The organism is Pseudomonas sp. JS3066 (assembly GCF_036328175.1).
Classification (GTDB): Bacteria; Pseudomonadota; Gammaproteobacteria; order Pseudomonadales; family Pseudomonadaceae; genus Metapseudomonas.
This window is the reverse complement of sequence record NZ_CP143312.1, coordinates 1354487-1411246: the sequence shown is the minus strand read 5'-3', so window position 1 is coordinate 1411246 and position 56760 is coordinate 1354487. Positions and strand designations below refer to the sequence as shown.

Here is a 56760-nt window from a genome sequence, read left to right as displayed (position 1 = left end):
CCTCCACCAACTCCACCATCGCTCCCGCCGTATCCCCGGTCGTGCCACCCAGGCGTTGCATGAACCGCCCGCGCAGCCAGCCAAACAGCGCCAGCGCCGCCACCAGGGCGATCCAGGCGGGCCAGCCCAGCAGCAGAATCAGTGCCCCCTGAACCGCCAACCACATCGGCAATTCGCGGCGCGGGAGATGTTCGGCAATCGCCTGTCCCAGGCCGCCGGGACGGACGTAAGGGGTGGTAAGGAACAGCAGGGGCAACATCCCTCGCGCCAGCCAGGGCGCCAGCAACAGGGGCAGCCATTGCCCTGCCTGCAACAGGGCCGTCAATGCAGCGAACTTGAGCAGCAGCACCACCACCAGCACCACCACCGCGATCGGCCCGCTGCGTGGGTCCTTCATGATCGTCAGGGTGCGTTCGCGGTCGCCGTAGCCACCTACCCAGGCATCGGCCGTGTCCGCCAATCCGTCCAGATGCAGGCCGCCCGACAATCCGATCCAGAGTGCCAGCAACAGGGCCGCCGACAACAGCGGCGGATGCCCGTCCAGCAGCCAGGCACCGCCCAACAGCAGTGCGCCGAGCAGCAATCCGACCGGGGGATACCAGAGCAGCGACCGGCCGATCTGCGCCGGCTCCGGCATACCCGGCAGACGCACGGGCAGACGGGTGAGGAATTGCAGGGCGATCAGCAGGGGCGTCATGGGCGCTCCCGCAGACCGTGTACGTCGAAGGTCAGGCGGAACAGCTCGCCATGGGCCACTTCCACCTGCATCAACCCGGTGCGCGGCAACTGCCGGGCGCGGGCCACCAGGATGCGGATCACACCGCCATGGGTGACCAGCAGCACCCGCTTTCCGGCGAAGCGCTCCAGCAGACGCTCACCGGCAGCCAGCACCCGAACCTCGAAGTCCAGCAGGGTTTCACCGTCCGGCGGGGTGAAGCTATAGGGGTCATTCCAGAACTGGCCAAGCCCCTCGGCGTGATCCTCCATCAATTCGGCGGCGCTGCGGCCTTCCCATTGACCGAAGTGCAGTTCGCGCAGGTCGGAATCGAAATGCAGCGGCAGGCCAAGCTGCAGCTCCAGCTCGCAGGCGAACGCGGCGCAACGTTGCAGGGGCGAACTCACCAGCACGTCCCATGGCCCGGCGCCGACGATGCCCGCGCGCATCTGCGTCCAGCCTTTGTCGGTCAGGGCGTCGTCGAGGCTGCCACGAAAGCCGCCGCCCCGTTCGGTTTCACCATGCCTCAGGAGGTCGAGCTTCATTCCGGCCGGTCCGAAACCGAAGCTTCGGCGAAGGTCGCCATGCCGCCATGGAGTTCGCAGGCCAGGCGCAATAGCGGCAGTGCGATGGCGGCCCCGCTGCCTTCGCCCAGGCGCAGGCCCAGGTCCAGTAGCGGCTGAGCCTCCAGTGCCTCGAGCACGGCGACGTGACCCGGCTCGGCGGAACGATGGGAGAACAGAAGCCACTCGCGACAGGCGGGGTTCAGGCGCACGGCGCATAGCGCCGCCACGCTGCAGATGAAGCCGTCCACCAACGCCGGCAGGCCCAGCTGGGCGCAGGCGAGGTAGGCGCCGGTCAGCGCCGCTACTTCGAAGCCGCCGAGGCGGCGCAGGGTTTCCTGCGGGCTGTCGCAGCCTTCGCGATGCAACGCCAGGGCATGTTCGATGACCTGGATCTTGTGGGCCACTCCCTTGCCGTCGAGACCGGTGCCTGGGCCAGCCATCGCGGTGGCGGGCAGGTCCAGCAGGGCACAGGCCAGGGCGCTGGCGGTGGTGGTGTTGCCGATGCCCATTTCGCCGCCGACGTAAAGATCGGCGCTCGCGCCCAAGGCGCGCTCGACGCTGGAGCGGCCGGCTTGCAGGGCGATCAGGCACTGGGCGGCGGTCATTGCCGGTTCGCGGGCGAAATTCGCGGTGCCGGCGCCCACGTGCAGGTGCAGCACACCCGGCAGGGGTTCCAATGGCAACGCTGTGCCCAGGTCCACCAGTTCCAGGGTTGCGCCGAGGCTTTTGGCCAGCACGCTGATGGCGGCACCGCCGCGGACGAAGTTGCGCAGCATCTCGCCGGTCACCGCCTGTGGATAGGCGGACACGCCCTCTTCCACCACGCCGTGGTCACCGGCGAAGACCGCGAACCAGGGGCGATCGATGCACGGCCGCTCGCGCCCTTGTTGGGCGGCGAGCGTGATGGTGAGGTCCTCGAGTTGACCGAGGGCGCCACGGGGCTTGGTCAGCTGATCCTGCCGGGCCTGGGCCTTGGCACGAGCGATGGGATCGAGGGGCTGGCAGGGGGCCTGCCACCAGTGCAGCGGAGTCATAGGGAATCTCCCTTGAGGATCATGGGCAAGCCGGCGACGGTGAAGATCACCCGTTCGCTGCGTTCGGCCAGGGCCTGGTGCAGCCAGCCGGCCTCGTCGACATAGCGACGGGTCAGCTCGCCCAGGGGCACGACGCCCAGGCCGGTTTCATTGCTTACCAGCAGCACGCGACCGGGAAGCCCGGCGATGCAACCGAGCAGCGCTTCGCGCTCTTCGTCCAGCCGCGCCGGATCGTCCAGCATGAGCAGGTTGGTCAGCCAGAGCGTCAGGCAGTCAACCAGCAGGCAGGTATCGTCGGCGGCGCTCTCGCGCAGCACTCGAGCGAGTTGCGACGGTTCTTCCACCAGCCCCCAGTGCTCCGGACGGCGGGCACGATGATGGGCGACACGCGCGCTCATCTCGCCGTCCAGCGGCTGGCTGGTGGCGATATAAATGACCTTGAGGCCGCTTTCAGCAGCGAGCTTTTCCGCCAACCGGCTTTTGCCGGAGCGGGCACCGCCGAGGATGAGTTCAAGCATCGTTAAACCTCGTCGTTCGTGGGGCTGGCCCTGGATAGGGAGCACGGCCGTAGGAGCCTGCTTGCTGGCGAAGGTTGCGCCGAAGGTCCGCCAGCAAGCTGGCTCCTACAGGGACAATCCGCACAGTAATTGCAGCCTCCGCGTATCCAGGTGCTGCTCTACCAGGTCTGCCAGGCGTTCGATATCGCGCTCGCGTAGTGCGTTGTAGTCCACCGCCTGGACAGCGGCGAGACCGGCCCAGCGCAGGATGGCGGCACTGGCGGCGGAGGATTCGAACAACCCGTGCAGGTAGGTGCCCATGATCTGGCCGTCGACACTGCGGGCGCCATCGGTGCGGCCGTCGTCCAACACCACCATGGGGTTTTCCAGGCCAACGCCGGTGGTGACGCCAGCGTGGATCTCGTAGCCGCTCACCGCCGCGTCTTCCAGGCGGAGGGTGCCAGAGACATTGCGTAGCTGCTTCTCCGGCTCCAGCACCGTGTCGATGTCCAGCAACCCAAGGCCGACGCTCTCCCCTGCCGGACCTTCCAGGGCGTGAGGGTCGACGATGGTGCGTCCGAGCATTTGGAAACCGCCGCAGATTCCGAGCACCTTGCCGCCATAGCGCAAGTGACGTTGCAGCGCCTGATCCCAGCCGTGCTCGCGCAGCCGTGCAAGGTCGGCACGCACGCTCTTCGAGCCGGGAAGGATGATCAGGTCTGCTGGCGGAATGGGCTGGCCGGGGGCGACGAAGGTGAGCTGTAACTGTGGGTGCAATCGCAGCGGATCGAAGTCCGTGTGGTTGCTGATGCGCGGCAACACCGGCACCGCAACCCGCAGCACATCGCCAGTCTTGGCGGACTGCCGCTGGTCGATGGCGTCCTCGGCTTCCAGGTGGAAGTCGGTGAGGTAGGGCAGAACGCCGAGCACCGGCTTGCCGGTGCGTTGCTCCAGCCAGTCCAGGCCCGGCTCGAGGAGGGCGATATCACCCCGGAAGCGGTTGATGACGAAGCCCTTCACCCGCGCCTGTTCGCTTTCCGACAGCAGCTCCAGGGTGCCCACCAGATGGGCGAACACGCCACCACGATCGATGTCGGCTACCAGAATCACCGGGCAGTCGACCGCTTCGGCAAAGCCCATGTTGGCAATGTCGTTGGCGCGCAGATTGATCTCCGCCGGGGAGCCGGCACCCTCGACCATCACCACGGAATACTGGCTGCTCAGGCGCTGGTGGGACTCAAGCACCGCTGCCATCGCGACCTTCTTGTAGTCGTGATAAGCGACCGCATTCATGCTGGTGACGGCGCGGCCATGGATGATCACCTGGGCGCCAATATCGGTATTGGGCTTGAGCAGCACCGGGTTCATGTCGGTATGCGGCGCCAATCCGCAGGCCAGGGCCTGCACCGCCTGGGCACGACCGATTTCGCCACCGTCGGCGGTCACCGCGCTGTTCAGCGCCATGTTTTGCGGCTTGAAGGGCACCACCGCGATGCCCCGGCGCTTGAGCCAGCGGCACAAGGCCGTCACCAGGGTGCTCTTGCCCGCATCGGACGTGGTGCCCTGCACCATCAGGGTCGTCATGGGCGCTCCTTGGAAAAATCTGTCAGAGCCCGGCCGAGGCGTGCCCAGCCGGCTTCGTCCGGCGGCAGACCAAAGCGCAAGCTGGGTGGCGAGGTGAAAAGCCGGGTAAGAATGCCGCGAGCGGCGAGAAATTCGTGCAGGGCCAAAGCGTCGTCGCGGAGCAGGCGCTGGAACAACGCGGTGCCGCCAGCGGGAGGCAGGCCGCAATCACGCAACAACGTTTCCAGACGCAAACCATCGCGCAGCAAGGTTTGCCGCTGAACCGTTTGTCCCGCTTCATCTTGCAACAGCGCCTTGGCCAGGGCCCGGGCCGGACCGCTGACCGCCCAGGGGCCGAGCCATTCGTTGAGTCGATCCAGCAACGCTGTTTCGGCCAGGACGAAGCCCAGGCGGATTCCCGCCAGGCCGAAGAACTTGCCAAAGGAACGCAGCACCACCAGCCCCGGCAACGGGCAATGACTCGCCAGGCTCTGCTGCGGCGTGCAGTCCATGAAGGCTTCGTCCACCAGCAGCCAGCCGCCCCGCTCGGCAAGACGAGCGCGCCAGCCCAGCAGGGTTTGCGGCGTCAGTCGCTCGCCAGTGGGGTTGTTCGGGTTGACCACCAGCACCACGTCGAAACGTTCCAGCTCACGCTCGGCGGTTTGCGCATCCAGCGCCTCCAGTTCGTGACCCTCACGGCGCCAGGCATGGGCATGCTCGGCATAGCAAGGCGAGATCACCCCTACCCGGCTGCGCTCACGGAGGCGCGGCAATGCCTGGATCGCGGCCTGGGAACCGGCCACCGGCAGTAGCGACTCGCAGCCGTAGTAACGCCGGGCCGCGTCTTCCAGGCCGTCCTCCAGCTCGGGCAGACGCGCCCAGGCCGCGACCGGAATGGCCGGCAATTCCCAACCATAGGGGGCGATGCCGGTGGAAAGATCGAGCCAGCCCGCTTCGGCAATTCCGTAACGCCGCGCCGCCGCGCGAAGTCGTCCGCCATGTTCAAGCAAGGAGCCAGCCTCCGATGATCAGCACCACAAGCCAGAGCAACACGCCCTGGCGCACCAGGTCCATGGCGCGGCGGATATCCTCGGCGCGGGCCTGCGGACCTTCACCCAGCACCGGGCGCTCATGCAGCTCGCCGTGATAGACCGCCGGGCCACCCAGGGCTACGCCCAGAGCGCCCGCGCCGGCAGCCATCACCGGGCCGGCGTTGGGACTGTCCCACTGCGGGGCCTGCCGGCGCCAGCAGCGCAGAGCCAGTGCCGTCTTGCCGAGCAGGGCGTAGGTCAGCGCCACCAGCCGCGCCGGGATGTAATTGAGGACGTCGTCGATGCGCGCTGCCGCCCAGCCAAAGCGCTCGAAGCGTGCATTGCGGTAGCCCCACATGGCATCCAGTGTGTTGGACAGACGATAGAGCACCACGCCCGGCGCACCGGCGACCGCGAACCAGAACAGCGCGGCAAACACGGCATCGCTACCGTTCTCCAGCACCGACTCGGTAGCGGCGCGGGCCACGGCCCCTTCGTCCAGCTCGCGGGTTTCGCGACTGACCATGTAGCCGACGCACTTGCGTGCTTCCGGCAAGTCCCCCGCTTGCAGTGCGTTGGCTACCGGCTCTGCGTGCTCGTTGAGGCTGCGCAGGCCAATGGCGGCGTAGAGCGCAATGACGCCCACCAGCCAACCGATATAGGGCAGTTCCGAAAGCAGCCAGGCAGCGAAGGTCAGCGGCAACACGGCAAGTACCCAGGCACTCACGCCATGACTGCGCCAGCCACGCCCGCCCGTGTTGAAGCGTTGCTCCAGGCGGTTGGCGAGCCTGCCGAAGGCCACCAGCGGGTGCCAGCCCCTGGGCTCACCGAACAGGGCATCCAGCGCCACGGCGCCGAGCGTGAGGAAACCCAGGCTCATGGGCGCTCCCCCCACTGGTTCTCGAATACCAGATCCGCCAGCGGACGTGGCTTGGCCCAGCCCTCGAGCGCAAGCATGGGGGCCGGATAAAACGCATTCACCGGGCCAAGGCAAAGCACCGCAACAGGCTTGCTGCCCGCCGGCATGCCCAGCAGTTCGGCGAGGGCATCCGGCTCGAACAGCGACACCCAGCCCATTCCCAGGCCTTCGGCGCGGGCCGCCAGCCAGAGGTTCTGGATGGCGCAGGAAAGCGAGGCCAGGTCCATCTCCGGCAGGGTTCGACGGCCGAACACGTGAGCCTCGCGGCCGTCCATCAGCGCCGCCACCAGCAGTTCGGCGCAATTGCGTATGCCTTCCACCTTGAGCCGCATGAACTCGTCGGAGCGCTCGCCCAGGGCCTCGGCCGTGCGCACCCGCTCCGCCTCCACCAGGGCATGGATGCGCTCCCGCAGTTCACTGGAGGTGACGCGGATGAAGCGCCAGGGCTGCATCAGCCCGACACTGGGAGCCTGGTGGGCGGCCTCTAGCAAATGCGCCAGCAGTTCGGGCGCCACTTCGCCGCCGCTGAAGTGGCGCATGTCACGGCGCTCGGCGATGGCGCGATAGACCGCCGCGCGCTCTTCCGGGCTGAAGGCGTGTTCGCTCATGGTCTGAACAGCTCCGCCGCCGCCCTTGGGTTGGACGGCAGGTAGAAGTGAATGTACGAGGCGGTGAGTCTTGCGCTGCGGAACACGGCTTCTGCCACCGGTTTGTCGTTCGGACAGAGGCCGCGAACCAGGGGCTCCAGGGTGGAATCCAGCAAGGAGTGATGGAAGGTGTGTCCACGCAGGTTGCCTTCCGGCAGGGGCGCTTCCTGCAGAGCCAGGGCCGCCAGGCGTTTCTGCAGGGTGGCGCGGCCGGGCAGCAGGCCAACCAGCTCGGCGCATTCACCTCCTGCGTCGGTCAGGGCGTCCAGCAGGTAAAGCATGCCGCCGCATTCGGCGAGGATCGGTTTGCCAGCGCCGTGGTGCGCGCGGATGGCCTCAGCCATGGCGCGGTTACCCTCCAGCTGGCGCAAATGCAGCTCGGGGTAGCCGCCCGGCAGGTACAGGCTGTCCACCTCGGGCAGGCACTCATCGGCCAGTGGCGAGAAGTACACCAGTTCGGCGCCAAGCTGCTGCAGCAGGTCGAGGTTGGCCTGGTAGAGGAAAGCAAAGGAGGTATCCCGCGCGATGCCGATACGCACGCCGGCCAGTTCCTTGCCGAGCGACTGCAGTTCGGGTGCGGCGAAACTCACCGATGGCGGTAGCGCCACTTCTGCGCTGGCGGCCAGGGCGTCGGCGGCGGCGTCCAGGCGTGCATCCAGGTCGGCCAGTTCCTCGGCCTGCACCAGCCCCAGGTGGCGACTGGGCAGCTCCACATCCGCGCTGCGCGGCAGCGAGCCATACCAGCGAATCCAGTCCGGCAGGCTGTCGCGGATCAGGTCGCTGTGGCGCTGGCTGCCGACGCGATTACCGAGCACACCGGCAAAGGGCAGGTCCGGCTGGTAGGTGGCCAGGCCCACAGCCAGAGCACCGAAGGTCTGCGCCATGGCGGCACCATTGATCACGCCGAGTACCGGCACACCAAAATGGCGAGCCAGGTCGGCGGCGGACGGCGAGCCGTCGAACAGGCCCATCACGCCCTCGATGAGGATCAGATCAGCCTCTCCGGCAGCTTCCCAAAGCAGGCGGCGACTTTCCGCCTCGCCCACCATCCACAGGTCCAACTGGTAGACCGGTGCGCCGGACGCGCGGGCGAGGATCATCGGGTCGAGAAAGTCCGGCCCGCACTTGAACACCCGCACCCGCTTGCCCTCGCGGGCGTGCAGGCGAGCGAGCGCTGCGGTGACGGTGGTCTTGCCCTGGCCGGAGGCCGGGGCGGCGATCAGAAGTGCGGGGCAGCTCCGAGTGAGGTCAGACATGGCAAAACCTCTCCCCTTCCCTCTCCCTGAATAGAGAGGGGGTAAAAACAGTGGCAGTGCCTGACATCAGAACTCCACACCCTTCTGGGCTTTCACACCGGACTTGAAGGCGTGCTTGACCAGAGTCATTTCGGTAACGGTGTCGGCGGCGTCGATCAGGCCCTGGGGCGCGCCCCGGCCGGTGGCGACGACATGCTGGTGTTCGGGGCGGGACTCGATGTCGCGCAACACGTCGTCCAGCTCCAGGTAGCCATGCTTGAGGGCGATGTTCAGCTCATCCAGTACCACCAGGCCGATCTGCGGGTCGTCCATCAGTCCGCGCGCGACCGTCCAGGCGGCGCGCGCCTTCTCGATATCACGCTGGCGATCCTGGGTATCCCAGGTGTAGCCCTCGCCCATCACGTGGTAGCTGACTTCTTCTGGGAAACGACGGAAGAAATTCTCTTCACCGGTGGACATACCGCCCTTGATGAATTGCACCACGCCCACCTTGAGGCCGTGGCCGAGGGCACGGGCGACCATGCCGAATGCCGAACTGCTCTTGCCCTTGCCGTTGCCGGTGTGCACCAGCAGCAGGCCGTACTCGTCCTGGGCCTGGGCGATCTTTTCGTCGACCACGGCCTTCTTGCGTTGCATGCGCGCCTTGTGGCGGGCGTCGCGGTCTGCGGATTCGGTCATCGTGAGTACCTCGTCACAGGGCTTGATAGCGGACGGTGAAGTAAACAGCTTGCCCCGGCTGGTTGTAGTCCAGCGCGGTTTCGTAGTCGGCATCCAGCAGGTTGGTCACCTTGGCCTGCAGGCGCCACTCCTCGGTCAGCCAGTACTCACCGCGCAGGTCGACGGTGGCGTAGCCGGCCAGGTGATCGTTGTTTTCAACGTCGTCGAAACGCCGCTCTTCGGCATGCAGGGTCGCGCCGAGGCCGAAGCGCCCAATGCGGCGATCGAGGTCAAGATTGAAGACCTCTGGTGCACGACGCGGCACATCATTACCAGACTTGGCACCGGACTCGCGATTCTGCGGGTCGAGAAAGGTGGCGTTGACGTTCCAGTCCCACCCCAGCCACAGGCCACCCAATACCAGTTCCAGGCCATCGATGCGCGCTTTGCCAATGTTGCTCGGGCCTCTGATCGTGCTGTCGTACGCGATCAGATCATCGACATTGTTGCGAAAGAGGTTGGCCGACCAATGACCCCAGCCATGCCGCCCAGCAAGACCGGCTTCGAAGCTTTCCGAGGTTTCAGCATCTAAGTTCGGATTACCGTAGCCGGGGTAGTACAACTCATTGAAGCTGGGCGCCTTGAATGCGGTGCCGTAGCTCAGGCTGAAATGCACCTCTTCGGTTAGCGCATAACCCCAGGCGGCATTACCGGTGTCGTGGGTGCCGAACTGCTCGTTGTCATCGCGGCGTAGGCTGAGCTGCCAGTCCTGGCGCCCGTGTTCGCCCAGATACTGGGCAAACCAGCCTCTGTTCAGTCGCGAGTCTCTGCCAAAAGTCTTAGTGCTGCTGACTTGCTCATGCTGCCAATCCACGCCCGCCGTCAGGACATGGCCATCGGCGAGCGTGAAATCGTTCAGCCACGCCGCACTGTCGCGGCGTGTATCGATACGAGTATCAAAGGCCCCATCGCGATAATCCTTGGACTTGTCATCGTTCCGGCCGACTTGAAGCGTGACGGTCCAGGGCTCAAGCGGCGAGTACCGAGCCCGACCGCCGAGCACAGTCTGCTCCACATCAGAATTGGAGCGAAAACCGACTCTGCGGACGGTATCAGAATCGTCGTCGATTTCGTCGTAGATTCCGTCGTAATCGTTGTGCGCCTGGGCCCTCAGCGCTGTGCCATCCAGCTCTAGACCATTATCGAATCGATAGCTCGCGCGTAGGTTGCCGGAGATGTTCCGGTACCCATCGCTGTCGGGCTCGTAGATGGTGGGATCGAATCTTTCCGGTTTCTTGGCGTTGATGCCGTCGGTGTCCTGGCTGCTAACGCCGAGGCTGTACCAGGCTTTGCCATCGCCACCGGACACGCCGGCGCTGCCTTGGTAACTGTCATGGGTGCCATAGCCGGCGGAGAACCAAGGTTTGGACCCTTCCTTGCCGCCTTTGCGGGTGAAGATCTGGATCACGCCACCAATGGCTTCGGAGCCATAAAGGCTGGAGCGCGGCCCACGGACGACTTCGATTCGTTCGATCAGCTCGACAGGCAGGTCCTGGAAGGCCGTCAGGCCGGCGCTGACCGAGCCCACCTTGACGCCATCGATCATCACCAGCACGTGGTCGGATTCGGTGCCGCGCATGAACAATGTGGTGTTCTTGCCAGGGCCACCGTTGTTGCTGAGGGTCACGCCCGGGACTTTTTGCAGCAGCTCAGGCACCGAACGCGCTTGGCTGCGCTCGATCTCTTCGCGGTCGATCACCGTACTGGCGGCCAGGCTGGCGCGCACCGGTCGTTCGCTACGGGTCGCGGTAACCACTTGCTCGTCCAGCGTCAGGGGCGCTGCAACCAGCAAGGGAGAAATGGAGGAACTGCCGAGCAGCGCAAGCGCCGCCGGCCTGATGAAAGGCTTGCGAATCAAGGTATGGATCTCCGTCGTGCCACCCGCGCGACATCTCTAAAGGGAACTGCATGCGGACGACTCCGCGATGCCCTGCTTGCGACAGGCCGGTCTCCGGGCTTGCGAGTGGAGCCGAAACTCCCGTGCCGCGCCTTCCCATGCCTGGGGCACAGTGGCCGATTGCGGCGTTCTACTCGCCTACCGTTGCGGGGGCAGCGCCGGATTCTTCGAAGGAATGGACCGGCTTCCCTGTTTCACCCCTTCAGCAATAGCCGAGGGGCACCTGAGGCAGCGGCGAAGGTTAGAGGGTGCGCGGGGTAGCGTCAAATGCTAGCGGACACGTGCCATTCAGTGCCTCGGATTGAAGCCGGCGGGTTTGGCGGCCAGCCAGTCGACGAAGGTGCGCAGGCGCTCGTCACCCATCAGGGCCTCCCGGCTGTTGTAGTTCAGGGCCAGCTCCTTCTCGCTGAACAGCTTGTGGATCTGGTTGTGGCAGGGCCTGCACACCCAGAGGGTGGCGGTGATGCGCTCGTTCTTCGCGTAGCGCTTTTGCACGTAGGGCTTGTCGTGCAGAGCCTTGGGGATCAGGTGATGACGGGTGAGCGCGGCAGCCCGGCCACACAACTCGCAGGCGTCGGGCTGGGGCGGCAGGCGGATCGGTTCGGGCATGCCCGTCAGCGCTTGCGGCAGAGCGTCAGGCCATCGCCCACGGGCAGCAGCGACAGGTCGATACGCTCATCCGTCTTCAAGGTCAGGTTCAGGGCCTGTATGGCACGAGTGTCGACGTCGTCCGGCTCGGACTCCAGCACGCGGCCACTCCAGAGTACGTTGTCAAAGAGGATCAGCCCGCCCTGGCGCACCAGGCGCAGGGCCTCGTCCAGATAGGCCGGATAGTTGGCCTTGTCGGCGTCGATGAAGATCAGGTCGAGGCTGCCATCTTCCAGGCTCGCCAGGGTATCCAGTGCCGGCGCCAAGCGAAGTTCGATGCGTTCGGCCAGCCCCGCCTCCTGCCAATAGCGACGAGCGATAGCGTTGTAGTCACCTGGCAGGTCGCAACAGATCATCCGGCCGTCAACGGGCAATTCCGCGGCCATGCACAGGGCGCTGTAACCCGTGAAAGTGCCCACTTCGAGAATGCAACGAGCGCCGGTGAGTTTGACCAGCAAGGCCATGAACTGGCCCTGCTCCGGCGCGATCTGCCAGCGCGCCATGGGCATGGCGGCGGTTTCGGCGCGCAGCCGCTGCAGCAGCGGCGTGTCCCGTAGCGAAACATCGAGGAGGTAGCCGTAAAGGGCGTCGTCGAGGTTCAGCGTGCGGTTGGTCATGACAACCTCAGTGGGATTGGGCCAGGCGTGGATCGAAGATTACGCGCTTGGCGCTGAGATAGCTGCGTTGCCAATAGCTGTTCGACAGGCTGTCCAGACGCACCGTTCCGCCCGTGCGCGGCGCGTGTACGAAGCGCCCCTCACCCACGTAGATGCCGGCATGGCTGACCTGCCCGCCGCCATTGGTGGCGAAGAACACCAGATCGCCGCTTTGCAATGCATTGAGGCTGATGCTGGGCGTACGCATGGAGATCAGTTCGCGCGTGGAGCGCGGCAGGGCGATGCCCGCGGCGTCGCGGTAGACGTAGCCGATCAGGCCACTGCAGTCGAAACCGCTGTCCGGGGTGTTGCCGCCCCAGCGATAGGGCGTGCCCACCAGGCCCAGGGCTCGGAACAGCACGTCTTCAGCCGCAGGGGAGAACTGCTGGGAGGGCGCGGCAATGACAGGAGGAGAGTAAGGCGGCGGCGCCTTGCTCGCACAAGCGGTGAGCAACGAGGCCAGGGCAAGAATGGCGAGGCGGTTCGGTGCGAGCATGGCAAGTCAGTCCTGACTTGAGGAATGCACGCTAATTTGCTGATCTCACAGTGATATTGCAAGAGAAAGCTACACACCCGAACAGAAAAAGTTCCCTGACCACACTCGGAAAGCGATTTTTTTTGCATTCAGGTAAACCCCGGACAGAAAAAAGCCGAGGCGGCCACTAAGGGCCGCCTCGGCTGTTTCGACTCGAATCCGACTGGATCAGCGATGCAGCGGGTGGCGAGTCGGGGTATTCATGGCCAGGACGCGCTTGGCTTCCATGTAGCTGGCCTTCCAGTAGCGGTCGTCGAGGCTGTCGACGCGGACACCACCGCTGCGGCTGCTGCTGGAGTGGATGAAACGGTCATCGCCGATATAAATGCCGGCGTGACTGACGCGGCCACGGCCACGATTGTTAAAGAACACGATGTCGCCGGGCTTCAGCTCGCTACGAGCGATCACCGGAGCATCCAGGTTGATCATTTCGCGAGTGGAACGCGGCAGCTGGATACCAGCCTCTTCCTTGAACAGGTAACCGACGAAACCGCTGCAATCGAAGCCGGTCTTCATAGAACGGCCGCCAAAGCGGTACGGAGTACCCACCAGCTCGAAACCGCGCTCAAGCAGGCCATCGGCCAGGGACGGCATCTGGTAGGGCTCGTCGTCGGTGAGGTTGGCAAGATCCAGGGCGGTGGGCCCACGATCCGCCAGCAGCGAATCGGGTGCGCCGTCGGCTACGGGGGCCTGGGCCTGGGATTGCGGTTGCTGCTGCACATTGCCTGCGCAAGCGGCGAGAAACAGAGCGAAGGTAAGAGGCACGAGGGGTGCGAAGCGCTTCAGCATGGGCACGACCGTGTCGAATGATTTCTGATGAAGGCGCGACTATGCCCTCTATCAAATCCATTTGCAAATTTAATCGCCCGAAATGTGACTCAGCAGTCCTTGCAAAACATCTAAGGCCTTTCCTCTGAGGTGGACATCGACGACGGGGCTCAGGTCGGTGAGCGCCGGATTGATTTCCACGGTGAAACCGCCTGCTTGGCGGGTGCGGATGACGGGCTCGATGATGTAAGGAAAGCTCGCCGTGGTTCCCACCGAGATCACCGCATCGAATCCCTTGCGTAGCTCGGCGTAGAGACTGTCGATGGCCTGCTCTGGGAGCATTTCTTCGAACAGCACCACGGGTGGGCGGAGAATACCACCACATTCATGGCATTTGGGAGGCATTTCTCCTGCCAGATGTCGGGCAAGGTCAGAACTTTCCGCCCCGCAGGACTGGCAGTAGAGCGGCGACAGCTCGCCGTGGATCTCGATCAGCCGCTCCGGCGGCGAGCCCGCCTGGCGGTGGTAGCCATCGATGTTCTGGGTCAATACCCAGCATTCGGGCTTGAGCCGCTGCAACTGTGCAATCGCTTCATGACCGGCGTTCGGCCGGGCGCCCAGACAGGCGCGGCCGAGCTGGGCGAGGTACTTCCAGCAGAGCGCCGGGTTGCGCCGCAGCATCGGCCCGGAGAGTGCTTCCTCTATAGGCAACCCCTCCTCCGTGACGCCGTTGTAGAGCCCGCCCAATCCACGATAAGTGGGCAACCCCGAATCAGCTGACAGCCCGGCTCCGGTGATCACCAGGATTCGCTCGGCCGCCTTGATGGCTGATGCCACGTGCTGGATATCCGACATGCTCCCCTCCTCTGTCGGCCGGCGCCGAGCGCCCGTTACGGTTCAGTGATTGACGGTGTGGGCCAGCATCCACGAAAGCTGGCAGAGCGGGCGACCGCTTTCGGCATGCCACTGGTTGAAAGCTGCCTGGACCTGGGCCAGGTCTTTCTGGCTGGTGGGCGCCTTATCGATGATGTCCTGGGCCTTGAGGGCCGCGACCATATCATCGGTCGGAATGAAGGTGTCCTTGCCGACCATACGCAGGAAGCGCGGCGCCGACAGCCCGCCCAACTGGTTGCCATGCTTGGCCAGGTACTTCCACAGGCCAACGATATCGGTCACCGGCCAGTCGGCGATCAGGGCGCCAAAGCTGCCTTTCTCCCGAGCCACATCCAGCACGAACTGGGCATTGCGCGGCACGCTCTTGAGCTTGCCGAGGTGGCGGATCAGTCGCGCGTCCTGCATCAGACGCTCCAGATGCTCGGCGCCCATCAGCACTACTTTTTGCGGATCGAAGCCAAAGAAGGCCAGTTCGAAGGCCGGCCACTTGGCGTCCACCAGGCTGTGCTTTAAGCCCGCACGGAAGACGCGAAGAGCAATCAGCGACAGATAGCGGTCATCGCTGAGCGCACGCAATTCGGCGTCACCGAGCGGCTGCGGCAAGCGTGCCTCCAGGGCCTCGGCCGAGCCGAAGCAGTTCAGGCAGTATTCGTGGAGCCAGCGGTAGTCGCGCATGCGTTGTCCTTTCGATGCGGAAACGATTCCCTGTAGGAGCCTGCTTGCTGGCGAACCTTCGCGAGCAACCTTTCTCCTGCAAGGGCACGATCAGATGTTGATCACGTCCAGCGTACGCGGTGCCGCGGTCTCGTCGATGCGCAGGCTGGCGAAGTCGAACAGGTTGCGGTCAGCCAGCTGCGAAGGCACTACGTTCTGCAGGGCACGGAACATGATCTCGGTACGCCCCGGCGACTTACGCTCCCACTCCTGGAGCATTTCCTTGACCACCTGACGCTGCAGATTCTCCTGGGAGCCGCAGAGGTTGCACGGGATGATCGGGAACTCCTTGAGAATGGAGTAGGCCTCGATATCGGCTTCATTGCAGTAGGCCAGCGGACGGATCACCACGTTGCGGCCGTCGTCGGCACGCAGCTTCGGCGGCATGGCCTTGAGGGTGCCGCCATAGAACATATTGAGGAAGAAGGTCTCGAGGATATCGTCGCGGTGGTGACCCAGGGCCATCTTGGTCGCACCGATCTCGTCGGCGAAGGTATAGAGGGTGCCACGACGCAGGCGCGAGCAGAGCGAGCAGGTGGTCTTGCCTTCCGGAATCTTCTCCTTCACCACCGAATAGGTGTCCTTTTCGATGATGTGGTACTGCACACCGATGGATTCCAGGTAGGCCGGCAGGACATGCTCGGGGAAGCCGGGCTGCTTCTGGTCCATGTTCACGGCCACGATCTCGAACTTGATCGGCGCGACCTTCTGCAGGTACAGCAGCACGTCCAGCATGGTGTAGCTGTCCTTGCCTTATACCTCAAGGAATCCACCGAAGATAGCAAACCCATAGTCGTAACCCATTGATTGAAAAGAATTTACATAGCGAACATGGTTTACAGAAAAAGTCGAAAATGTAAATTTATCGCCTTCATGAGCCCCAAAAACCCTCAGCCCCCCCTAAAAAACCACTTTCAACCTTTACAAAATTCGAACGACATCAATCCGGCCTTCCACACTGGATGATGAAACCTCGGCTGCTTCGAATTCGTATGGTGGCCGGGCATCCGATCTGTCAATGGATAGATCTACAAAATCGAATAGACTGCGATCGGCCAACTGGGAGGGGCTTACGTTTTGTAAACTGTGGAAGATATTTTCCACGCAGCCAGGATTTACCGAGTCCCACTCCGCAATCATCGATTTGATTTTTTTCCTTTGTAGATTCTCTTGTGAGCCACAGAGATTACATGGAATGATCGGATATGCGCTATCGGCAGCAACCTTTGCTATGTCTTTCTCGCGACAGTAGGCGAGCGGCCGGATCACTATATTCCTCTTGTCGTCACTAAGAAGCTTAGGAGGCATCCCCTTCATCTGTGCCTGGAAGAACATGTTTAGAAACAAAGTTTCAACCATATCATCCATATGATGGCCGAGCGCCAATTTAGTGGCTCCAATTTCCTCGGCAAAACTATACAGCGTGCCCCTTCTGAGCCTCGAGCAAAGAGAACAAGTCGTCTTACCTTCCGGAATCTTGCTCTTGACAACAGAGTAAGTATCCTTATCAATTATGTAGTAATCAATCCCTCTACTCTCAAAGTAATCTGGTAATACATGCTCCGGAAAACCAGGTTGCTTCTGGTCAAGATTCACTGCCACAACACTGAATTTTATTTGCGCAACTCGCTGCAGATGCAGCAAGGCATCAAGCATTACAAATGAATCCTTGCCACCACTTACACATGCCATAACTTTGTCGCCATCTTCGATCATCGCGTAATCGACAACAGCCTTACCCACATTGCCGCGCAGCTTTTTACGACGAAGCTCCGCAGCCTTGTTCATCTGTGATGCTTGTTCGCCCATCATCATGAAATCTAGTTTCCGGTTAGTAGCTTTACAAAGCCCATTCACTATAAATATTTGACCTACTTTTGAACACCCCACGCTACATGCGAAGACTTTAGACAGCTGAACACTATCAAAATCGGACGCTAAAAAACCTGTAGCAAAGTGTAATGTTGAGGCCAAGCACTTAAAGTCCGATAGACACCCTAAAATTAATCTTTACAGCAACATCACCTACCGAGATTTGGCCTAGCTATATCATAACAAGATCGTGCCTGCGTTTTATAGAAGACTCTGACCAACGATTACGTTCCGCCTGACCGAGGCACCACAGCGGAAGACGACAGCACGGACTTGGGCTAGCTAGGGGGTCCGCAGATGCCCCAGAGACGCCGATGGCGACAGGCCCGCATCAGCCATTTGGTAAGGCTCCAGTCCGTGGAGATCAAGCCTTCAGCGCAGCCTCGATCTCGGTAAGGTCGTTCATCGTCATACCCATCAGGACTTCGAACGCACTCTTTACTGCTGCTCGATCAGGGCTGGCTATAGCGGCAGCTAGGATGCGTGAAGTGGACTGGATGCGGTTGAGGTGTAGATGTAGATGTAGATGTAGATGTAGATCTTCAGCAGGACGGCAAGATGGTAAGCAAGCCGACCGGTTTCTGTGGGGACGCCCCCGTCATAACCGAGTCGGCCGAGGTCGAGTTCATCGACGAATACATCGACCACGCGCACCGGATTGGTGTCCGCGACGTAGTCATCCAGGCTCTCGGGCAGCAGCGTGCTTTGGCCTCGATGTTCTCCCTGGATGAAACGCTTCATGGCTAGCCCTGCTGAGTTTGACTCCCTCAAATCTCAGCGAGGTCGATGCCAATGTTTTTTACACGGACTGGGCCAAAAGCAGCCTGTAGCCCCCGACTAGCACTAAAAATGGCTTCACAAACGAGACTACTGGGTAGCCATACATAGCAAAGGGGCTTGGTTTTTTAGATGGCCTGATTGCGAACTGAATAATAGAAGCCCAGCACTGTCTCGATGAGTGTTCCGGAAAACACCAGAACCTAACTAAAATATGGGCTTTGAGAAAATTTGCTTACAAATACGCCACGCATCAAGAGAAAAAAGACCGTAAATCCTAATGTGGCCGGCATCCGCTTATTAATGCGCTCAGTCCGTGGTTCTGCTTGTCCGATGCCGCCGCAGACGTGCGCCTGTAAAACGCAGAAGCCCAACCAAAAGTCAGGTTTCTGTGTTAATCGGAGGCAATTGTCGAATCGAGCAATCGTGTATAGCTATTGTTAGTCTGCGCTCGCTCGCAATTTCCCTGAGCGCTACTCGGCGTTGGATCGCTTTATACTGGGAGTCCCATTTCGTTACCAAATCTCTTCAGACCGATTTCCAAGCGGGACAGCAGTTCCTCAGTTTCGCTGGCCGAGATGACGAGAGGTGGGGCGAGAAGTGCCGAGTTGTTGAGCGGCGCTATACCGGCCGGATAAGCAATAAGACCAGCGTCGAAGCAGTGCTGCGTAAAGCGCAGGTTCGGTTGCCGAGCCGAGTCAATCGGCTCCTTCGTGGTGGCGTCCTTGACGAACTCGAAGCCCCAAAGAAGGCCGCGCCCGCGTACGTCGGCCATCCAAGGATAACGAACCGAAAGACCCTTCAGTCCAGATTCAAGCTGGACCGACCGCGCTGCGACATTGTCAAGGATCGCGTGCTCCTCCATGTAGCGGATCACAGCCAGGCAAGTCGCGGCACTCAGCGGGTTGGCACTGAAAGTGTGGCCGAACAGTTTTACCCTCTCACCCAGCACGTCCATGATGCCGTCGCGAATGATCACACCGCCCATTGGCGTGTAGCCGGAGCTCATACCTTTCCCGGTAGCGATGATGTCAGGAACAATCCCATCGTGCTCACACCCGAACCACTTGCCTGTGCGCCCCATACCTGTGATCACTTCGTCGGAGATGAGCAGGATACTGTGCCGATCGCAAATTTCACGTAGCGCTTTGAGGTATCCAATCGGTGGCGTCAATGCGCCCCCAGCCGCACCTACGATGGGCTCTACTATCACAGCTGCAATGGTGTCCGCACCTTGCTCCTGAATGATTCTCTCCCAGACCGACGCACCGAACGTGCCATCATCTGGCACTTCGTAGCGATAGGCATAGGGCGGCGGCGCAACGGCAAATTGATGGAGCAGGTTGGAGTAGTCCCCGCGGCGCGCAGCGTGTCCGGACATTGATAATGAGCCCATCGTCATGCCGTGATAGCTGATGGCTCGGCCCAGGATTTTCGTCTTTTTAGGTTGGCCCCGCTCCCGCCAGTATTGAATGGCAGTTCGCATGGAGAGCTCAGTGGCTTCGGATCCGCTATTAACAAAGAAGACCTTGTTCAAATCACCAGGCGCTAGCTCGACTATTTCTGCCGCCAGCTCTTCTGCAGCTACGCTCGTAAAATGTGTCCGATAGGTGAAACAAACTTGCTGCGCCTGGCGATTCATGGCTGTCAGAACTTCCGGCACACCATGGCCAATCGAAACTGTCATTGCCCCGCCTGATCCATCTATGTAGCCTTTGCCGGAGTTGTCATAGATGAAGACGCCGCGAGCGTGGTGGACGACCGGGAGTGTATGATTGGAGGAGGAAATCAGTGCTGTCATAGTTTATTGAGTACGCAATGAGATTGAGCGACCATACGGACGATCAGCTGACGACATGCTGGAGCTGTTCACTCTTAGCGGCCTGTCATGCTATGGAAAACCGGCATAAGCTGATCGACGCTCCGATCCAGACTGACTCCTACCTCAACCGCCTGACGCCCTCTACCCGATCAGCTTAATGGCTAATCGATGAGTAAGTACGCTCGGAAACTGAAGCCATCAGATCCTTCCTAGTTCCAGTTCGTGCGTAGGGGCAGTTCCAACTACGTCAAGAGCCAGTCGCGTTATGCACTAAGCAGATTTAAAAACGATCAATGATCGCCACCCCTCGTTCCTGGAAGCTATCCATCTTGGGTAAAACGGTTGTGGCCTCTTCTAGAGTAATGGTCCGCCCAATCAATTTTTCCGGCTTCAACTTACCAGCCTCGATCATGGCCAGCATGTCACCGTATTTGTGTGGCTGCAGCCCATAGCTGCCCAGGAGCTGGAGCTCTTTGAGCACGACGCGTCCCATGGGAATGGCCGGCAGAGCCTGATCGCCGGCCAGCAGGCCAACCTGAAGATGCTTCCCTCTCTTCGCAAGGCTTTCAATAGAGTTTCTGCAAGTTACAACGCTACCCAGCGCATCGACCGACACATGTGCACCGCCACCGGTCAAGTCAGCAATCGCACTTGGTACATTGTCGATCTGCCTGGCATTGATTGTCCTGGCGGCGCCGAGTGCACGAGCCAGGTCCAGCTTGTCATCCGCAATGTCGATAGCAATGGTATTGGCGCCCAGCGCCTCGGCAATCATGATTGCAGATAGGCCAACGCCGCCGCAGCCGTGCACGGCGACCCACTGGCCGGGCTCGATCCGTGCTTGGAAGGCCATGGCGCGGAAGGAAGTGGCGAAGCGGCAGCCTAGCCCAGCGGCAGTAGTGAAAGTAACTGCCTCCGGCAGCGCAACGAGATTTTGATCTGCCTTATCGATAGCAACATATTGCGCAAACGAGCCCCAGTGTTTAAAGCCAGGCTGGAACTGGTGATCGCACATTTGCTCGTTACCCGACGAGCATTCTCCGCATGATCCACATACGCCCATGAAGGGCATGGTGACGCGATCACCCACTTTCCACTTCGTTACGCCGAGTCCAACGGCAGCGACAACTCCCGCGAACTCATGGCCGGGAACATGTGGAAGCACGATGTCAGTGTCGTGGCCGACCCAACCGTGCCAATCGCTTCGGCAGACTCCGCTCGCCTTGACCTCAATGACGGCACCGAATTCATACACTTCCGGATCCGGCACGGTTTGAACGGTAATTTTGCCCTTGAATGTTTCATAGACGGCGGCGCGCATTGTTCTTATTCCTGATGCATGTGGGTGAGTTTGAGCTGGGTGTCGCTTTGGCGATTGGGGCGTGCTATTTGCACGACAGCAAAAGCGTTAGGTGGCTTTTGCTTCCTGATAGCTACGCACTGCATCTCCGAATGCTTCGAACAGCTTCTGCGAAGAGCTGTCGGTTTCTGCCCAATATTCGGGATGCCACTGGACGCCCAAGGCAAAGCCACGTGCGCCTTTAACAGACACGGCCTCGATCGTGCCATCTTCGGCTCTAGCCTCGACGACAAGGCCGGGTGCCAGGCGCTCAATTGCCTGTCGATGCAGCGAATTGACCATGGCTTTATTGTTGCCTAGCACTCCGGCGATGCAGCTGCCTTCCTCGATGGAAATCGAATGGCGAATGGCGAATCGATCGTCGCGAGAACCTTCAGGCGACCTATGATCGAATATGCCCCAATTTTCGTGGATATCTCGGCCGAGCGTTCCGCCTAGTGCGACGTTCAGCTCCTGTATGCCCCGGCAAATTGCAAGCAGCGGCATCCCGCGCTCGATGGCAGCGCGGATAAGAGGGATGCTGGTTGCATCACGCGCCTGATCAAACGGCCCGTCGTTCTCCTCTACCACTTCGCCATAGAGAGACGGATGAACATTTGTTGCCGACCCACTCACGATGAGTCCGTCGACTCGGTCGAGCAGGGCATCGGCATCATTGCCCTCGACGAGCGCGGGAACGATGAGGGTCATGAGGTTGGCGACCTTGGTTACTGCACGAACATATTGAGTTTGCGCGCAGTGCCAAGCCGTATTTTCCAGCTCACGAATACATGCGGGTATGGCAACAACTGGCCTTGGCATTTGTGGGGGGCGCTCCCGTTTGTCGTTTGGATTTTTCTGCGTTCTGCCGGTCCGACTTGGCTTGTGAAGCAGGTGATCGAATCCCAATCATCGTTTCTATTTAACTCTTAGATTTCCATTTTGGCAACAATGTTTCCCAAAAGAAATCAGACTTAGGCCGAAACGTAGCCGCATCCCCGAAGGCACGATGGTCAGAGTCTCCGCCGCTAGCGGAAGCAACACGAATAGGCCCTCAGTGGCGGCCGGATTGAGCCCCCTGCACCCCGTGCAAATCCGTACGTGCGGAACGTTCGCAAACCGCTCACCGAACACCTCGCGATGGCCGGTGCCTGACTCGAGGTCGCGGTGTCTCGTCATGACACTTCCCACAGGGACTTTCACCTTCCATCAACTGCCAGCTTGGCTGACGTGCTAATCGCTCGACCTAAACCCCTCAGATCACCAGGCCAGCACGCTGGTGCAGCGGCATCAACGCCCCACCTAGGAGATTCGTCCAGATCAGCGAACGATCTGTTCACCCCCTCGGGCTCCAGAGAGATGGAGCTTTTCGGAGTCCGCCTCCCTAGAGACGGCCTTACGCACCAGAAACGACTAAAGGACTGAAGCGCCCTCCACCCAAAAGGGGACGCAGAGACTGCGTTGCTGCTAGCCCCGCATCTCAGCTGCTTGCGGGCATCGACTGCGATTCCTGATCGAACCATTCAAGGAAATCTCAAGGAAGCCAGCCGTGTTGACAACAGATAAGTCGTGCCCTATAAATACACATGTTTCCTTTTTGGACACATGCAACCTAAAGAGACAGTACGCACTACTTCAGGCGGACGAGTTCAAAACAACAAGCAAGCGGGAGTTCACATGATCAAATATGACTTCACTGGTCGCGTAGCCGTCATTACCGGTGCCGGCGGCGGCATGGGCCTGGCGCTTTCCCTGAAAATGCTCGAAGCCGGTGCGTCCGTGCTAGCGATCGACGTGAAGGGAAAGCCGGCGGAACTGGAAGCAAGCGACAAGCTCATCTATGCACAAGGTGACCTGACTGACGTGCGCTTCGTGAACGAAGCGGTAGGTGCCGCCTTCAACAAGTTTGGCCGTATCGACTACCTGGCCAACATCGCCGGTGTGCTCTGGTTCGGTAAGGACGTGTCGTTGCTCGACATCGACCTTGACGTTTGGGATCAGGTCATGGACATCGACCTGAAATCCCTGGTCCACACCATTCGCGCAGCAGTCCCCTACATGCGGAAATCGGGTGGCGGTTCGATGGTGCACTTCTCCACTGTCCAGTGCCTGCGTGGTGATACCGCGCCACAGGACGCCTATGCAGCATCGAAAGCTGGCATCCCCGCGATCTCCAAGTCGATCGCCATGCAACTCGCCGCTGAAGGCATCCGCTCCAACACCATTTATCCCGGTATCACCCAAACCCCTATGCAGGCGCGCTGGGATACCGCAGATAAGGTCAAGAATGCCGGTAACTACGTTCCGATTGGGCGCGTAGGCGCTCCTGACGATATGGCAAATGCCGCCATGTTCCTGCTCTCCGACGCAGCCTCCTACATCACCGGTACCGACCTCATCGTCGACGGTGGTCTGATGCTCAAATACTGAGCAATTAGAAACCCCGGCGCTTCCCGCCGGGGTTTCCCCCTCAAAAAAATCAAGACTCACCAGCCTAGAGTTGCGGCACGCAATCGTTGATCACCGAAAAGCAACGCATTGACGCTCTAGTTCACCTGCTGCGCGAAGTGATGCTGCGAACCGCCTGAGTGAAAAGACCGCTGAACTCAAATCAGGCATTTTGCAGCCTAGGAGCCATTTACTCTTGCTGCAGATGAGTCTCCTTTCCCATCCTTACCAGAAGATCCGAAAAGGAATAATTGTCAAGAAAAGACAACGATGTGTTCAAAATAGACACACTGTGCTATAAGGGCATACGAAAGGGTACACGTGCCTTCCGCTAACACATCAAAAAGGAAACACCTCAACGTGTCTATTCAGAACGAAATCAGAAATCAGCGCACCTTGAAGGGGATCAGCCTCAGGTCGCTTGCCCGTGAGCTTGGCGTTTCGGCCTCACAACTGTCCAAGGTTGAAACCGGAAAAGCAAAGCTCACTGTCTCGGCCGCCCTCAAGATCGCAGATATCTTGCAGGTACCAGCATCTAAATTTCTTTCCACAGGCAAACCCCAAGCGACGGGGCGACGAACCATTACGCGGAAGCACTCCGGCGCCGCTCAGAACACGCCGGGCATGCATCTTGAAAGCCTGTGTTCAGACTTCAAAGAAGATCATAACTTGTACTGGAACGTGACAATCACGGCATCGAACCTCGACGAAGTTGGGGGATTGAGGCAGCACCCGGGACAAGAGTTCATCTTTGTCGTTTCGGGCAAGCTACAGCTGCTTAGCGCATATTACGACCCCGTAACGCTCGGTGCAGGCGACAGCATTTTGTTCGATTCAGAGCAGCCACATGCCTACGTAGCAGTAGACGGTCCGGTCAACGTCCTCATGGTTAACACAGTGATTTAGCGACCACTGGGTGTTTCCTCCCGTTGGGCTGAGTACGGGCAATCCCTCCTCAGGCCCCGTGCCGCCCAGAGGCGCAGCTTGCTGCTTGAATCGCCCTGGCTTTCCTAGACACTCTCCAAGCTCTGGAAATAGCGCTTTTCAAACTCCACTGGCGATAGCTGCATAGCGCTGCTGTGCCGGCGTTTGGGGTTATAAAACATCTCGATGTAATCGAACACATCACCGCGGGCTTCTTCGCGGGTGCCGTAGGTTTTCCGTCGGATGCGTTCCCGCTTCAGCAACTGGAAAAAGCTTTCCGCGACCGCGTTGTCGTGGCAGTTACCGCGTCGACTCATGCTGCTGATCAGGTTGTTGGCCTTTAGGAAGCTCTGCCAGTCCGAGCTGCTGAACTGGCTGCCCTGGTCGGAGTGGATCATCACTTCCTGCCTGAGCTTGCGCCGCCACACCGCCATCAGCAACGCATCGATGGCCAGGTCGCTGCACATCCCCATCCGATTACCTGGCGCGAAAACAGATCCAGCACCACTGCCAAGTACAACCAGCCCTCATAGGTGCGGATGTAGGTGATGTCGGTGACCCAGACCTTGTTCGGCTCGGCCTGCTGATCATCTACCTGCTGCCGCTGTGCTTGGGGCTTGCTGTAGCGCTTTACCCAGGCGTACAGGCTGTGCGCGGGCACGCCTAGACGCTCCGCCACATCGGCAACGCGCAAACCGCGTTCGGTGACTTGCTTGACCGCTTCGATCTTGAATTCTTCGGGGTAACGCTGGTTGCTCATGGCACCTCCTAAGGAAACTCCGAACAAGTCAGCGACGGGCAGCCGATTGGCGACCGAATCGATTTTTAGCCCGGTCTTCGGCGACAGACTTCACCAGAAACCCGGCTTTTGACCGGGTTTCTGCGTTTTACAGGCGCACCTCTCCCGTTTCAGCCAGCAACTCTCGGCGGGCCATCCATAGATTCGACAGGGCGAACAAGGTGACCAGTTGCGCAGTGTTCTTGGCCAGGCCCCGGAAGCGCACTTTGGTGTAGCCGAACTGCCGTTTGATCACCCGGAATGGATGCTCGACCTTGGCCCGCACCTGCGCTTTTGCCTTCTCGATCTTGCGCCTCGCCTTGTACAGGGCACTGCGTTTGCTCAGTTGTTTGTAGGTGCTGCGCCGGGCGGCGATCTGCCAGATGACCTCACGCCCGGCATGCTCGGGACGTTTCTCCACCCCGGTGTAGCCCGCATCGGCACACACCACGTTCTCCTCGCCGTGCAGCAGTTTGTCGACCTGGGTGACATCGGCCACGTTGGCCGCCGTCCCCACGACGCTGTGCACCAGGCCGGACTCGGCATCGGCGCCGATATGTGCCTTCATGCCGAAGAAGTACTGGTTGCCCTTCTTCGTCTGGTGCATCTCCGGATCACGCTTGCCTTCCCGGTTCTTGGTCGAACTCGGCGCATGAATGATCGTGGCATCAACGATGGTGCCCTGGCGCAGTGACAACCCGCGCTCGCCCAGGTGGTCGTTGATCACCGCCAGGATGCCCGCGGCCAATCCGTGCTGCTCCAGCAGGTGGCGGAAATTCATGATTGTCGTGTCTTCCGGGATGCTGCCCTGGGTCAGCGACAGCTGGGCGAACTGACGCAGCGAGGTGATCTCGTACAGCGCTTCCTCCATCGCCGGATCGCTGAGAGCGAACCAGTTCTGCAGCAGGTGGATGCGCAGCATGGTTTCCAGCGGATACGGCGGACGGCCATTGCCCGCCTTGGGGTAGTACGGCTCGATCAGCGCCAACAGCCCGGCCCAGGGCACCACTTGCTCCATCTCCGCCAGAAAGCGCTCGCGCCGGGTCTGTTTGCGTTTGCCGGCGTACTCGGCATCGGAAAAGCTCATCTGGGTCATGCGGCAGGGCTCAGGTTCTGCGGGGGCGTCATTTCAGCAGATCGGTCGGGACTTTTCCGGAGTTTCCCTAATGGGCCGTATTATGAGGCCTGGAGGTGTCTACGAAACTAGGGGCGATTCAAACCAAGCCGGGGCTGGCCTACGCCTGTTACCCGCGGGGGAATCAGTATCATTGCGATACAGTAAGTAACGTAGGGACGCACGGCGAGCTTTCCGACAGCATAAATGCTCTGGATACCCTCATTAACCTATCAATCTTTAAACTGAAGTTAACAACCGCGACATGATGATATTTAAACTCTGATTTGACGATGCAGCGATAAATTATAGGTATACGGCCCAAGCTTATCTCAGATCGCGCAGGCCGTAGATTGCTCATCCTTACAACTTGATCCAGGTAGTCTTCAGTTCAGTGTATTCATCAAGGGCATAAAGGGACTTGTCCCTCCCATTACCCGATTGCTTGACTCCCCCGAAAGGCGTGGTGATGTCGCAGTCGTTGTAACAGTTGACATACACAACACCCGCGCGCAATTCACGGGAAATCTTATGCGCATCGGATAAACGGTCTGTCCATACACCCGCCCCGAGCCCATAGGGGCTGTCGTTGGCAACTGCAACCGCTTCGTCCACATTGGCGACAGGAATCACCGACAGCACGGGACCGAAAACTTCGTCTCGAGCAATCTCCATCCCGTTGGAGACGTTGTCAAAGACAGTTGGCACAACATAGGAACCGCCGGTTTCAGTCAGCGCACGCGCCCCGCCCGCTACGAGTGTTGCACCGTCCGCTTTTGCCCGTCCGATGAATCCCATCACACGATCAGCATGATTGGCATCCACTAGCGCCCCCATCCGCGTGGCCGGGTCAAGCGGGTCCGCAGGCTGGCGCCGCTTTGCGACTTCGGCAACAATCTCTACAACCTGTTTATGGATTGAGCGTTCAACTATCAAACGAGATGGAGCGATGCATACCTCGCCCTGGTTGTTGAACATGCTCTCGGCTGCGGTCACAGCCGCTTTTTCAATGTCGCCGTAAGAGGCGAGAATAATATTTGGACTCTTGCCTCCGAGCTCCAGACAAACTCGTTTGAGGTTGCTCTTCGCAGCGTACTCAGTGAGAAGTCGCCCGGTCGCCGTGGATCCAGTGAAGAAAACACCATCAACATCCATATGGCAGGCGAGCGCCTTGCCGGCAGCCCCACCAAGTCCGGGCACAACGTTGAACACCCCTTCGGGAATGCCCGCCTCCAGCGCCAGTTGGGCTAGGCGAATGGCTGTCAGAGGTGATTGCTCAGCTGGTTTGAGGACTACAGAGTTCCCAGTTGCCAGTGCCGGTGCAGTCTTCCACGCGGCGGTAAGCATAGGAAAGTTCCATGGCACGATAGCGCCTACTACTCCCAGTGGCTCCCGGGTGATGAGCGCTAAATCTGTCGCTGCTGTTGGCGCAATCTGCTCATAAAGTTTATCGATTGCCTCCGCATACCATTCGAAACAATTCGCCACTGCCTCGACATCAACGCTGCGCGATGCAGTAATGGGCTTACCCATATCGAGCGTCTCCAAGAGCGCCAGTTCATCTCGATGATGGCGAATTAGCGCAGCGAACACCTGGAGAGTGCGCTTGCGGGCAACCGGAGATTGCCCCGACCAACGCCGATCGCGAAATGCAAGGCGCGCAGCAGCAACAGCTCTGTTGATGTCTGCGTCGCCGCCTGCAGATACTTTTGTCAGAAAACGCCCATCTACCGGCGACACACAATCGAAAGTATGTCCCGACTGCGCTTCAACCAGTTTTCCATCGATTAGGCATCGACCTTCGAGCTGGATGCTGTCAGCACGATCCCGCCAGTAGGCGGCACCAACCAAGTTTGTTGTCGCTTTTTCCATATCATCACCGGATAATTTCGATTTAGGCGAATGCGCAAAGCGGAAAATAATTGACTGACCTGCCTCCCCTTATAAAAGCAGGTCAGCAATCCTACCAATGTTTTAATTCATATGATTAAGTATGGCAGCAAAGCGACGTGGCGCTTTCAATCTCATGATTACGGCCCCTCCACTCCCCACCACAAAAGCGACGATGAGTATTACGACTATCGTTACATTGACCTTATTATATCCAACACTTCCAGTAAGCGCAGACAGGTTACTGAAAGCGATGTAGAGAAAACCAATCAGACCAATAAAGGATAATGCAGGAGAGATCTTAGTTGCCCAAGTACTTGACGGTTCCGGACGTCGAGCAAAGAAGCAGATTATCGAAAAGCACGCCAGGGCGACGATAATCATGTAACCCAAAGTACCAGCGGCAGCTCCCCACGCGTATATTTCTGTTACGGGATCGAACCCCATAATTGCAGCTGCAAGCAGGAGACTAACCGATACAAAAGTCTGTACTGCCGATGCAATATAAGGTGACGCATGGGTTGCATGCACCTTTGCGAGTTGGGCCATTAGCACGCCGCAACTTCCAAGGACATACTTATAGCGCGCGACGATGTTGTGAATGGAAATCACCACGGCAAAAAGACTGGTTATTAGCAGCACTTGAGCCAGATCGTGCATCACATGCCCGAGGTACCTAGTCAATAGATCTAAATACATACTCCCGGCATTTTCCGTCGAAATCCGGACAACATCATCCATGCCTACGCCGACAACCACGCACCACAAGGAAATAAAATAGAGAAGCGTGATAAATATAACGGCGATATATGTAGCAAGAGGAATCGAACGCTCAGGATTATGCGCCTCTTCTCGGTATACCACTGTCGACTCAAATCCGATGAAACCGAAAATCGCGAAAAGAATACCTAAGCCAGGGGAACCTGACAGGAAGGCAGAAATCTCAAAGGGCGTAGTATCCATACCCGCCACCCCAACAGTCCCAATAACCGATAGATTGAGAATTAGGATTACACCAATTTCCAATATAAGCGCTACCCCAAGAACCTTGGCACTTAGCTCAACGTTCCGATAGCCCAAAAATCCTACGAACGCCACAATACCAATGGTGTACAACCACCAAGGTAGTGAAATACCCAAAAGACCTGATAGCGCGTCACTCAACGCAACTCCGATATACGCCTCAAGCGCAATCAAGATCAGCGTGTAAGACATCACTGCGAGCGATGCAGCCCCCAATCCTACTACACGTCCCATTCCTTTGAGTATGTAGGCGTAAAACGCTCCAGCATTCTCAATATATTTAGACATCGAGACAAAACCAATGGAAAAGAGAAGCATCACGACCCCCACGTATAGTGCATCCATGGGTGCCGCGATACCATTCCCGAGCCCAATGATCAACGGACTCACACCAACCATCACAGTCAACGGTGCTGCGGTAGCAACCACCATCAAGGCTATCCCAATCGGCCCAAGGTTTCCCTTGAGTTGTGTTGATACAGGCGACGTCATGATTTTTATTCTCCCCTGCTAACAGTTAACACAACTTCTTTGAGAAGTTCTATCTATTACTACTTCTGGCTCCAGCCTCCATCCCAACCAAATCTTCGTTTCGCAGTTGGGATTACGAGATGCTCGAACCAATTTAAGATTTCAAGTGGCCTAAACTCGAAAGAGCTAATCTTAATTTCTTCAAAATGAATCAAATCCTCCTCTGGAATTTCGGCGCCAGCCTCAAATCTTGACACTGCTTTAGCTGCGTGCTCAACATGACCGAGAGACTCGTAACGACCATCCTCTACGAGTGATATTGCGCTCTCTCTAAGGAATCCAGCTTGATCCAATCCCGACAACTCTGGGTGATACTGCACTCCCCAGAATGTGGACCTTCCATGATTAATCTCAACCGCTTGAATAAAACGTTGATTTCGAGCAGTAACAATTGCTCCATCTGGAAGTCGAGTCACCTCATCCGAATGAAAAGAAAATACGTCAAAACCATTTTTCCTTGAAGTATGCATTGGGTGGCAACTTCCATACTGGGTCAACTCAATTCCCGAGGCAAACGGGGTCTCACACGAGCAATCCGCAGCACGGCTCGGAAGCACTTCCCCTCCTGCTGCAACAATTGCCAATTGCAATCCCCAGCAGACACCAAACATAGGAGTACCCGAAGCAAATGCTGCCTCGGCAAACTCTATCTGCCGTAAATTTCCCGGCTCTCGCTCGTATATGTGAGAATTGGAGCCCGTAAAGAGGATGCCGTCATAGACTCCTAAAGGAAGAATCCGAAGGGGGCCAGGATCCGCAGGAAATGCAATATCGGTCTGTATTTGCGGATTGTAATGCTTCAGCAGTCGCTCGAAATGCTTGCCTGGAGCGCACCCGAGATGCTTCTTGAAAGAGGCACGATCGGCCTCAGTATTACCATCACAAATAAGAATTCTTAGCTTTTCCATGGATCCTCCCCCTTGCGTCTAGATCATGAAATTTTGATTGCGAGTTCAGGGCAATTGGCACATGCCTTCTTTACGCTTTCCTGGAGCTCAACCGGAACAGTTTCGTAACCGGCCTTCACTCGGGAATAACCCTCGTCGTCAATTTCAAAGACTTCAGGGGCGAAATAGACACAACGTGCATGACCTTGGCAGCGATTGTTATCAACAGTTACTTTCATGCTTCTTCTCCCGTTTTTAAAAAGCGAGTTTCAAGGGCCCAACACCGTGCCATTTCTCGGACGGATCGGCGGGTTTGAACTGGGGAACAGCACGCAGGAACTCCTCAATACCTACTACGAGTTCTCGGCGCCCAAGGTTCGAGCCAAGACACCGGTGAATACCACCACCAAATGCCAGGTGCCGGTTTTCTTGCCGCTCAATATCAATCTTGTCCGGGTTCGGGAAAATCTCCTCATCTCGATTACCAGCGCCAAAAACGAGCATTACACGCTCACCCGCCTTGATATCCTGACCGCGAATAACGGTATCTTTCAGGCAAGTTCGTGCCATTACCTGAACAGGAGATAGAGTCCGCAGAAACTCTTCGCAAGCCAACGGGATCAGCTCAGGGTTATCGCGGAGCTTCTGCTGATCTTCTGGATTGTTTGCCAGATACCAAAGACCAGCTCGGATAGACCAAGCAGTGGTATCCAGGCCAGCCAGAAAGAGGAGATAGCAATAGCGCAGTAATTCGTCTCTGGTGAGCGGGCGACCGTTGATCTTGGCTCGGCAGAGATAGTCCATCAGATTGGCCGACTCGCCGTCATCTTTCCAGTTATCGAGCAGGTTCTCAAAATAGCTGAAGACGTCTTTACTGGCCTGAAGTGCGACTTCTGGTTTTTCGACTCGCTCATAAATGATGTCGTCAACCCATTTATCGAATTTCGGCCAATCCTTCTCAGGGTAACCCGCAAGACGACTAAAAATGATAGTTGGGAGCGGCCGAGAATAATGGTAGGACGCGTCAGCGCCTGAGCCTTCCTTTACGAAATCCTCAGCCAATTTTCGTGCCGTATCCCGAATAGGCTGTTCGAGCTTCTTCAATTCTTGCGGCGTGAACAGCGGCAGGAGAATACGGCGGTAAGCAGTGTGCTCCGGCGGATCGATATCGATTGGAGGAAGCTGAATCCCCTCCGAAACCGACGGAACCATCATAGAGGGATATACCGAAAAGGCTTCCGGATCTTGCTCCGCGGCGAAAATATCGTCGCTCTTGGTTAGAAACCAGAAACCACCGTAGTTTTCACTGCGACCCACCGGGCACCCGTTACGAAGGGTGGAATAGGTTTCGAAAATCTCATCAAGTGCCTCACCATGAAAATCGAAATTCCTCGCCACTTCATTTACGTCTTTCATAACTATATCCTTTATTTAATCTTTCAATATTCGCCTTCTATTTTTGAAGGTCAGGCACCTGGGCGCCCCATCAAATAATGTCGAGGTAACGCGCCAACTCCCAATTATTCACATATCCATTGGCCTGCTTGACTTCCCACACTTTCATCTGGGCATAGTGCTCAACAAACTCTTCCGGGAAAATAACTCGCGCCATTTCGCTATCGCGGAAGATCTTGGTAGCCTCTTCCAATGACGTCGCGAGCGGACGTGCGAGTTCCGGCGATACTTTATAAGCGTTACCAAGGATGGGATCTTTAGGCTTGAGTTTGTTCTCAACGCCGTAGAGCCCCGACAGTAGGCTTGCCGCAACAACCAGATAAGGGTTGGTATCGGCCCCCGGGATCCGATTCTCGACCCGAGCGGCCGCTCCGGCGGATGTGATCGCACGGTGCGACACAGTGCGGTTGTCGAATCCCCAGGACGAATTACCGCCCGCCCAAGATGCCCCAGCCGTCCGCTTGTAGGAGTTGATATTCGGCAAATAGATCGCCGACATTTCTCGGGCAAGCGCAACCATGCCAGCAAGGAAGTTGTAACCAACCTCCGACAGCGCAGATGGATTCTCGGGGTTAGCGAATACCGGAACACCTGCTAGGTCCGTCAGGCTCATATGGACATGGCCGGAAGAACCGGACCACTCTGCATTAGGCTTCGCCATGAAGGTCGCTGTCATGCCATGCTTTGCGGCAATCTCCTTGATGCCGTTCTTGACAAAAATTGCATCATCCGCCGCCTTAAGTGCATCGTCATACTTGATGTTGATCTCGTACTGACCTGGGCCGTGCTCACTATTCGTCGCTTCTAATACGATCCCCGCATCTCGCATGTATTTGCGAACTTCACCCATGATGTCCGAAGAACTAGAGTGATGAAGCATGCTGTAGCAGTGACCGCTCTTTTCCACCGGATTAATGCTGCGCCACTGATCTTGCGAAATACTCGCGATAGAATCGTTCAGCAGATAAAACTCAAACTCGTACGCCGCGTAGCACTTGTAACCAAGCTGTTTTGCTTTTTCGGTGGCTTTACGAAGAAGATTCCGAGGCGAGAGATTCAGCGGCTCGCCATTGAGATGCTGAATATCGCAAAGCACGGATGCAGTTTTTGCCTGCCAAGGGACCAGCGAGAGAGTCGAAAGATCGGGGATTAGGGCGATATCCGGATACCCAGAATCCCAGCCAGTAAATTCCAAACCATCGACCAAGTGATCGGCAACATCCCATCCAAACAAAATATTAGAGATATTGGTCCCATCAATAGCCGCTTTGTTCAGAAAATAATCAGAACCGACTTGCTTACCGCGCCAGACTCCATCTATATCGACCGCCCCCAGCCTAATTGTGTCGACATTGTGCTTCTCAATGAATTCTCGGACTTGCAGGATCTGTTTCTTGTTTTCTTCGTTCATTTTTATCACCTGTTACTGTCAAGGCTTCGCATCGTATTAGGCTGGGCAAGAACTAACGAGATCTATTCCAAGCCTTTAATTAATTGTAGAACTCTTGGGTGATCGCTTTTGATCTGACCGATCTTTTGAGCGCCTCGAGGACTACCAATCGGGCCGTCGCACCCGGGCAACACTGTACTGAAGAACTCACGGGCTTCTCGCAAGTCCTGGTCATCACTTTCTGCGTCGACATAGCAAATAGCCGTTACCGGACAGACCGATTCGCAAGCGCCACACTCAGTACATTCATCGGGCTGAATCCAGAGACGCCCCTCAGCTTCATAAATGCAATCCACCGGGCAAACATCGACACATGCTTGGTCTCTGCTTTGTATGCACGGATCAGAAATGACGTAAGGCATTAGTTCACCTCATTCGTACTATGGCTGGGCAGCACCGAGAGTTCTGGCGAAATTACGGCAGCAGCGTGATTGACCGCGATTGCCGCCTCGCCAAAACCGACCGCAATCAAACGCACCTTGCCTGGATACTCGCTGACATCGCCAATGGCGAAAACGCGAGACATTTTGGTTTCCATATTTGGCTTAACCGGAATTCGGAAGCCCTCTATCCCGAGGCCCCAACTCTCCATCGGTCCCAAATCAGAGTGAAAACCCAGCGCCATGACAAAACTGTCAAAGTTCAGGATTTCTTTATTATCCCCACTCCAAAGTTCAAGAAACTCCTGGCCATTTTCTTCGTGGTACGCGACAACCTCGCCCGGAGCGACAACACGCACACCACTTTCATACATTTCATTCACACTTGCTTCGTGGGCTCGGAAACGTGCACGACGGTGAATAACAGTGACCGATTTAGCGCGGGGCGCCGCAGCGATTGCCCAGTCGACGGCACTGTCGCCACCACCAGCAATGACGACATCGTTGCCATCGAGTACCGACAGATCAGGTACGAAATGCATGATGTTGGGAGAGTTAACTTCCTCCAGAGCAGGAAGCGAACGAGGCGTGCACTTCCCCAGACCAGCAGCGATAACCACAGCCTTTGCGGTGTAATGGTTTCCCCGGTCGGTCGTAATGCTGAAGGTGTCGTCCGAGAGGATTTCCAGACCGACAATCAGCTCAGAGAGATAGAGGTCGTAATCCTGGCGCTGCGACTGCTCCAGGAGGTTTTTCACGAAGTCGCCCCCCTTGATGCCGGGAAACCCCGCAACATCATGGATCAGCTTCTCCGGATACATTGTCGCCACCTGCCCGCCGACCTGCGGCAACCCGTCAAACAGGGCCGTTTTGAGCCCCCTAAAACCAGCGTAGTAGGCCGCGTACAGACCGATCGGGCCCGCACCAACGATTACCAGGTCATATTCTTTGGCGTTGCTCATGTTCCAACCACCTTTGTTGTCGCTTTTGTGTATCCTAATTCGAAACATGTTTCCCAGCAAGAACTTTTGGAGACATTCGTAAACACAGAAAGCTATTGCTTTAAAATCAATGAGTTAAGCCAGGAAATGCGGGGTATTTTCAGGGTTCGGCGGCGAAGAGAAGCCCGTCCTAACCATGTGAAACATCAGGAAGGGAGGCCCCAATGACCAAGAAATTTGGTCCTAATAGCTGTGAACTTCTGCCGCTTGCGCTCAGCTCAATGGGGACATCAAGGTGCGGATTGGGATGAAGCGCTCGGCATCAGCCCACCGGTCGGCACCTCCCTTGAGCAAGAAGCAGCGGCCTGCCTCTCTCGGGTAGAGGTCCCGTATATGCTCATCCGGTGATTAGGTATCTGAGGAGAGGAAGAGATAGGTCACCGGCTAATCAATCCGTCCAGCACAGTGGCCTGCAGCTGCCGGAAGATCTGCAGCGATTTGCAAGTCACCGGAGCGTGCTGGGGCCCACATAGGCCAGGCACCACTACGCCAATGCCGCTTGGCAGTCATTCGCGGGCTTGGTTTCCGCGAAGCAGGAGATGGGGCGACCGCATACTGCGGCATCTTCTGAATCCTGTGCTCCGGCGCAAGCCTGGCGCCACCTGCCGGAGCGCGTCGGAGCTTTGTCGACGGTCTATCGGTGTTTCCGTGGCTGGCGAGACGAGAGCACCTTTGACCAAGCGCTCAAGCGTTTGCATGCTCGGCCAAATCAGGAAGGGCTGATTGAAGTGAACTCCTAGATGATCAAATCCATGGCGGTGCCCGTAACTCGTACTTCGTATGGCGCCGGAATAAAGGAGGCAGTAAGTACCGCTAGACCAAGCATGTGGACGAAACCAAAACAGCCTGACCACCAAGATTCAAAGGAGCCGCGATGCCCACTGCGTGCCTCTGCGCCGTCCGTTGCTGCCGAAACAAGCCAGCGACGTTGCTTAGGCTCAACCTCTGCTGGAGCAAGGTCACATTCCCTGCAGGCCGAAACGCACCATGAAGCATTTGCCAGAGCCGGAGTTACCACGGCTGTTTGATCATCGGAAGTAACGGCAGCAGAGCGTCATCAAGTGGATGCTTGGCCAACTGATGGACAACCAGGGATTCAACACCCGCTACGAGCAGTTAGCCAGAAGCGTCGCTGCGATGGTCACGCTGACTTACACACCGCGATGCCTATGGCAGAACTTTTCGTACAGAGCTTAGGCATCAGAATCCGGGAGGACCTCGCGATATCGCTGGCATGTTGCGGTGCAGTGGACCATCAAGGAAATCGAAGCCTCTCCCCTGATCCGACTAGAAAAGCATGCGTCATTGGAGCGATTTCGATCTCTGAGGCTAGGCAAAATCAGTGATACGGAACACTCAGCTCATGTACTGCATCAACGAATATCTTGACGACCTCCGGGTCGGCATATTGGTGTATGCCATGTCCCAGATTGAACACATGCCCGCTGCCGCTTCCGAAGCGGGCGAGAATATCGGCCACCTCCGCTCGGATCCGCATCGCCGGAGCATAAAGGACACTGGGGTCCAGGTTCCCTTGCAGTGCCACCCGATCACCAATACGACGACGCGCATCAGCAATGTCGGAGGTCCAGTCTAGCCCCAGCGCATCAGCCCCGGCTTCCACCATAGCCTCCAGCCATTGGCCACCGTTCTTGGTGAATAGGATCACTGGCACCCGCCGCCCTTCCCTTTCACGAATCAGACCATCGACGATCTGCTTCATGTACCGTAGCGAGAACTCCAGATACAGCGGGCCACTAAGGACGCCGCCCCAGGTATCAAAGATTTGCACAGCCTGAGCTCCGCTACGGATTTGCTCATTCAGATAGCCGATTACGGCCTGCGCAAGCTTATCCAAAAGCGCATGCATTACCTCCGGCGTGGCATACATCATTTTTTTGATATGCCGGAAATCTCTGCTGGAGCCCCCCTCAACCATGTAGGTCGACAGGGTCCACGGACTGCCGGAAAAACCAATTAGCGGCACTCTACCTGCTAGAGCACTGCGAATCTCCTTCACCGCCGCCAAAACATAGTCAAGATCAGTGGTCGCATCCGGCACCGCGAGCTCAGCCACGTCCGCTTCTGTCCGGATAGTTTTCTTGAACCGCGGCCCCTCCCCCTCTTCGAAGTAGAGACCAAGGCCCATTGCATCCGGGATGGTCAAGATATCGGAAAAAAGGATCGCCGCATCAAGGTCGTAGCGCTCCAGCGGCTGGAGCGTTACCTCACACGCCAGCTCTCGATTTTTGCACAAGCTTAGAAAGTCACCAGCTTTTGCCCGCGTATCACGGTACTCCGGCAAATAGCGGCCCGCCTGGCGCATCATCCACACCGGCGTCACATCCACCGGCTCACGCAGCAGCGCCCGAAGCAAGCGGTCGTTCTTCAGCTCAGCCATTGCATTTTCTCCGCTCAATTAGTTGCACATTGCCACCCTATCCACCATCAGGCTTCAGGTTCCCCAATCAGCGGGCTTACCCGCCGTCTAATTTTCATTATAGAAACATGTTGCGCGTTTGGAAACACTCATGCTACGGTTCATCCAGCCTGGGATGACTTCTGCCATTCCCCGCACAGACAAGGATCAGGGTAGGAATGCGCCTGGCCGCTCACGAGTAGCTCAGAGGGTATTCGCGCTGCGATGTATTACGGATAGCGGTAATTGCCACAACGTTCAGTGCAGTGGGTCCAGACGTCCAAGGATCCAGAATTTTTGGACCAGTCCATTAACGGACCCAAAAACGATTAGTGCCAGCTGAAGGTATTAACTGCTTGGTGAGGCAACGTTATGAAACAGAGACAAGAGTGCAGCGACAAGCAAGCTCATCGTCTTCGCCAGCTCTGGCTGGTGCTTACGTGGATCAGTATCGCTTTAGCCGTGCTGGGTGCCCTCTTGCCAGGGTTGCCCACCACTGTATTTGTTCTGACCGCGGCATGGAGTGCTTCCCGTTGTTCGCCCCGGCTACGCCACTGGCTGGAGCAGCACCCGCAGTTCGGTGAGCGCTTACGTAACTGGGAACAGGGTGGAGTGATCGACCGCAACTCAAAGTGGACGGCCAGCGTTGGCATGCTGTCGTCTATGGCGATTGTGTTGCTTAGCATCCATAAACCGCTCCTATTGGCGACAATCATTGTAACTATTATTACAGGCGCGGTTGTAGTTTGGTCACGACCCGAGCGCTTACCGGCGAGCAACTACCCATTAATAAATAGATTTGGCAATGAAACAAGCCACCGCGCCAACTAGAAATTACCTCAATTAATCTTGCTCCTTCATCGGGCCAGTACAGACCAGTCGGCCCAATCACTCGAGAGCATCTGAGCTAATCACAAACTCCATCTAAAACCAAAACAAGACCAAGCAAAGGATATTAGAAATGCACAACATCATTGGAAGCTTTGAAATAGGGGTTATGATTGACGATAGAATTCTACCACAGAAGCAGGAAACTCCAACCCCTCACACTTCCATCCTAGATTATCTAATCCAGATTTTCGCCGACTTTAGCATTAACTACTAACCCCACGCAATACAAGAACTGATTCTGTTGAGGAAGGAATATGCTTTTTAGCAGAAAAGTCAAAAAACTTTCTGACGAGATTACAAGCCATCTATGCACACTACTTAGTGGGCAGCCACGCCACGTTGATGCAAACGGCTTAATTAACAAATACCCAAACCTCATTGAAAGCCTGGAGAATCTCCAAACAAAACTGACCGACATTCAATCAAGTAGTGTATTGAGCGTGCCGGAGTCCACGAGCAACAGTTTGATCGCCGACCTCAAGGACTGCTTGCTTAACGCCCAAACTGAAATCTCTGATCTCCGTCATGAACTATCATCAGCCAAGTCACTAGCTGATGAAATCGGCCACGAGCTTGAGATTTATAAAGTAGAAGAGAGAATCTGGGACCTCACCAAGCAAACACTTACCGAAGGGTGCTGGGAGCTTATCGTAACAGATGGAGACCTAGATAACCCAGCCAACGAGCTGCGATTTTCCAAACAATTCAGAGAGCTTATTGGCTATTCAATAAACGATTTTTTTGACGGCTGGGACAGCTACGTTTCGATCGTTCATCCAGAGGACCTTAGAAGAGTCATAAAAGCTCTAGAGGACTACGCCAAAATTGGAGACTTTGAGTCATCCTACGTAGTTGAGTACCGGATGCGGCACAAAGTAAAAGGTGACACTTGGTATCGCGAAACAGGTCGAGGAGTTAAAGATCTAGATGGTAATCTTTGGCGCATCATTGGAGCACTGCGAGACATCTCAGATGAGAAGCTCGCCGAAGCTATGCACGCAAGAGAGCTAGAGAATATTCAGGCGACCTATGGGCAGATCTCAAAAGTTGTAGGAGTGATCAAAGGCATCGCAGACCAAACCAATATGTTGGCGCTAAATGCAGCAATTGAGGCTGCTCGTGCTGGTGATGTGGGACGAGGGTTTTCTGTCGTAGCGGATGAAGTTAAGAAACTGGCAGGACGAACTCGCGAAGCCACCCAGAAAATCCAGGAAATGCTTTCATACTCCAAACCGTCTTAACTGCAAACTTCTAGAACTATAACCTTGGAATATCTTTCGCCTATTTATAAAACATGAGCCTCATAGTTCGTCACAGGCAGAACTCAGTGGAAGTTTTGCTTCCACTCCTGAAAGTCACCTCCCAGAAGAGGCTTGCTGATGCAATATCCTTGGACCTCCTCACACCCCCACTCTGCAAGCATTCCCATCGCAACTTCGAACTCAACCCCTTCAGCCACGACTTCAAGTCCTAGATTGTGAGCAAGGTCAATTGTTGATCGAACAATTGCGGCAGAGTCATCATCACGACCTAGACTCATCACAAACGATTGATCTATCTTTATATAGTCAACCGGCAACTTCCTAAGATACGAAAGAGAAGAGTATCCAGCCCCAAAATCGTCAATAAAAAGCTTAAAGCCAAGATCACGAAGATTTTTTAGAGCCGCTTGAGAATTTTTTATATCCTCCATGAGACATGCTTTCGGTCAATTCAAACTGTATCCAGCCAGGAAGAGCGCCACAAGTTTCCAATGACTCTGATATATGCGCCATTAGGTTAGTATCACGAAGATCATGCGATGACAGATTAACTGCAATTGGAACAGCCGCACCAGAACTATTCCACACATACCCCTCACGTAAAGCCGCACCTATAGCCCAGTAGGTTAAGCGCGTAATCAAACCTGATTTCTCAGCAAAATAAATAAACTGATCAGGACTCATTAATCCGTGAACTGGGTGCCTCCATCGAGTCAGCGCCTCAGCACCACAAATTCTCCGCGTCCCCATTTTCATCTTTGGCTGAAAAACCAAGAAAAACTCATCAAGACTGATAGCACGCCGTAGCTCCGTCATCAATTTCAGCCGGTGGGCGTTGTCACTATCAAGTGATCCAGCGTATATAGCTGTTTTACTCGCTGCTTGGCGTGCTCCATAATGCGCAACATTGGCTCGCCTAAGCAGTGCATCAGGATCACTTCCATGGCCAGGATACAAGGCAATACCGATGCTGCAGTCAACTTCCAAGAGCAAGTCGGATAGCTCAATGGGTTCGCCTAGTACCTGAAGAATATTTCGTGCGACGCGAGTCGCTCGACCAGCATCCGCCTTAGCTAACAAGACCGAGAAGGATGACTCCGCAATATGGGCAACCATCTGCCCTTCCCTAAGGTAAGCGTTCAGCCAAGCCGTTGCTCTGCGGGCTGCACACCGGGGTGGTCAGGGGCAGCAGGCCGATCTGCCGAGCAAAGGCGCGGGTCTGGTCGGCGGTATAGGCTGAGCCGTTATCGCTCAACCATTGCACCGGCGATGCCGGCAACTCGCCACCGAAACGTTGCTCGATGGCCTCCAGCATCACGCCGCGGACATCGTCGCCGCGGTAGCCGTTTGGGCTGGCCACCCAGCTGATGGCTTCGCGGTCGCAGCAGTCCAGGGCGAAGGTCACCCGCAGCTTTTCGCCATCCTCGCAGCGGAACTTGAAGCCATCCGAACACCAGTGGGTGTCGCTCGTCGCCACGGCAACCCGGCCTTGGTGACGCCGCGCCACACCCGGCTGCTTGCGCCGGCGTTCCAGCAACAGGTCGTGGTCACGCATGCGCGATACACTCGCTTCACATTGACCGGAGGCAGGGCCTGCTGCTCGTGCTGCCGACGCAACAGCCCCCAGACCCGACGATAGCCATAGCTGGGCAACGCGCCGACGGCCTGCTAGATCTGCTCGACCAGGGCTGCATCGTTGACCGTCCGGCGCCGACGGGGCTGCGGCCCTGGAGCGAGTTGATTGAGTCGAGCCGTGAATTGCGAGCGCGGTACACCGAGACTCTCACTGACCGCCTTCATTGGTCGTCCTCCGGCAACAAGGGTGAGTGCGCAAGCCATTATCTTCGCGAGCGGGCGATCTCCACCGCTTCCTTGAGGATCTTGGCTTCCATGGTCTTCTTGCCCAGCATCCGTTGTAGCTCGCGAATCTGCTTGAGGGCATCGGCCAACTCGGAAGCGGGCACCACCGCTTCGCCGGCACTGACCGCCGACAGGCTGCCGTCCTGGGTAAGCGTCCAGCCAAGTCACCTTCCGAACTCCAGCATTAAGGGCGATGGTGTCCGCGTATTTTTAAGCGGACGCGATAGCCCTTATCGCCGGGATTTCCATGCGCCAACGAAGCTCTTACCCCAAACCGTTCAAGGCCCAGGTTGTTCAGGAATGCCTGCAACCCGGTGCGACCGTCTCCAGCGTTGCCATCAGTCACGGCATCAACGCCAACGTCATTCGCAAGTGGCTACCGCTTTACCGAGATCAGCCACCAGCGGCGTTGCCGTCGTTCGTTCCAGTGAGGACTACGCCTAAACGGCCGGCTGAAGCATCGGTGATTATCGAGCTACCGCTTGGCGAGCAATCGGTCACGGTGAAATGGCCAGCCTCCGAACCTGAAGGCTGCGCCCGGTTTGTACGCGGGCTCATGCAGTGATTCGCATCGACGCTATCTGGCTCGCTACCGAGCCGATGGACATGCGCGCTGGCACTGAAACCGCGCTGGCCCGCGTGATCGCGGTGTTCGGTGCGGCGAAGCCGCACTGCGCCTATCTCTTCGCCAACCGCCGCGCCAACCGCATGAAAGTCCTGGTGCATGACGGCGTGGGTATCTGGCTGGCCGCGCGGCGATTGAACCAGGGCAAGTTTCATTGGCCAGGCATCCGGCACGGCGCCGAAGTGGAGCTGGACGCCGAGCAACTTCAGGCGTTGGTACTGGGTCTACCCTGGCAGCGGGTCGGCGCAGCCGGCGCGATCACAGTGCTGTAGCACCGGCCATTAGCCCATCGGTGTATCTCCGCTGACCGCCGGCTCTGGCACAATCAGCGGCATGACTGCCTCGCCCAACCTCGACCAACTGACACCTGAACAGCTGCGCGCACTGGCCGCGCATCTGCTCACGCAGGTCGACATGATGGGTAAGAAGATCCACCGCGACCAAACGGTTATCGAGAACCTCACCCACGAAATCGCGTTGCTCAAACGGCACAAGTTCGCCAAGCGCAGCGAGCAACTGAGCCCTGACCAGGGCAGCCTGCTGGATGACCTGCTCGACACGGACATCGCCGCCATCGAGGCCGAGCTGAAGGCGGTGAACCCGCCGACCGTCCCGCCTGAGCCACGCCAACAGCCCAAGCGCACACCGCTGCCAGCGCAATTCCCGCGCACCGTGATCCATCACGAACCGGACACCACCCAGTGCGCCTGCGGCTGCCAGCTGCAACGCATCGGTGAAGACGTCAGCGAAAAGCTGGATTACACGCCGGGCGTGTTCACCGTCGAACAGCACGTACGTGGGAAATGGGCCTGTCGCCAGTGCGAAACACTGATCCAGGCACCAGTGCCGGCCCAGGTGATCGACAAGGGCATCCCCACCGCCGGCCTCCTGGCTCACGTGATGGTGGCCAAATTCGCTGATCACTTGCCGCTGTACCGGCAGGAGAAGATTTTTGGTCGTGCCGGTCTCGCTATCGCCCGCTCGACGCTGGCGCAGTGGGTCGGGCAAACCGGCGTACAGCTTCAGCCGCTGGTCGATGCGCTGCGCGAAGCCGTGCTGGGCCAACGCGTGATCCACGCTGACGAAACCCCGGTACAAATGCTCGCCCCGGGCGAGAAGAAAACCCATCGGGCTTACGTCTGGGCTTACAGCACCACGCCCTTCGCCGACCTGAAGGCCGTGGTCTACGACTTCAGCCCCAGCCGTGCCGGCGAGCATGCGCGCAATTTTCTTGGCCAGTGGAATGGCAAGCTGGTCTGCGACGACTTCGCTGGCTACAAGGCCGGTTTCGAGCAAGGCATCACCGAAATCGGCTGCATGGCCCACGCCCGGCGCAAGTTCTTCGATCTGCACGCGGCGAACAAAAGCCAATTGGCCGAACAGGCGCTGCACTCGATCGCTGGGCTGTACGAAGTCGAACGCCAAGTGCGCGACATGAGCGATGAAGAACGCGGGCGAATACGGCAGGAAAAAGCTTCGCCGATCCTCGACGCGCTGCATGACTGGATGCTGGCCCAGCGTGATCTGGTGCCCAACGGATCAGCAACGGCGAAAGCCTTGGATTACAGCCTCAAACGCTGGCTGGCACTGACTCGCTATGTCGAGGATGGTGCTGTTCCCATCGACAATAATCCGGTCGAGGTGCGACACGAAGTCGCTTAATGAAGTTGTTCCCCCCCCCGGCGGGAACCACCCGTGTCACCGGGTGAATCTAGAAGGCTGAATCAAGAGCGCCTTCGACAATGGAACGAGGCACCGCAAGGTGCGGGGTACCAATCGTGAGAGGCGTACCCTTCTGGCAGCCATAGCCGGACGAGGGCTAGATAGTCGGTATGGTGAACGCATGTGAATCTGCGCAACGATCGTTAAGTTGAGCGAGCGGAAATGGCTTACACGCTCGAACCAAAACGGTAATGGAGGTGGGAATAGCGTCTTTCGACTACGCGTTCGTGACCCACATGCCTCCCGGTCGATAGCAGGCACCTAACCCGACGTACTTCAGTAAGCGGAACGTGGAAATCCCGTATCGCTCCCATTGGGAAAGCAGTTTGCAAAAACTGCCCATGGCGGTGCGGGCGAAGGAACGAGGAAAAAGCGAACGCCAGCCTGTAACGGGCTGGATAGAGGTTGAAACATTACCTTACGCGAAAGCGGGCTGACGTCCTCATGGTCTCTCATCACAAGAGAGTGTGTAGAACCCTTTCAACGGAGGGAGAGCAAATGAACGCAGCAGTATTCGCGTGTGCACCTTCCGGCACGTCGTGGGACAGCATCGATTGGATTGCCGTACAGCGTCGTGTCAGAGGGCTGCAAGCGCGTATTGTGAAGGCCGTACAAGACGGCAGGCATAACAAGGCGAAAGCCCTGCAATGGCTGCTGACTCACTCGTTCTGTGGCAAGGCATTGGCCGTGAAACGGGTGTCTGAAAACAAAGGCAAAAACACTCCTGGGGTCGACAAGGTTACTTGGAATACGCCCAGGGCCAAGATCGGTGCGATTACGTCGTTGAAGAGGCGAGGCTACTCGCCGCTTCCGCTTCGGAGAGTCCTTATTCCGAAGAAAAACGGTAAGACGAGACCTCTCGGGATACCCGCCATGAAATGCCGGGCCATGCAGGCGCTGCATTTGCTGGCTCTGGAACCCATCGCGGAGACCACCGCCGATCCGAACTCTTACGGGTTCAGACCGGAACGCTCAACAGCGGATGCCGCAGCGCAGTGCTTTGGTGTGCTGTCACGAAGAGCAAATGCGGAGTGGGTGTTAGAGGGCGACATTGAAGGCTGTTTCGACAATATCAGCCATGACTGGTTGATCGCCAACATCCCTATGGACAAGGCGATTTTACGGAAATGGCTCAAGGCCGGTTATGTCTACCAAAGCAAGCTGTTCCCCAGCCACGCCGGAACACCGCAAGGAGGCATCATCTCTCCGGTGTTGGCCAACATGACGTTGGACGGGCTGGAAACGATGCTGGCGAAGAAGTTCCCTGCCGCCAAATGGACAGGTAAGAAGCTGCGATTGGTACGGTATGCGGACGATTTCATCATCACGGGGTACTCCAAAGAGTGGCTCGAAAATGAAGTTCGCCCTGCCGTGGTTGAATTTCTGGCAGAGCGCGGTCTCGTGCTCTCTCAGGAAAAGACCAAAATCACGCATATAGGGAACGGGTTCGACTTTCTCGGCTGGAACGTGCGCAAGTACAACGGCAAGCTACTGATCAAGCCGTCAAAGGCGAACATCAGCGCTCACCTTGCCAAGCTACGAGAGTTGATCAAGGCGAACAGAACGACACGGCAGACAAATTTGATAGGTTTGCTCAACCCGGTTCTACGGGGCTGGGCGAACTATCACAGCCATGTCGTCGCCAAGAAGGTCTTCAACCAGGTGGACAGCGCAGTGTGGGAAATGCTCTGGCAATGGGCGGTACGTCGCCACCCTCGCAAGACACGCCGGTGGGTGAAGGATCGGTATTTCAAAGTACAAGGGGCGCGTCGATGGGTGTTCTCATGTGCTGAAAAATCCGCCGATGGTCGGAAGCGTCAGTACACGTTATTGGACGCCTCGGACACGCCAATTGTGCGACATATCAAGATCAAGGCCGCTGCCAACCCTCACGACCCCGCATGGGATGAGTACTTCGAATCCCGATGGGGCAAAAGAATGCTTATCTCCCCAAAGGGTCGAGCCAAGCTGTATCGGGTGTGGCTACAGCAAGGTGGCCGCTGCTGCGCATGCCTTCAACCGGTCACCAAAGACACACCATGGCATAGCCGCCATGTTGTGAAGCTGAGTCATGGTGGAACGGATGCGGCCGCTAATCTTGAGATCTACCACCTGCGTTGCCCAAGGGATGTGCAATTTGCCAATGTCGACGATGTATAACCGGGTGCCAATGGCGCCTTAGGGAAACTCCGAACAAGTCAGCGACGGGCAGCCGATTGGCGACCGAATCGATTTTTAGCCCGGTCTTCGGCGACAGACTTCACCAGAAACCCGGCTTTTGACCGGGTTTCTGCGTTTTACAGGCGCACCTCTCCCGTTTCAGCCAGCAACTCTCGGCGGGCCATCCATAGATTCGACAGGGCGAACAAGGTGACCAGTTGCGCAGTGTTCTTGGCCAGGCCCCGGAAGCGCACTTTGGTGTAGCCGAACTGCCGTTTGATCACCCGGAATGGATGCTCGATCTTGGCCCGCACCTGCGCTTTTGCCTTCTCGATCTTGCGCCTCGCCTTGTACAGGGCACTGCGTTTGCTCAGTTGTTTGTAGGTGCTGCGCCGGGCGGCGATCTGCCAGATGACCTCACGCCCGGCATGCTCGGGACGTTTCTCCACCCCGGTGTAGCCCGCATCGGCACACACCACGTTCTCCTCGCCGTGCAGCAGTTTGTCGACCTGGGTGACATCGGCCACGTTGGCCGCCGTCCCCACGACGCTGTGCACCAGGCCGGACTCGGCATCGGCGCCGATATGTGCCTTCATGCCGAAGAAGTACTGGTTGCCCTTCTTCGTCTGGTGCATCTCCGGATCACGCTTGCCTTCCCGGTTCTTGGTCGAACTCGGCGCATGAATGATCGTGGCATCAACGATGGTGCCCTGGCGCAGTGACAACCCGCGCTCGCCCAGGTGGTCGTTGATCACCGCCAGGATGCCCGCGGCCAATCCGTGCTGCTCCAGCAGGTGGCGGAAATTCATGATTGTCGTGTCTTCCGGGATGCTGCCCTGGGTCAGCGACAGCTGGGCGAACTGACGCAGCGAGGTGATCTCGTACAGCGCTTCCTCCATCGCCGGATCGCTGAGAGCGAACCAGTTCTGCAGCAGGTGGATGCGCAGCATGGTTTCCAGCGGATACGGCGGACGGCCATTGCCCGCCTTGGGGTAGTACGGCTCGATCAGCGCCAACAGCCCGGCCCAGGGCACCACTTGCTCCATCTCCGCCAGAAAGCGCTCGCGCCGGGTCTGTTTGCGTTTGCCGGCGTACTCGGCATCGGAAAAGCTCATCTGGGTCATGCGGCAGGGCTCAGGTTCTGCGGGGGCGTCATTTCAGCAGATCGGTCGGGACTTTTCCGGAGTTTCCCTAGCTAGCTACTTTTATATCCGTTCTATTGACAGAAAGCTTCGTCAGAGATGTTAGGGGCAGGCGTAGGTGCATGGGGCTCTCGCACATTCAAGTAGTGGATGTTAGCAGCAGAGCGTTCAACCTTTTCCGGCCCAAGGTGTCAATACAGAACAGCAGGTCATATTAAATCTTCCGGCCCCCACATCTGGTTTCGTAGACACCTCCAAGCCTCATAATGAGGCCCAATAGCAGGTGCCATTAGCAACCTGCGTAACCCCGACGAATTTAAGATTGAACCAGCCAAGCAAGTGACCGAGCGAGGCCTTTCCGTTGCCAAGGTGGCAGCTCGGTTGGGCACGTCGGCGCACAGCCTGTATGCCTGGACCAAGCGCTATAGCAAGCCCCAGGAACGGCGGCAGTAAGAAGAAGATCTGCAGGCCGAGCTGCGTCGACTGCGTGCGGAACTCAGCCTCTGGCTCTGGCTGTGTCTTTCAAGCGCTTGTCCAAAGCAACCCTCCATGCCGACAGTTTCTCGATGTCCTGCTCCAGTTCGTCAGGTTCTGGCATGGGGAGCCTTCCAACGGCCGTCGCCGCGTCATGCTCGAACTTGGAACTCTTGGACATGCCAGTCTCGACTTCCCGGTAGTCGTCGTCGGTCACAACGACGGACTTGAGTCGCTGTGTCGACACCCCCTCGCCGAACCGCTGGACCGCTCCGTTCAACAGCACCTCCTCGACACACCGCTCCCAAGCTAGGCGTAGCCGACCGTAGCAAGCAGCAGTTAGGCGACGATGCTTGTCATCATCCCCATCCTTTTGTGCTCTGCGAACCTCTACTAGTTCTTGTCGGAGCCTGGCCAGACGGTCCTTGGTGCCCACAACGTCGAATGGCAGATCCTGCGAGTGCACACCATACCCCTGCGCGGTTCTGCGGATGTAGTTCTTGGTCAGCGTGGCTCCAAACTCCTCGACTTTCTGCTCTAGGATGCAAAGGAAGTAGATGTCGTGGGTGAAGATAATCACCTGTCGGGTGAGTGACTCAAGAGCCAAACGCTCGGCCACTTCCCAACGGCGTCGGTGATCGAGCGATGAAACTGGGTCGTCCAACACAATCCCGCCACGCCCCTTGCCAAGTTTGATCTCCGCAAGGAAGGATGCAATGGAGATTGCTCGCTGCTCCCCCTCACTGAGGATGGCTGCAGGTGCTCCGCCACCAGGCAATTGCAAGACCAGCTTGAATTGGGTCTTGCCCCCTGGAGACTCTGGTTTCATCACCACCTGAAGCTGGTGCACCTTGAGGCGTTTGAGTTCTTCGTTGAGAGCGTCCGCCAGTTCCTGGCTGGCCATTGTCCGCGAAAGCTCGGTGGATTTTTTGGAAATGGCTCGGGTGTCCAAACCATCAATGCATGCCTGAAGCTTGCGACAGACCTCATGCTTGGCAATTGCTTCCAAGACAGCTGCCTTGGCCTCGCCCAGACGTATCCGTGCATCAAGCTCTCGCTTCTCCGTCGTCATTTCAGCCCGGACTTTCTCATCGGCCGTTGCCTCTAACGCCGTAGCCTGATCCTGTAGACCTTCAATGATGCGCGCCAAACCCGGCCGTGGGTCGGCCGGCAACGGCAGTACTCCCTCCCACTGGAGTTCGGCCGCAGCTGCCTGCAACACCAAATTCTGACGGGTGTTCAGGCACTCCTGCATCGACGAACATTCGGCTCCGAGCACCGGATCAATCTCCGTCAACTCTTCCACCAAGCCATCGCGGAACATTACATCCAAGGCGGCTTTTTGAACTGCCCTGTAGGCCGCGGCTGCAGTTTCGCGTGCTTCCTTCGCAGCCTTCTCGGCAGCCTGCTTGATGAAGTTGTCAAACTGAATCAGACGCGCACCGCCTTCCTGGCCAAGTCGGTTCTGGCAGAGGGGGCATGCAGCGTGTTCAGGAAGCCCCGGGAATTCATGGTCAGGGTGGCTCACCTTGGCGAAAGCTCGGGCCGCTTCAAACAGCGCCTTCCATTCTTCACCTCCGGTGCCAGCAAGTTGTCCCGGAGTCTGTTTGAATTCGGTAGCAGCCAGCTCTGCTGCAGCTCTGGCCGCTTTCGACTTATCAATGAGCTGTCTGAGCTGATTGACTTTTTCATCGTCAATCAGTGCCATCGCCGCCGCAATGCGATCCTTCAACCCCGAGAGGCGCGTCGCCTTCTGGCGAATTGCCTGGGCTTTTTGCTTCGGATCAGCTTCGGCGAGGGTTTTGGTCAACAGGATAAGTCGATCCTGTTCGATCTGGCTGAGCGTGGCCAAAGCCTCAACGTGCTCAGGTTTGGTCTCGGTCGGGATGCCGAGGAGTGTTGTGGCGACTGCTGTCCGCTCTTTCGCAAGTGCGGCATACGCTGCGTCACTCGGAGCATTCGCCGTCTTCTCTTGCGTGGCACGCGCCTTGAGCTTGTTACAGGCGCCGGCCAATCCCTCCAAGATATCCAGCCCGTATGGGGCGTAAGCGAAGTCACCATGGTTGTCGATGTAGGCACGGGCGCAATGGGTATCGAAGATGGAGATGTCCGAAAGCGGCTCAGGTGCAGCCACACCGTATTGCCAGGGCAGGTCGGTAGCCACGCCGTCGATTACAGCCTCGAACACAGCTTGGGCGACACCGGCAGTCTTGGGATCCAGGTTGGCGTTGGGAAGTATGGGCTCGCGCCGATCTCTTGCGCGGCACGCATGCTTGAATACCCTGGAGTAACCCGACTTCCCAGCCCCGTTTTCCCCGTAGATGACGGTCAGGCCCGCCAATGCGATCGGGACGCTACCACCGTTCGCCAGTGCATTGACATTTGCAAGCTCTTTGATCGCGGCCAACTGAACAATCCGGGCAGGATCGGCGGGCGGAGCAATCTGCGCATCCTCAAGCCTCTTGGGCTTCCGGCCATCAGGATCCAGGATCCCCACCTCAGCTTTGGCCAATGCATAGAGGTCGTCCAGATCAGCGGCACTGAGCCTACGGTCTTGGTAGAGTCGAACAACCGCGTCTTGCTGCCAGGCTGGAAGCCCCTTAGACCACGCGTAGATTTCCTGAATAATCGTCACCTGCCTCCTCCCTGGCGTAGTACTACGCACACCAATTAATACACCGTACGAGCGGCAATTTGCCGTCAATCTGTCTAGCAGACAAAGGGAGCCATGGAAAAGGGGGGGAGCTATTCACAGAGCAGGCCTTCTTGAGCGCCGCTGCCGATCAGATGCTGGGCTACAGGTCTGACATCGGAGGCAGAAGACAGGACGGATCGCAGGCGAGCTCGCTGGCGATTCGATATAGCTTCTCGACGGTGATGTTTACTTCCCCACGCTCGATTCGCCCCATGTAGCTGCGGTCGATACTGCAGGCCAGCGCGAGAGCATCTTGAGAGATCCGGCAGGCCTTCCTCTGCGTCCGGATGCGATCCCCTAACGCTTTCGCCAAGTTGTCCATGACCGTCTCAATTTCACTTGAGTCGGCACTATCGTGCGTTTGCGGACACACGGGCCACGGATTATAATCCGCATTTCTGTCGCGTTAGCCCTTCTGGTCCCTCAATGAAAACGGCCTCGTTTACCTTCGACAGGCGTCTGTATGAGCTGCTTCAGGAGGAAGCGCGTGCACGGTTCACGACTCGTGAACTGCGTGATGCCTACGCCAAGCGCCTGGATGGCATGACTTTCCGTATCGGCGATGTGCGCCGTTATGTGTATGAGCAAATCCGCCGAATGCTGCGCATCGGCTGGGTTGTACTCGATGAGGAGCGACGTTCGCGGGGACAGGTCTACTGCCTGCAACCCACTCCGCCCCATCTGCAGTTGGAGCTGATCGACAACGGGTTCGAGAACAGTCTCAAAACTGCATCTGAGCCAACGCAAGAGTCTTCAGTGCTTGAGGATGCGGCTGTACCGCTTGAACCTTCATCTGATGCGGAGCAGCACTTGGAAGCGCTCCATAATGAGATCCGGTTGGACTTCCTGTCGTCGATGGGCGAGGCCGAGCGATACAAGCTGCTCCTGGATGATATGCCGCAACTGCGTGACAAGGTCGAAGCTGAGTATCTGGAGGCTAGAGACCGCAGTTCACGTCTGCTGGGACATCTCCGCGCTATCGAGAAGACCCTCAAGACGCTTGCCGCCGCACGATGACCCGATCGCTACGAGACTGGCAGTTCAGCTGCATCAACATGGCATTGGAGCACTTTACCGTCACGCCGCATTTCTTCTGTCAGGCAACGCCGGGGGCCGGCAAGACGCGGATGGCGGCAGAGCTGGCTAGAAGACTGCTTGAACAGGGCAAGATCGATCTGGTGTTGTGCTTTGCGCCATCCTGCCAGGTTGTTGAGGGCTTTCGCTCGACCTTTGCTGCGGTGCTTGGCAGGCGTCTGGACGGCCAGATAGGCGCAGTGGGGGCGGCGTTCACCTACCAGGCCATGGAATACCGAGATGAAGGGTTCTGGCAGCTTCTTGATGACTATCGAGTACTCGTGGTTTTCGATGAAATTCACCACTGTGCTGGTCATGACCCGCTGCTCAGCAACACCTGGGGTCAACAGATACTGCATCGGATACAAGACCGTGCTGCCTTCACCTTGGCTCTCTCCGGCACCCCCTGGCGTTCGGACGACAGGGCCATTGCGCTGGCACGTTATTCGACGCCCGAGGGGTATCTGATCTGCGACTACCGCTACGGTCTGAAAGAAGCCATTACCGACGGCGTGTGCCGTTCTCCTCGCATTGTCCTGCTCGACAATCAGAAGGTGAAACTCACCGAGGAGCTGGGCACTGATAGCACGGTGAGGATGTTTCCCAGCATCGCGAAGCTGTTGGGGGAATCACCCGTCACCTACGAAGAACTGTTGCGGCACGACGAGGTGATCGATCAACTGCTCGACCTCGGCTGCAGCAAACTGGATGAGCTTCGCCAGATCAAACCTGATGCGGCTGGATTGGTGGTTGCCACCGACATTGAGCACGCCCAGCAAATTGCTCAAGCCCTGGGCGTCAGGGGGGAGGGTTGCCGCATCGTGACCAACAAAACCCCCTATGCGCAGCAGGTGATCAATGCGTTCAGACATGGCGCCTGCCGGTGGATTGTGGCGGTTGGAATGATCAGCGAAGGCACGGACATCCCACGGCTGCAAGTGTGCTGCTATCTCAGCCGCATCCGCACCGAGTTGCATTACCGGCAAGTACTGGGGCGAGTGCTTCGGCGCACTGGCGAACCTGATGATCAGGCATGGTTGTTTATGCTGGCGGAACTGACCTTACAGGGTTTCGCAGAGCGAATTGCGGATGACTTGCCGGATGACCTGGCGGTGCTCAACGCGGTACAGGCACTAACCTTCACTCCAGATGCAAGGCCTGGTTTGATTGATGCTGCCGGCACTATCAATGGACTAGGTGGCAATCCTGGAGGTAACACTGATCAGACTATTGGAGCAGAGGCTTCGAACATGATTTCCCTTGCGGGTGTTACAACTGAGCCTAGTTATCAGGTGAGCTTTTCCCAGCATTACCGGCAGCAGTTACTGGCTTGCTTTTAATGCTGCGACTGCAGCGCCCGGCGAGGACAGGTCGGGGTGATGACCTTGCTCAGCGTGAACATCCGCAAGGCGATTTAAGTGATCGGAGGTCCAGTGGCTTGGACCTTGGCCCCACACCTGGAGTGCCCATTTTGACTAGACCACATGAGCGTACCCGCAGCTTGGTGCAGACCGAAGAGTTCCTGCGTGAGCTGGCGAAGAATCCAGAGCTTCCGGAGAGCATCAGGGGCGAAGCCAGACGCTTGCTTCGCCACTATCCCGATGCCGAGACAGTGTTCAGTCTCGGGAAATTTGAAGAGTTTCTTGAGTCCACCTCACCCGATGATCCAAGGCGCGAACTGGTGATCCGGGGGCGTTTAGCCGTGTTGAGCTCCCGACTCGATAGATAACTCAGTCCCCGGAAGGCATCACGCATCCACTCTGGAGTTTGGTTTGCTCTCTAACGCTGCAGCTTGACTTGGTTCTGACCTCGGCTCCTGAGTCGTTTGGCTCGAGTGGTTTGGTAGCGTGCAAGTGATTCCAATAGAGCGCTGTTCGCTCACACCTTTTTCCGGGCTGGAGGCATCGTTGATGCGCGCCTTCTGTCAGAAGACCTGACCCTTGATGACTCTCATGTCCGTCGCAGCAGCCATCTGGAACCGAATTAAACACATGCAGAAGGGGAAGCCCTTCTCCCGCACGGTTTTCGCGCGGGTCGGCTCCCCCGCATCAATCGACAAGGCGCTCTCCAGACTGGTGCAGGCCGGCCAGTTGGAACGCGTCGTTCGTGGTGTCTATATGCGTCCGAAATACAACCAGTACGTAGGCAGAAATGTCCGCCCAAGTCCGACTAGTGTGATGCACGTCATCGCGAAGTCGAACGGGGAAACGATCCAGATTCACGGTGCTGAGGCTGTCCGTAGGCTCGGCCTCAGCACCCAAATGCAGATGCTGCCGACCTACTACACGAGCGGCTCGACTCGAGAGCTGAAGGTTGGCAACGCCGTCGTTCGCCTTCAGCATGTCTCCAGGGATCGTTTGCAGCATGCAGGGACGAACGTAGGAATGGCGTTGACTGCTCTCTACTACATCGGAAAAGAGGGGCTGTCCGCCAAGGTGGTTTCCAAGATCACTAATGCTCTGAGCCACGACGAGCGAATCAAGCTCCTGGCTTGCAGAATGCCCGAATGGATGCGGTCGACTTTGGTCCATGTCGCCGGGGAAAACACCCGGACGGTCCAAGGCTGAACAGCCAGACCAGTATCCGCCCCCAAAGACGCGAGATCATCTGAGAGCAACGGCGGCAACAGTTCCATGACCGAGTCTCCGACATTGGCTGGGAATGGGGCAAAGCACAGGAGCTCGGCCAACGCCTGGCGGGTTGAGTGTCTGAACGGAGCGTCGTCCGGACCTCCATCGGGCTACGCGGGAGAATTTGGAAAGTCGAAGGGAGACGCCTGAGTACTCTCGTGGCAGGAGGCTTACTAGTACTGAAAGCGACGCTCAAAGCAAGCGTCCTGGATACCCCGAAACCCCGGGGTCAATCAATATCTGGCGAAGACGAAATAAAGGTGGGTGTTGGGATTCGAAGAAGCATTTCCCACCATCTCTGCAGAGCGTAGCTGCCATTCGATGGCGGAGGTCGTGATGAATGAAGGTTTCGATACGAGTTACGAGGAACTGCTAAAGCGTGTCGAGAGCATGCTGGGTAGTCGACAGTCCGCTGAACGGTGGATTCACAAACCCGCCCTGGGACTCGACGGTGCGCGGCCAGTCGACATGCTCGCCAGTGCGGAGGGAGTCAGGCTGTTGGATGAGTTCCTCGGACGGCTAGAGTACGGGGTGTATACCTTACAGCCCTTTGGGCCGTTGAACGTCCCAGATTCCTGCCTTACCCTTGCGCGGCTGCCCTAGGCCGCCCTCTCCCGGAAGACCACTATGGCCATGCCGGTGATGGCGCTAGGTCCGAATTCTGGGTTCTGTCCCAGGGGTTAGCTGTAGTCGCTGCCTCCTGTTGTGAACCTCCCTTCGGGACTCAATTCAAGGCATGTAATCATCCGCTCACTCAAACCTGGCCTTGGTCGCGTTATAGGCCCACAGGGTTCCCCAACCCTCCCCAATTCGCTTGGCGTGGCTGATGGCGACCGAACATAATCCGCCGACATCACTTGCACCGGCTCCAGCAGTTCGCGGTAGGCGGTATCGCCGATCAGACGTTCCGGCGTGAGATCGAACTGCGCTTCGACACGCTCAACCATCGTCCTGGTCGACTCGACGTCGGCGGTCCGATGCGCCGGAGTGGCTTCCACATCCAGGTTCACGCCGTCGTCAGTGTCGATCAGGTAATTCGTGGAGTAGTCAAAATAGGCCGGGCCGCCCGGCGCAGTGGTCCAACGGGCCTGCGGATCGGTGAGCGACATCTTCTTGGGCAGAGCTTCGGCCCACGCCTCCTAATCAAGGTAGGGCCAACGTTCAAACTGGCGCAGACCTCGGGAACAGCCTGTCCCTCGTCCAACACCATGCTGGCAGCCTTGAGTTTGAATTCATTCGAGTAGGACTTACGCATTCCGACATACCTCAGGTTTGGGCCATCATAGCGCCCGAGTGAGGTGTCCAAAATCATTAAGCCAGTTCACACCGCCCCCCAATTCGCTTGGACGGACGGCGGTCGGTCCTAGTCCGCTGACATCACTTCCACCGGCTCCAGCAGTTCGGGGTAATCGTTACGGTTGTTGCCGACGTCGGTCGAGACCGGTTGGGCGACGAAATCCTCTCGCCTGAACAGCATGGCACCTCTGGATTTGTTCGCTATGAGCGTCAGGTGTCAGCCACAGGTCGAACTGCTGCAGAGCCAGAATCACCTGCATTCGGTGGTGCACGAAGGCGACCGAAGGGGCGGCCTCCTTGGTGATCAAAGCGCACGAGATAACCTCCTGACCTTCCGGCCCCATCCAGGTGGACCACAGCCCAGCATGGCCAAGACCGCATCTGTCGGACTGTAGTGGTAGTAGGGCTGGTTCACCTTGCGCGCCGTACGGCTCCGAACCTGGTGATGCTCGTTCCATTCGTACCAGCCCTGGGCGGCCATCAGGCAGCGGTGAGTACGCAGGCTCGCGCGCCACATCGGTTTGCTGGCCGCTTCCTCGCTCTGCGCATTGAAGCTGAAGGTCGGTGGTTTCGGCTGCTTCCACATGGGGGAATCAGTCCCCAGCGCGCGGCGATCAGTTGGGCTATGTCTGCGTTAAGTGTTGGGATGTGGCGCAAAGGCCCGTAGGGTGGGCTTCAGCCCACCACCGGATGTCAGCGTGGGCTAAAGCCCACCCTACAAGGCCCCGAGGCCTGACCGGGACTCCCTAGCAACAGCTAACAGGGACATAGCCATCAGTTGCAACTCGCCCTGCTGGTCCAGCCGCAGGATGGGCACCTGGGTGGTAGGGGCACCGTTGAAGCTCTGCACCCAGCCTCCGGAGTTTCGCGCCCTGATATGCAAATAGTCTTCTATCGCCCGATCGGATGGGGTGACGTAACGTCCGTACATCGCTGCTTCTCCCACTCGTCAACGTTCCCATTGTAGGAAGCGTTCACTGTCTATTGCTGTATTTATATACAGTTATTTGCAGGTGTTTCCCATGATTCCTGATGTGGTTGCACGCCTGGTGACTTACGGTCGCCAGCTGCCATTCTTCTCCTTTCGGGTGCCCGCCGGCTCTTCATCACCGGCGCAGGACCACCTGGAGCGCACGATCTCCCTGGACGAAATCCTCAACATCCGGGCGCCGCACACCTATCGCGGGATCTCCGGCAGGCGCTAGCTCGATCGTCAGAGCCTTATCGCAGCAGGTACTGCCTGTCTACGCTACGGCTGCGTTCGTTGTCTTTCTGTTTGCTCATTTCTTAATTGGATTTATTGTATCTAATAACGAAACATGTTGCATGATGGGAAAGTCGTCTGATAGTCTCTTTTGGGAGTCAGGGGGAGATGCGGCCAGGGCTGGCCTAAGGAGCGGGATCTTGGTCATGCAGCCCTGCTACTGAGGGACTGTCCTTGGCGACGTTTCAAAAGCCGCTATGAGATGGCGCGTACGGTGAGCACGCCGGAGGGTACGCGTCGTCGACGAGGGGCAAGACCATGCTGGCCAGGGATGGCCATACCCCAGCTCAGTGTCTTCTTGGGTTACAGCACACAATCCAAGAAAGTTAATTCTCGTTATAAAAACAATCCGCAAGGAGACAAACGTGACCACTTTTAATGTCATTTCCCCGATCGATGGCCAAAAATTGCTGGTGGGAAACACTTCCAGCGATGCAGAAGTGGCCGCCGCGCTCAATGCTGCCGAAACAGCATTCAAGACCTGGAAGCTGTCGTCCA

The 56760-nt window shown here is 57.7% G+C and carries 49 protein-coding genes, 11 pseudogenes and 1 riboswitch (2 of these 61 only partly in view); of the genes and pseudogenes, 17 read left to right on the top strand and 43 right to left on the bottom strand.

All coding sequences use genetic code 11. The features are described 5' to 3' along the window. The 23 genes and pseudogenes from SA496_RS06725 to SA496_RS06615 form a co-directional block, all read right to left on the bottom strand. Nucleotides 1–697, bottom strand: partial view of an adenosylcobinamide-GDP ribazoletransferase gene (locus SA496_RS06725; protein ID WP_120651982.1) — the 5' portion only. The gene continues 35 nt to the left of window position 1, outside the view; 697 of the gene's 732 nt are visible here — the first part of the coding sequence; the start codon lies at nt 695–697; its stop codon lies off the left edge, out of view. Next, complete coding sequence (gene cobC, locus SA496_RS06720) at nt 694–1260, bottom strand: alpha-ribazole phosphatase family protein (RefSeq protein WP_120651984.1); 567 nt, start codon at nt 1258–1260, stop codon at nt 694–696. Before cobC ends, SA496_RS06725 begins: the two co-directional genes overlap by 4 nt. Then, complete coding sequence (gene cobT / locus SA496_RS06715) at nt 1257–2315, bottom strand: nicotinate-nucleotide--dimethylbenzimidazole phosphoribosyltransferase (protein ID WP_120651986.1); 1059 nt, start codon at nt 2313–2315, stop codon at nt 1257–1259. The genes cobC and cobT overlap by 4 nt, the downstream gene beginning before the upstream one ends. Further along, nucleotides 2312–2833, bottom strand: a complete 522-nt coding sequence (cobU, locus tag SA496_RS06710) for a bifunctional adenosylcobinamide kinase/adenosylcobinamide-phosphate guanylyltransferase (RefSeq protein WP_120651987.1) — start codon at nt 2831–2833, stop codon at nt 2312–2314. The genes cobT and cobU overlap by 4 nt, the downstream gene beginning before the upstream one ends. A 105-nt stretch (nt 2834–2938) precedes the next feature. Beyond that, nucleotides 2939–4396, bottom strand: a complete 1458-nt coding sequence (locus tag SA496_RS06705) for a cobyric acid synthase (protein ID WP_330115190.1) — start codon at nt 4394–4396, stop codon at nt 2939–2941. Continuing rightward, a complete protein-coding gene (gene cobD / locus SA496_RS06700) occupies nt 4393–5385 on the bottom strand; it encodes a threonine-phosphate decarboxylase CobD (protein WP_153917945.1) in 993 nt (330 codons plus the stop codon). The genes SA496_RS06705 and cobD overlap by 4 nt, the downstream gene beginning before the upstream one ends. Then, on the bottom strand, nt 5378–6286 hold the full coding sequence (gene cbiB, locus SA496_RS06695) for an adenosylcobinamide-phosphate synthase CbiB (protein ID WP_330115189.1): 909 nt from the start codon (nt 6284–6286) through the stop codon (nt 5378–5380). The genes cobD and cbiB overlap by 8 nt, the downstream gene beginning before the upstream one ends. Beyond that, complete coding sequence (gene bluB / locus SA496_RS06690) at nt 6283–6933, bottom strand: 5,6-dimethylbenzimidazole synthase (protein WP_153917941.1); 651 nt, start codon at nt 6931–6933, stop codon at nt 6283–6285. Before bluB ends, cbiB begins: the two co-directional genes overlap by 4 nt. Beyond that, nucleotides 6930–8228: a cobyrinate a,c-diamide synthase gene (locus SA496_RS06685; RefSeq protein WP_330115188.1), complete on the bottom strand. Its 1299-nt coding sequence runs from the start codon at nt 8226–8228 to the stop codon at nt 6930–6932. The genes bluB and SA496_RS06685 overlap by 4 nt, the downstream gene beginning before the upstream one ends. A gap of 66 nt (nt 8229–8294) precedes the next feature. After that, the gene (gene cobO / locus SA496_RS06680; RefSeq protein ID WP_120652000.1) at nt 8295–8906 is read right to left on the bottom strand and encodes a cob(I)yrinic acid a,c-diamide adenosyltransferase; all 612 of its coding nucleotides are present in this window, start codon (nt 8904–8906) and stop codon (nt 8295–8297) included. A gap of 13 nt (nt 8907–8919) precedes the next feature. Next, entirely contained in the window at nt 8920–10800 is a 1881-nt protein-coding gene (gene btuB / locus SA496_RS06675; RefSeq protein WP_330115622.1) for a TonB-dependent vitamin B12 receptor, read from the bottom strand. Nucleotides 10801–10870: 70 nt separating this feature from the next. Continuing rightward, nucleotides 10871–11084: riboswitch (cobalamin riboswitch) on the bottom strand. A 46-nt stretch (nt 11085–11130) separates the two neighbouring features. Continuing rightward, entirely contained in the window at nt 11131–11451 is a 321-nt protein-coding gene (locus SA496_RS06670) for a hypothetical protein (RefSeq protein WP_120652006.1), read from the bottom strand. A gap of 5 nt (nt 11452–11456) precedes the next feature. Next, nucleotides 11457–12107: an O-methyltransferase gene (locus SA496_RS06665; RefSeq protein ID WP_330115187.1), complete on the bottom strand. Its 651-nt coding sequence runs from the start codon at nt 12105–12107 to the stop codon at nt 11457–11459. A gap of 7 nt (nt 12108–12114) precedes the next feature. Further along, nucleotides 12115–12642: a C40 family peptidase gene (locus SA496_RS06660; protein ID WP_120652009.1), complete on the bottom strand. Its 528-nt coding sequence runs from the start codon at nt 12640–12642 to the stop codon at nt 12115–12117. 207 nt (nt 12643–12849) lie between these two features. Then, the gene (locus tag SA496_RS06655) at nt 12850–13470 is read right to left on the bottom strand and encodes a C40 family peptidase (protein ID WP_120652011.1); all 621 of its coding nucleotides are present in this window, start codon (nt 13468–13470) and stop codon (nt 12850–12852) included. A 69-nt stretch (nt 13471–13539) separates the two neighbouring features. Then, complete coding sequence (locus tag SA496_RS06650) at nt 13540–14304, bottom strand: NAD-dependent deacylase (RefSeq protein WP_120652013.1); 765 nt, start codon at nt 14302–14304, stop codon at nt 13540–13542. 42 nt (nt 14305–14346) lie between these two features. Beyond that, nucleotides 14347–15018, bottom strand: a complete 672-nt coding sequence (locus tag SA496_RS06645; protein ID WP_330115186.1) for a DNA-3-methyladenine glycosylase I — start codon at nt 15016–15018, stop codon at nt 14347–14349. A gap of 90 nt (nt 15019–15108) precedes the next feature. Beyond that, nucleotides 15109–15810, bottom strand: a pseudogene (gene ttcA / locus SA496_RS06640) (tRNA 2-thiocytidine(32) synthetase TtcA); the annotation flags it as partial. 168 nt (nt 15811–15978) lie between these two features. Continuing rightward, a complete protein-coding gene (ttcA, locus tag SA496_RS06635) occupies nt 15979–16866 on the bottom strand; it encodes a tRNA 2-thiocytidine(32) synthetase TtcA (protein WP_161969107.1) in 888 nt (295 codons plus the stop codon). Between the two features lie 582 nt (nt 16867–17448). Continuing rightward, a pseudogene (locus SA496_RS06630) lies at nt 17449–17670 on the bottom strand (IS5/IS1182 family transposase); the annotation flags it as partial. Between the two features lie 529 nt (nt 17671–18199). Next, nucleotides 18200–19507, bottom strand: a complete 1308-nt coding sequence (locus SA496_RS06625; RefSeq protein ID WP_073664645.1) for an aminotransferase family protein — start codon at nt 19505–19507, stop codon at nt 18200–18202. A 301-nt stretch (nt 19508–19808) separates the two neighbouring features. Further along, entirely contained in the window at nt 19809–20849 is a 1041-nt protein-coding gene (locus tag SA496_RS06620) for a zinc-dependent alcohol dehydrogenase family protein (RefSeq protein WP_073664646.1), read from the bottom strand. A gap of 87 nt (nt 20850–20936) precedes the next feature. Then, nucleotides 20937–21689 (bottom strand): gamma-glutamyl-gamma-aminobutyrate hydrolase family protein, encoded by a 753-nt coding sequence (locus SA496_RS06615; RefSeq protein WP_073664647.1) that lies wholly within the window; start codon nt 21687–21689, stop codon nt 20937–20939. A gap of 855 nt (nt 21690–22544) precedes the next feature. On the opposite strand from SA496_RS06615, the gene SA496_RS06610 reads away from it, so the two are divergent. Next, nucleotides 22545–23297, top strand: a complete 753-nt coding sequence (locus SA496_RS06610; protein WP_073664648.1) for an SDR family NAD(P)-dependent oxidoreductase — start codon at nt 22545–22547, stop codon at nt 23295–23297. Nucleotides 23298–23675: 378 nt separating this feature from the next. Next, a complete protein-coding gene (locus tag SA496_RS06605; protein ID WP_073664649.1) occupies nt 23676–24221 on the top strand; it encodes a helix-turn-helix domain-containing protein in 546 nt (181 codons plus the stop codon). A gap of 104 nt (nt 24222–24325) precedes the next feature. Here the strand turns inward: SA496_RS06605 and SA496_RS06600 are convergent. From SA496_RS06600 to hemE, 11 genes and pseudogenes are all read right to left on the bottom strand, one after another. After that, nucleotides 24326–24999, bottom strand: a pseudogene (locus SA496_RS06600) (IS3 family transposase). Nucleotides 25000–25126: 127 nt separating this feature from the next. Beyond that, nucleotides 25127–26113: an IS5 family transposase gene (locus SA496_RS06595; RefSeq protein ID WP_003449698.1), complete on the bottom strand. Its 987-nt coding sequence runs from the start codon at nt 26111–26113 to the stop codon at nt 25127–25129. A gap of 381 nt (nt 26114–26494) precedes the next feature. Beyond that, entirely contained in the window at nt 26495–28003 is a 1509-nt protein-coding gene (locus SA496_RS06590; protein ID WP_073664650.1) for an aldehyde dehydrogenase, read from the bottom strand. Nucleotides 28004–28105: 102 nt separating this feature from the next. Further along, nucleotides 28106–29536, bottom strand: a complete 1431-nt coding sequence (locus SA496_RS06585; RefSeq protein ID WP_124128043.1) for an APC family permease — start codon at nt 29534–29536, stop codon at nt 28106–28108. Between the two features lie 59 nt (nt 29537–29595). After that, on the bottom strand, nt 29596–30483 hold the full coding sequence (locus SA496_RS06580; RefSeq protein WP_073664652.1) for a type 1 glutamine amidotransferase: 888 nt from the start codon (nt 30481–30483) through the stop codon (nt 29596–29598). A gap of 23 nt (nt 30484–30506) precedes the next feature. Further along, the gene (locus SA496_RS06575) at nt 30507–30701 is read right to left on the bottom strand and encodes a ferredoxin (protein WP_073664653.1); all 195 of its coding nucleotides are present in this window, start codon (nt 30699–30701) and stop codon (nt 30507–30509) included. Nucleotides 30702–30717: 16 nt separating this feature from the next. Next, entirely contained in the window at nt 30718–31878 is a 1161-nt protein-coding gene (locus SA496_RS06570) for a cytochrome P450 (RefSeq protein ID WP_073664654.1), read from the bottom strand. Nucleotides 31879–31948: 70 nt separating this feature from the next. After that, nucleotides 31949–33328: a glutamine synthetase family protein gene (locus tag SA496_RS06565; RefSeq protein ID WP_073664655.1), complete on the bottom strand. Its 1380-nt coding sequence runs from the start codon at nt 33326–33328 to the stop codon at nt 31949–31951. 62 nt (nt 33329–33390) lie between these two features. After that, complete coding sequence (locus tag SA496_RS06560) at nt 33391–33729, bottom strand: DUF362 domain-containing protein (RefSeq protein WP_073664656.1); 339 nt, start codon at nt 33727–33729, stop codon at nt 33391–33393. Next, nucleotides 33729–34709 carry an NAD(P)/FAD-dependent oxidoreductase gene (locus tag SA496_RS06555; protein ID WP_073664657.1) on the bottom strand — a complete coding sequence of 327 codons (981 nt, stop codon included), beginning with the start codon at nt 34707–34709 and terminating at the stop codon, nt 33729–33731. Before SA496_RS06555 ends, SA496_RS06560 begins: the two co-directional genes overlap by 1 nt. A 1378-nt stretch (nt 34710–36087) precedes the next feature. Continuing rightward, nucleotides 36088–37149: a uroporphyrinogen decarboxylase gene (hemE, locus tag SA496_RS06545; protein WP_073664659.1), complete on the bottom strand. Its 1062-nt coding sequence runs from the start codon at nt 37147–37149 to the stop codon at nt 36088–36090. A gap of 390 nt (nt 37150–37539) precedes the next feature. On the opposite strand from hemE, the gene SA496_RS06540 reads away from it, so the two are divergent. The 3 genes and pseudogenes from SA496_RS06540 to SA496_RS29120 all read left to right on the top strand — a co-directional run. After that, entirely contained in the window at nt 37540–37998 is a 459-nt protein-coding gene (locus SA496_RS06540; protein ID WP_079867733.1) for a YbaN family protein, read from the top strand. Between the two features lie 314 nt (nt 37999–38312). Further along, a pseudogene (locus SA496_RS06535) lies at nt 38313–39002 on the top strand (PAS domain-containing protein); the annotation flags it as partial. Nucleotides 39003–39056: 54 nt separating this feature from the next. Beyond that, a pseudogene (locus SA496_RS29120) lies at nt 39057–39278 on the top strand (methyl-accepting chemotaxis protein); the annotation flags it as partial. A 104-nt stretch (nt 39279–39382) separates the two neighbouring features. Here SA496_RS29120 and SA496_RS06530 read toward each other — a convergent pair. The 3 genes and pseudogenes from SA496_RS06530 to SA496_RS06520 form a co-directional block, all read right to left on the bottom strand. Then, the gene (locus SA496_RS06530; RefSeq protein WP_073664661.1) at nt 39383–39751 is read right to left on the bottom strand and encodes an EAL domain-containing protein; all 369 of its coding nucleotides are present in this window, start codon (nt 39749–39751) and stop codon (nt 39383–39385) included. Continuing rightward, complete coding sequence (locus SA496_RS29115; protein WP_073664662.1) at nt 39705–40436, bottom strand: EAL domain-containing protein; 732 nt, start codon at nt 40434–40436, stop codon at nt 39705–39707. Before SA496_RS29115 ends, SA496_RS06530 begins: the two co-directional genes overlap by 47 nt. A gap of 22 nt (nt 40437–40458) precedes the next feature. Further along, nucleotides 40459–41332: pseudogene (locus SA496_RS06520) on the bottom strand (IS3 family transposase); the annotation flags it as partial. 95 nt (nt 41333–41427) lie between these two features. Here SA496_RS06520 and tnpA point away from each other — a divergent pair. The 4 genes and pseudogenes from tnpA (at nt 41428) to ltrA (ending at nt 45687) form a co-directional block, all read left to right on the top strand. Further along, nucleotides 41428–41745 (top strand): IS66-like element accessory protein TnpA, encoded by a 318-nt coding sequence (tnpA, locus tag SA496_RS06515; RefSeq protein ID WP_073664663.1) that lies wholly within the window; start codon nt 41428–41430, stop codon nt 41743–41745. Beyond that, on the top strand, nt 41742–42077 hold the full coding sequence (tnpB, locus tag SA496_RS06510) for an IS66 family insertion sequence element accessory protein TnpB (RefSeq protein ID WP_073664664.1): 336 nt from the start codon (nt 41742–41744) through the stop codon (nt 42075–42077). The genes tnpA and tnpB overlap by 4 nt, the downstream gene beginning before the upstream one ends. Nucleotides 42078–42138: 61 nt before the next feature. Further along, nucleotides 42139–43446, top strand: a pseudogene (tnpC, locus tag SA496_RS06505) (IS66 family transposase); the annotation flags it as partial. Between the two features lie 579 nt (nt 43447–44025). Then, the gene (gene ltrA / locus SA496_RS06500) at nt 44026–45687 is read left to right on the top strand and encodes a group II intron reverse transcriptase/maturase (protein WP_073664684.1); all 1662 of its coding nucleotides are present in this window, start codon (nt 44026–44028) and stop codon (nt 45685–45687) included. Nucleotides 45688–45824: 137 nt separating this feature from the next. On the opposite strand, the gene SA496_RS06495 is transcribed toward ltrA, so the two are convergent. Beyond that, nucleotides 45825–46811 (bottom strand): IS5 family transposase, encoded by a 987-nt coding sequence (locus SA496_RS06495; protein ID WP_330115185.1) that lies wholly within the window; start codon nt 46809–46811, stop codon nt 45825–45827. Between the two features lie 306 nt (nt 46812–47117). Between SA496_RS06495 and SA496_RS06490 the strand changes: the two are divergent. After that, nucleotides 47118–47279: pseudogene (locus tag SA496_RS06490) on the top strand (transposase); the annotation flags it as partial. 46 nt (nt 47280–47325) lie between these two features. Here the strand turns inward: SA496_RS06490 and SA496_RS06485 are convergent. Both SA496_RS06485 and SA496_RS06480 read right to left on the bottom strand, forming a co-directional pair. Next, nucleotides 47326–49938: an AAA family ATPase gene (locus SA496_RS06485; RefSeq protein WP_073664762.1), complete on the bottom strand. Its 2613-nt coding sequence runs from the start codon at nt 49936–49938 to the stop codon at nt 47326–47328. Nucleotides 49939–50098: 160 nt separating this feature from the next. Next, on the bottom strand, nt 50099–50320 hold the full coding sequence (locus SA496_RS06480; protein ID WP_073664761.1) for a helix-turn-helix domain-containing protein: 222 nt from the start codon (nt 50318–50320) through the stop codon (nt 50099–50101). Nucleotides 50321–50424: 104 nt separating this feature from the next. Here SA496_RS06480 and SA496_RS06475 point away from each other — a divergent pair, with 104 nt between their 5' ends. The 5 genes from SA496_RS06475 (at nt 50425) to SA496_RS06455 (ending at nt 54305) form a co-directional block, all read left to right on the top strand. Then, nucleotides 50425–51015, top strand: a complete 591-nt coding sequence (locus SA496_RS06475) for a hypothetical protein (RefSeq protein WP_073664760.1) — start codon at nt 50425–50427, stop codon at nt 51013–51015. After that, nucleotides 51012–52412, top strand: coding sequence for a DEAD/DEAH box helicase (locus SA496_RS06470; RefSeq protein ID WP_073664759.1), 1401 nt, complete (start codon nt 51012–51014; stop codon nt 52410–52412). Before SA496_RS06475 ends, SA496_RS06470 begins: the two co-directional genes overlap by 4 nt. Then, nucleotides 52412–52801: a BPSL0761 family protein gene (locus SA496_RS06465; protein WP_303045845.1), complete on the top strand. Its 390-nt coding sequence runs from the start codon at nt 52412–52414 to the stop codon at nt 52799–52801. Before SA496_RS06470 ends, SA496_RS06465 begins: the two co-directional genes overlap by 1 nt. A gap of 223 nt (nt 52802–53024) precedes the next feature. Continuing rightward, complete coding sequence (locus SA496_RS06460) at nt 53025–53639, top strand: DUF6088 family protein (protein WP_073664778.1); 615 nt, start codon at nt 53025–53027, stop codon at nt 53637–53639. Between the two features lie 384 nt (nt 53640–54023). Next, complete coding sequence (locus SA496_RS06455) at nt 54024–54305, top strand: MbcA/ParS/Xre antitoxin family protein (protein ID WP_321970334.1); 282 nt, start codon at nt 54024–54026, stop codon at nt 54303–54305. 278 nt (nt 54306–54583) lie between these two features. Here the strand turns inward: SA496_RS06455 and SA496_RS06450 are convergent. From SA496_RS06450 to SA496_RS06445, 3 genes and pseudogenes are all read right to left on the bottom strand, one after another. Beyond that, nucleotides 54584–54841: pseudogene (locus SA496_RS06450) on the bottom strand (IS5/IS1182 family transposase); the annotation flags it as partial. Continuing rightward, nucleotides 54730–55014, bottom strand: a complete 285-nt coding sequence (locus tag SA496_RS29110; RefSeq protein ID WP_410167578.1) for a transposase — start codon at nt 55012–55014, stop codon at nt 54730–54732. The pseudogene SA496_RS06450 and the gene SA496_RS29110, both read right to left, overlap by 112 nt. Nucleotides 55015–55243: 229 nt before the next feature. Next, nucleotides 55244–55584 (bottom strand): annotated as a pseudogene (locus SA496_RS06445) (SOS response-associated peptidase family protein); the annotation flags it as partial. 436 nt (nt 55585–56020) lie between these two features. Between SA496_RS06445 and SA496_RS06440 the strand changes: the two are divergent. Continuing rightward, nucleotides 56021–56179 (top strand): annotated as a pseudogene (locus SA496_RS06440) (peptidase S24); the annotation flags it as partial. Nucleotides 56180–56627: 448 nt separating this feature from the next. Then, nucleotides 56628–56760: the start of an aldehyde dehydrogenase family protein gene (locus SA496_RS06435; protein WP_073664753.1), read on the top strand. It continues 1247 nt past the right edge of the window; the window shows 133 of its 1380 coding nt (coding positions 1–133); it begins with the start codon at nt 56628–56630; its stop codon lies off the right edge, out of view.

Bases quoted from the DNA above. Each gene is read 5' to 3' on its own strand.
- SA496_RS06555 (WP_073664657.1), bottom strand. From the start codon at position 34,709: ATGAGCAACGCCAAAGAATATGACCTGGTAATCGTTGGTGCGGGCCCG.
- SA496_RS29110 (WP_410167578.1), bottom strand. From the start codon at position 55,014: ATGATTTTGGACACCTCACTCGGGCGCTATGATGGCCCAAACCTGAGG.
- SA496_RS06560 (WP_073664656.1), bottom strand. From the start codon at position 33,729: ATGCCTTACGTCATTTCTGATCCGTGCATACAAAGCAGAGACCAAGCA.
- cobC (WP_120651984.1), bottom strand. From the start codon at position 1,260: ATGAAGCTCGACCTCCTGAGGCATGGTGAAACCGAACGGGGCGGCGGC.
- SA496_RS06615 (WP_073664647.1), bottom strand. From the start codon at position 21,689: ATGCCAAGGCCAGTTGTTGCCATACCCGCATGTATTCGTGAGCTGGAA.
- tnpA (WP_073664663.1), top strand. From the start codon at position 41,428: ATGCGCCAACGAAGCTCTTACCCCAAACCGTTCAAGGCCCAGGTTGTT.
- SA496_RS06480 (WP_073664761.1), bottom strand. From the start codon at position 50,320: ATGGACAACTTGGCGAAAGCGTTAGGGGATCGCATCCGGACGCAGAGG.
- SA496_RS06580 (WP_073664652.1), bottom strand. From the start codon at position 30,483: ATGGAAAAGCTAAGAATTCTTATTTGTGATGGTAATACTGAGGCCGAT.
- SA496_RS06595 (WP_003449698.1), bottom strand. From the start codon at position 26,113: ATGACCCAGATGAGCTTTTCCGATGCCGAGTACGCCGGCAAACGCAAA.
- SA496_RS06460 (WP_073664778.1), top strand. From the start codon at position 53,025: ATGTCCGTCGCAGCAGCCATCTGGAACCGAATTAAACACATGCAGAAG.
- SA496_RS06655 (WP_120652011.1), bottom strand. From the start codon at position 13,470: ATGCTGAAGCGCTTCGCACCCCTCGTGCCTCTTACCTTCGCTCTGTTT.
- SA496_RS06645 (WP_330115186.1), bottom strand. From the start codon at position 15,018: ATGCGCGACTACCGCTGGCTCCACGAATACTGCCTGAACTGCTTCGGC.
- SA496_RS06470 (WP_073664759.1), top strand. From the start codon at position 51,012: ATGACCCGATCGCTACGAGACTGGCAGTTCAGCTGCATCAACATGGCA.
- SA496_RS06495 (WP_330115185.1), bottom strand. From the start codon at position 46,811: ATGACCCAGATGAGCTTTTCCGATGCCGAGTACGCCGGCAAACGCAAA.
- SA496_RS06570 (WP_073664654.1), bottom strand. From the start codon at position 31,878: ATGAAAGACGTAAATGAAGTGGCGAGGAATTTCGATTTTCATGGTGAG.
- ltrA (WP_073664684.1), top strand. From the start codon at position 44,026: ATGAACGCAGCAGTATTCGCGTGTGCACCTTCCGGCACGTCGTGGGAC.
- SA496_RS06540 (WP_079867733.1), top strand. From the start codon at position 37,540: ATGAAACAGAGACAAGAGTGCAGCGACAAGCAAGCTCATCGTCTTCGC.
- SA496_RS06610 (WP_073664648.1), top strand. From the start codon at position 22,545: ATGATCAAATATGACTTCACTGGTCGCGTAGCCGTCATTACCGGTGCC.
- SA496_RS06625 (WP_073664645.1), bottom strand. From the start codon at position 19,507: ATGACAGCACTGATTTCCTCCTCCAATCATACACTCCCGGTCGTCCAC.
- SA496_RS06670 (WP_120652006.1), bottom strand. From the start codon at position 11,451: ATGCCCGAACCGATCCGCCTGCCGCCCCAGCCCGACGCCTGCGAGTTG.
- ttcA (WP_161969107.1), bottom strand. From the start codon at position 16,866: ATGGGCGAACAAGCATCACAGATGAACAAGGCTGCGGAGCTTCGTCGT.
- cbiB (WP_330115189.1), bottom strand. From the start codon at position 6,286: ATGAGCCTGGGTTTCCTCACGCTCGGCGCCGTGGCGCTGGATGCCCTG.
- SA496_RS06685 (WP_330115188.1), bottom strand. From the start codon at position 8,228: ATGTCTGACCTCACTCGGAGCTGCCCCGCACTTCTGATCGCCGCCCCG.
- SA496_RS06620 (WP_073664646.1), bottom strand. From the start codon at position 20,849: ATGCGCGCCGCCGTCTATGAAACATTCAAGGGCAAAATTACCGTTCAA.
- SA496_RS06565 (WP_073664655.1), bottom strand. From the start codon at position 33,328: ATGAACGAAGAAAACAAGAAACAGATCCTGCAAGTCCGAGAATTCATT.
- cobU (WP_120651987.1), bottom strand. From the start codon at position 2,833: ATGCTTGAACTCATCCTCGGCGGTGCCCGCTCCGGCAAAAGCCGGTTG.
- SA496_RS06465 (WP_303045845.1), top strand. From the start codon at position 52,412: ATGCTGCGACTGCAGCGCCCGGCGAGGACAGGTCGGGGTGATGACCTT.
- SA496_RS06650 (WP_120652013.1), bottom strand. From the start codon at position 14,304: ATGTCGGATATCCAGCACGTGGCATCAGCCATCAAGGCGGCCGAGCGA.
- SA496_RS06575 (WP_073664653.1), bottom strand. From the start codon at position 30,701: ATGAAAGTAACTGTTGATAACAATCGCTGCCAAGGTCATGCACGTTGT.
- hemE (WP_073664659.1), bottom strand. From the start codon at position 37,149: ATGGCTGAGCTGAAGAACGACCGCTTGCTTCGGGCGCTGCTGCGTGAG.
- SA496_RS06475 (WP_073664760.1), top strand. From the start codon at position 50,425: ATGAAAACGGCCTCGTTTACCTTCGACAGGCGTCTGTATGAGCTGCTT.
- SA496_RS06705 (WP_330115190.1), bottom strand. From the start codon at position 4,396: ATGACGACCCTGATGGTGCAGGGCACCACGTCCGATGCGGGCAAGAGC.
- SA496_RS06585 (WP_124128043.1), bottom strand. From the start codon at position 29,536: ATGACGTCGCCTGTATCAACACAACTCAAGGGAAACCTTGGGCCGATT.
- cobT (WP_120651986.1), bottom strand. From the start codon at position 2,315: ATGACTCCGCTGCACTGGTGGCAGGCCCCCTGCCAGCCCCTCGATCCC.
- SA496_RS06530 (WP_073664661.1), bottom strand. From the start codon at position 39,751: ATGGAGGATATAAAAAATTCTCAAGCGGCTCTAAAAAATCTTCGTGAT.
- SA496_RS06455 (WP_321970334.1), top strand. From the start codon at position 54,024: ATGGCGGAGGTCGTGATGAATGAAGGTTTCGATACGAGTTACGAGGAA.
- SA496_RS29115 (WP_073664662.1), bottom strand. From the start codon at position 40,436: ATGGTTGCCCATATTGCGGAGTCATCCTTCTCGGTCTTGTTAGCTAAG.
- cobO (WP_120652000.1), bottom strand. From the start codon at position 8,906: ATGACCGAATCCGCAGACCGCGACGCCCGCCACAAGGCGCGCATGCAA.
- SA496_RS06665 (WP_330115187.1), bottom strand. From the start codon at position 12,107: ATGACCAACCGCACGCTGAACCTCGACGACGCCCTTTACGGCTACCTC.
- SA496_RS06590 (WP_073664650.1), bottom strand. From the start codon at position 28,003: ATGGAAAAAGCGACAACAAACTTGGTTGGTGCCGCCTACTGGCGGGAT.
- SA496_RS06660 (WP_120652009.1), bottom strand. From the start codon at position 12,642: ATGCTCGCACCGAACCGCCTCGCCATTCTTGCCCTGGCCTCGTTGCTC.
- bluB (WP_153917941.1), bottom strand. From the start codon at position 6,933: ATGAGCGAACACGCCTTCAGCCCGGAAGAGCGCGCGGCGGTCTATCGC.